53 protein-coding genes, 1 tRNA gene and 2 pseudogenes (2 of these 56 running past the window's edge) are annotated in these 55,583 nt (G+C 69.7%); 29 read left to right on the plus strand and 27 right to left on the minus strand.

Annotation, left to right across the window (positions count from 1 at the left end):
* The 4 genes from efeB to ACWCQS_RS15240 all read left to right on the plus strand — a co-directional run.
* A protein-coding gene (gene efeB / locus ACWCQS_RS15225) for an iron uptake transporter deferrochelatase/peroxidase subunit (protein ID WP_451004857.1) crosses the window boundary here: on the plus strand, positions 1-1,033 show its 3' portion. The gene continues 251 nt to the left of window position 1, outside the view; 1,033 of the gene's 1,284 nt are visible here — the last part of the coding sequence; the start codon falls outside the window, past its left edge; its stop codon occupies positions 1,031-1,033.
* Between the two features lie 108 nt (positions 1,034-1,141).
* Positions 1,142-2,077, plus strand: coding sequence for a prephenate dehydratase (gene pheA / locus ACWCQS_RS15230; RefSeq protein ID WP_388622624.1), 936 nt, complete (start codon positions 1,142-1,144; stop codon positions 2,075-2,077).
* Positions 2,078-2,672: 595 nt separating this feature from the next.
* Positions 2,673-3,950 carry a serine--tRNA ligase gene (gene serS, locus ACWCQS_RS15235; RefSeq protein ID WP_451004858.1) on the plus strand — a complete coding sequence of 426 codons (1,278 nt, stop codon included), beginning with the start codon at positions 2,673-2,675 and terminating at the stop codon, positions 3,948-3,950.
* Positions 3,947-4,747 (plus strand): HAD family hydrolase, encoded by an 801-nt coding sequence (locus tag ACWCQS_RS15240; RefSeq protein ID WP_451004859.1) that lies wholly within the window; start codon positions 3,947-3,949, stop codon positions 4,745-4,747. The genes serS and ACWCQS_RS15240 overlap by 4 nt, the downstream gene beginning before the upstream one ends.
* A gap of 19 nt (positions 4,748-4,766) precedes the next feature.
* Here ACWCQS_RS15240 and ACWCQS_RS15245 read toward each other — a convergent pair.
* From ACWCQS_RS15245 to ACWCQS_RS15270, 6 genes are all read right to left on the minus strand, one after another.
* Positions 4,767-4,871: transfer RNA gene (locus ACWCQS_RS15245), tRNA-OTHER, on the minus strand.
* 238 nt (positions 4,872-5,109) lie between these two features.
* Entirely contained in the window at positions 5,110-5,361 is a 252-nt protein-coding gene (locus tag ACWCQS_RS15250) for an SGM_3592 family protein (protein WP_388622633.1), read from the minus strand.
* 78 nt (positions 5,362-5,439) lie between these two features.
* A complete protein-coding gene (locus ACWCQS_RS15255; protein WP_451004860.1) occupies positions 5,440-6,159 on the minus strand; it encodes an ABC transporter permease subunit in 720 nt (239 codons plus the stop codon).
* Between the two features lie 10 nt (positions 6,160-6,169).
* Entirely contained in the window at positions 6,170-7,081 is a 912-nt protein-coding gene (locus ACWCQS_RS15260; protein ID WP_450986005.1) for an ABC transporter ATP-binding protein, read from the minus strand.
* Positions 7,078-7,995, minus strand: a complete 918-nt coding sequence (locus tag ACWCQS_RS15265) for an ABC transporter permease subunit (RefSeq protein ID WP_451004861.1) — start codon at positions 7,993-7,995, stop codon at positions 7,078-7,080. The genes ACWCQS_RS15260 and ACWCQS_RS15265 overlap by 4 nt, the downstream gene beginning before the upstream one ends.
* Positions 7,985-8,965, minus strand: coding sequence for an ABC transporter ATP-binding protein (locus tag ACWCQS_RS15270; RefSeq protein ID WP_451005078.1), 981 nt, complete (start codon positions 8,963-8,965; stop codon positions 7,985-7,987). Before ACWCQS_RS15270 ends, ACWCQS_RS15265 begins: the two co-directional genes overlap by 11 nt.
* A gap of 267 nt (positions 8,966-9,232) precedes the next feature.
* On the opposite strand from ACWCQS_RS15270, the gene ACWCQS_RS15275 reads away from it, so the two are divergent.
* From ACWCQS_RS15275 to ACWCQS_RS15305, 7 genes and pseudogenes are all read left to right on the plus strand, one after another.
* Positions 9,233-10,075 (plus strand): M24 family metallopeptidase, encoded by an 843-nt coding sequence (locus ACWCQS_RS15275; protein WP_451004862.1) that lies wholly within the window; start codon positions 9,233-9,235, stop codon positions 10,073-10,075.
* Positions 10,076-10,083: 8 nt separating this feature from the next.
* Entirely contained in the window at positions 10,084-11,838 is a 1,755-nt protein-coding gene (locus ACWCQS_RS15280; protein ID WP_451005079.1) for an SDR family oxidoreductase, read from the plus strand.
* Between the two features lie 121 nt (positions 11,839-11,959).
* A pseudogene (locus ACWCQS_RS15285) lies at positions 11,960-12,906 on the plus strand (MerR family transcriptional regulator).
* 121 nt (positions 12,907-13,027) lie between these two features.
* Positions 13,028-13,576 (plus strand): RNA 2'-phosphotransferase, encoded by a 549-nt coding sequence (locus tag ACWCQS_RS15290; RefSeq protein WP_451004863.1) that lies wholly within the window; start codon positions 13,028-13,030, stop codon positions 13,574-13,576.
* Between the two features lie 55 nt (positions 13,577-13,631).
* A pseudogene (locus ACWCQS_RS15295) lies at positions 13,632-14,011 on the plus strand (hypothetical protein).
* A gap of 42 nt (positions 14,012-14,053) precedes the next feature.
* Positions 14,054-14,956 (plus strand): LLM class flavin-dependent oxidoreductase, encoded by a 903-nt coding sequence (locus ACWCQS_RS15300; RefSeq protein ID WP_451004864.1) that lies wholly within the window; start codon positions 14,054-14,056, stop codon positions 14,954-14,956.
* 72 nt (positions 14,957-15,028) lie between these two features.
* Positions 15,029-15,919 (plus strand): HAD-IIB family hydrolase, encoded by an 891-nt coding sequence (locus ACWCQS_RS15305; RefSeq protein WP_451004865.1) that lies wholly within the window; start codon positions 15,029-15,031, stop codon positions 15,917-15,919.
* 44 nt (positions 15,920-15,963) lie between these two features.
* On the opposite strand, the gene cydD is transcribed toward ACWCQS_RS15305, so the two are convergent.
* The 3 genes from cydD to ACWCQS_RS15320 are packed head-to-tail and all read right to left on the minus strand — an operon-like array spanning position 15,964 to position 22,169.
* The gene (gene cydD, locus ACWCQS_RS15310; RefSeq protein ID WP_451004866.1) at positions 15,964-19,566 is read right to left on the minus strand and encodes a thiol reductant ABC exporter subunit CydD; all 3,603 of its coding nucleotides are present in this window, start codon (positions 19,564-19,566) and stop codon (positions 15,964-15,966) included.
* A gap of 59 nt (positions 19,567-19,625) precedes the next feature.
* A complete protein-coding gene (cydB, locus tag ACWCQS_RS15315) occupies positions 19,626-20,645 on the minus strand; it encodes a cytochrome d ubiquinol oxidase subunit II (RefSeq protein WP_451004867.1) in 1,020 nt (339 codons plus the stop codon).
* 15 nt (positions 20,646-20,660) lie between these two features.
* A complete protein-coding gene (locus ACWCQS_RS15320) occupies positions 20,661-22,169 on the minus strand; it encodes a cytochrome ubiquinol oxidase subunit I (RefSeq protein WP_451004868.1) in 1,509 nt (502 codons plus the stop codon).
* 206 nt (positions 22,170-22,375) lie between these two features.
* On the opposite strand from ACWCQS_RS15320, the gene ACWCQS_RS15325 reads away from it, so the two are divergent.
* Positions 22,376-22,753 carry a cyclophilin-like fold protein gene (locus tag ACWCQS_RS15325; protein ID WP_451004869.1) on the plus strand — a complete coding sequence of 126 codons (378 nt, stop codon included), beginning with the start codon at positions 22,376-22,378 and terminating at the stop codon, positions 22,751-22,753.
* Between the two features lie 13 nt (positions 22,754-22,766).
* On the opposite strand, the gene hisC is transcribed toward ACWCQS_RS15325, so the two are convergent.
* Positions 22,767-23,846, minus strand: a complete 1,080-nt coding sequence (gene hisC, locus ACWCQS_RS15330; RefSeq protein ID WP_451004870.1) for a histidinol-phosphate transaminase — start codon at positions 23,844-23,846, stop codon at positions 22,767-22,769.
* Between the two features lie 431 nt (positions 23,847-24,277).
* Here hisC and ACWCQS_RS15335 point away from each other — a divergent pair, with 431 nt between their 5' ends.
* The 3 genes from ACWCQS_RS15335 (at position 24,278) to ACWCQS_RS15345 (ending at position 27,796) form a co-directional block, all read left to right on the plus strand.
* Positions 24,278-25,390 carry a LacI family DNA-binding transcriptional regulator gene (locus ACWCQS_RS15335; RefSeq protein ID WP_451004871.1) on the plus strand — a complete coding sequence of 371 codons (1,113 nt, stop codon included), beginning with the start codon at positions 24,278-24,280 and terminating at the stop codon, positions 25,388-25,390.
* 282 nt (positions 25,391-25,672) lie between these two features.
* Positions 25,673-26,752 (plus strand): metallophosphoesterase, encoded by a 1,080-nt coding sequence (locus ACWCQS_RS15340; RefSeq protein ID WP_451004872.1) that lies wholly within the window; start codon positions 25,673-25,675, stop codon positions 26,750-26,752.
* Positions 26,753-26,932: 180 nt separating this feature from the next.
* A complete protein-coding gene (locus ACWCQS_RS15345; RefSeq protein ID WP_451004873.1) occupies positions 26,933-27,796 on the plus strand; it encodes a hypothetical protein in 864 nt (287 codons plus the stop codon).
* 163 nt (positions 27,797-27,959) lie between these two features.
* Here ACWCQS_RS15345 and thiC read toward each other — a convergent pair whose 3' ends face one another.
* The gene (gene thiC / locus ACWCQS_RS15350; RefSeq protein ID WP_451004874.1) at positions 27,960-29,744 is read right to left on the minus strand and encodes a phosphomethylpyrimidine synthase ThiC; all 1,785 of its coding nucleotides are present in this window, start codon (positions 29,742-29,744) and stop codon (positions 27,960-27,962) included.
* A 241-nt stretch (positions 29,745-29,985) separates the two neighbouring features.
* Here thiC and ACWCQS_RS15355 point away from each other — a divergent pair, with 241 nt between their 5' ends.
* Positions 29,986-31,491 carry a YibE/F family protein gene (locus ACWCQS_RS15355; RefSeq protein WP_451004875.1) on the plus strand — a complete coding sequence of 502 codons (1,506 nt, stop codon included), beginning with the start codon at positions 29,986-29,988 and terminating at the stop codon, positions 31,489-31,491.
* A 220-nt stretch (positions 31,492-31,711) separates the two neighbouring features.
* On the opposite strand, the gene ACWCQS_RS15360 is transcribed toward ACWCQS_RS15355, so the two are convergent.
* From ACWCQS_RS15360 to ACWCQS_RS15375, 4 genes are all read right to left on the minus strand, one after another.
* Complete coding sequence (locus ACWCQS_RS15360; RefSeq protein ID WP_451004876.1) at positions 31,712-32,149, minus strand: SsgA family sporulation/cell division regulator; 438 nt, start codon at positions 32,147-32,149, stop codon at positions 31,712-31,714.
* Between the two features lie 100 nt (positions 32,150-32,249).
* On the minus strand, positions 32,250-33,191 hold the full coding sequence (locus tag ACWCQS_RS15365) for a helix-turn-helix domain-containing protein (RefSeq protein WP_451004877.1): 942 nt from the start codon (positions 33,189-33,191) through the stop codon (positions 32,250-32,252).
* Positions 33,192-33,409: 218 nt separating this feature from the next.
* Entirely contained in the window at positions 33,410-33,622 is a 213-nt protein-coding gene (locus tag ACWCQS_RS15370) for a DUF5326 family protein (protein WP_451004878.1), read from the minus strand.
* 165 nt (positions 33,623-33,787) lie between these two features.
* Positions 33,788-34,105 carry a cupin domain-containing protein gene (locus ACWCQS_RS15375; protein ID WP_451004879.1) on the minus strand — a complete coding sequence of 106 codons (318 nt, stop codon included), beginning with the start codon at positions 34,103-34,105 and terminating at the stop codon, positions 33,788-33,790.
* Between the two features lie 57 nt (positions 34,106-34,162).
* On the opposite strand from ACWCQS_RS15375, the gene ACWCQS_RS15380 reads away from it, so the two are divergent.
* The 5 genes from ACWCQS_RS15380 to ACWCQS_RS15400 all read left to right on the plus strand — a co-directional run bounded on the left by ACWCQS_RS15380 (position 34,163) and on the right by ACWCQS_RS15400 (position 37,875).
* A complete protein-coding gene (locus ACWCQS_RS15380; RefSeq protein ID WP_388622688.1) occupies positions 34,163-34,540 on the plus strand; it encodes a phage holin family protein in 378 nt (125 codons plus the stop codon).
* Positions 34,541-34,547: 7 nt separating this feature from the next.
* Complete coding sequence (locus ACWCQS_RS15385; protein WP_451004880.1) at positions 34,548-35,039, plus strand: low molecular weight protein-tyrosine-phosphatase; 492 nt, start codon at positions 34,548-34,550, stop codon at positions 35,037-35,039.
* Complete coding sequence (locus tag ACWCQS_RS15390) at positions 35,036-36,184, plus strand: cystathionine gamma-lyase (RefSeq protein ID WP_451004881.1); 1,149 nt, start codon at positions 35,036-35,038, stop codon at positions 36,182-36,184. The genes ACWCQS_RS15385 and ACWCQS_RS15390 overlap by 4 nt, the downstream gene beginning before the upstream one ends.
* A gap of 214 nt (positions 36,185-36,398) precedes the next feature.
* On the plus strand, positions 36,399-37,304 hold the full coding sequence (locus tag ACWCQS_RS15395; protein WP_450985987.1) for a LysR family transcriptional regulator: 906 nt from the start codon (positions 36,399-36,401) through the stop codon (positions 37,302-37,304).
* An 88-nt stretch (positions 37,305-37,392) separates the two neighbouring features.
* Entirely contained in the window at positions 37,393-37,875 is a 483-nt protein-coding gene (locus tag ACWCQS_RS15400; protein WP_076089889.1) for an NUDIX domain-containing protein, read from the plus strand.
* A gap of 5 nt (positions 37,876-37,880) precedes the next feature.
* Here the strand turns inward: ACWCQS_RS15400 and ACWCQS_RS15405 are convergent, their stop codons facing one another.
* Positions 37,881-39,140 (minus strand): globin domain-containing protein, encoded by a 1,260-nt coding sequence (locus ACWCQS_RS15405; protein WP_451004882.1) that lies wholly within the window; start codon positions 39,138-39,140, stop codon positions 37,881-37,883.
* A gap of 332 nt (positions 39,141-39,472) precedes the next feature.
* A complete protein-coding gene (locus ACWCQS_RS15410) occupies positions 39,473-40,105 on the minus strand; it encodes an HAD family hydrolase (protein WP_451004883.1) in 633 nt (210 codons plus the stop codon).
* Between the two features lie 151 nt (positions 40,106-40,256).
* On the opposite strand from ACWCQS_RS15410, the gene ACWCQS_RS15415 reads away from it, so the two are divergent.
* Entirely contained in the window at positions 40,257-41,123 is an 867-nt protein-coding gene (locus tag ACWCQS_RS15415) for a GNAT family N-acetyltransferase (RefSeq protein WP_451004884.1), read from the plus strand.
* Between the two features lie 73 nt (positions 41,124-41,196).
* Here the strand turns inward: ACWCQS_RS15415 and ACWCQS_RS15420 are convergent, their stop codons facing one another.
* Positions 41,197-41,616 carry a GlcG/HbpS family heme-binding protein gene (locus tag ACWCQS_RS15420; RefSeq protein WP_451004885.1) on the minus strand — a complete coding sequence of 140 codons (420 nt, stop codon included), beginning with the start codon at positions 41,614-41,616 and terminating at the stop codon, positions 41,197-41,199.
* Between the two features lie 112 nt (positions 41,617-41,728).
* Positions 41,729-42,937, minus strand: a complete 1,209-nt coding sequence (locus ACWCQS_RS15425) for an MFS transporter (RefSeq protein ID WP_451004886.1) — start codon at positions 42,935-42,937, stop codon at positions 41,729-41,731.
* A 142-nt stretch (positions 42,938-43,079) separates the two neighbouring features.
* On the opposite strand from ACWCQS_RS15425, the gene ACWCQS_RS15430 reads away from it, so the two are divergent.
* Positions 43,080-43,538 carry a MarR family winged helix-turn-helix transcriptional regulator gene (locus ACWCQS_RS15430; RefSeq protein ID WP_451004887.1) on the plus strand — a complete coding sequence of 153 codons (459 nt, stop codon included), beginning with the start codon at positions 43,080-43,082 and terminating at the stop codon, positions 43,536-43,538.
* A gap of 9 nt (positions 43,539-43,547) precedes the next feature.
* Positions 43,548-44,000: an N-acetyltransferase family protein gene (locus ACWCQS_RS15435; protein ID WP_451004888.1), complete on the plus strand. Its 453-nt coding sequence runs from the start codon at positions 43,548-43,550 to the stop codon at positions 43,998-44,000.
* A 71-nt stretch (positions 44,001-44,071) separates the two neighbouring features.
* On the opposite strand, the gene ACWCQS_RS15440 is transcribed toward ACWCQS_RS15435, so the two are convergent.
* The 3 genes from ACWCQS_RS15440 to ACWCQS_RS15450 all read right to left on the minus strand — a co-directional run bounded on the left by ACWCQS_RS15440 (position 44,072) and on the right by ACWCQS_RS15450 (position 47,397).
* Positions 44,072-45,457 (minus strand): serine hydrolase domain-containing protein, encoded by a 1,386-nt coding sequence (locus ACWCQS_RS15440; RefSeq protein WP_451004889.1) that lies wholly within the window; start codon positions 45,455-45,457, stop codon positions 44,072-44,074.
* Positions 45,458-45,835: 378 nt separating this feature from the next.
* Entirely contained in the window at positions 45,836-46,981 is a 1,146-nt protein-coding gene (locus ACWCQS_RS15445) for an RNA polymerase sigma factor (RefSeq protein WP_451004890.1), read from the minus strand.
* A gap of 8 nt (positions 46,982-46,989) precedes the next feature.
* Positions 46,990-47,397, minus strand: coding sequence for a YciI family protein (locus ACWCQS_RS15450; RefSeq protein ID WP_451004891.1), 408 nt, complete (start codon positions 47,395-47,397; stop codon positions 46,990-46,992).
* A gap of 116 nt (positions 47,398-47,513) precedes the next feature.
* Here ACWCQS_RS15450 and ACWCQS_RS15455 point away from each other — a divergent pair, with 116 nt between their 5' ends.
* A complete protein-coding gene (locus ACWCQS_RS15455; protein WP_451004892.1) occupies positions 47,514-47,768 on the plus strand; it encodes a hypothetical protein in 255 nt (84 codons plus the stop codon).
* A 17-nt stretch (positions 47,769-47,785) separates the two neighbouring features.
* Here the strand turns inward: ACWCQS_RS15455 and dnaB are convergent, their stop codons facing one another.
* Positions 47,786-49,264 (minus strand): replicative DNA helicase, encoded by a 1,479-nt coding sequence (dnaB, locus tag ACWCQS_RS15460; protein WP_365582234.1) that lies wholly within the window; start codon positions 49,262-49,264, stop codon positions 47,786-47,788.
* Positions 49,265-49,745: 481 nt separating this feature from the next.
* Between dnaB and ACWCQS_RS15465 the strand changes: the two genes are divergently transcribed.
* Positions 49,746-51,083 (plus strand): MATE family efflux transporter, encoded by a 1,338-nt coding sequence (locus ACWCQS_RS15465; protein WP_451004893.1) that lies wholly within the window; start codon positions 49,746-49,748, stop codon positions 51,081-51,083.
* Positions 51,084-51,220: 137 nt separating this feature from the next.
* Here ACWCQS_RS15465 and rplI read toward each other — a convergent pair whose 3' ends face one another.
* The 4 genes from rplI to rpsF all read right to left on the minus strand — a co-directional run bounded on the left by rplI (position 51,221) and on the right by rpsF (position 52,947).
* Positions 51,221-51,667 carry a 50S ribosomal protein L9 gene (gene rplI, locus ACWCQS_RS15470; protein ID WP_189984877.1) on the minus strand — a complete coding sequence of 149 codons (447 nt, stop codon included), beginning with the start codon at positions 51,665-51,667 and terminating at the stop codon, positions 51,221-51,223.
* Between the two features lie 18 nt (positions 51,668-51,685).
* Positions 51,686-51,922 carry a 30S ribosomal protein S18 gene (gene rpsR, locus ACWCQS_RS15475; RefSeq protein ID WP_003949403.1) on the minus strand — a complete coding sequence of 79 codons (237 nt, stop codon included), beginning with the start codon at positions 51,920-51,922 and terminating at the stop codon, positions 51,686-51,688.
* Between the two features lie 77 nt (positions 51,923-51,999).
* Entirely contained in the window at positions 52,000-52,578 is a 579-nt protein-coding gene (locus tag ACWCQS_RS15480) for a single-stranded DNA-binding protein (protein WP_451004894.1), read from the minus strand.
* A 78-nt stretch (positions 52,579-52,656) separates the two neighbouring features.
* A complete protein-coding gene (rpsF, locus tag ACWCQS_RS15485) occupies positions 52,657-52,947 on the minus strand; it encodes a 30S ribosomal protein S6 (RefSeq protein WP_351601015.1) in 291 nt (96 codons plus the stop codon).
* Positions 52,948-53,219: 272 nt separating this feature from the next.
* On the opposite strand from rpsF, the gene ACWCQS_RS15490 reads away from it, so the two are divergent.
* The 3 genes from ACWCQS_RS15490 to ACWCQS_RS15500 all read left to right on the plus strand — a co-directional run.
* On the plus strand, positions 53,220-53,531 hold the full coding sequence (locus tag ACWCQS_RS15490) for a hypothetical protein (protein ID WP_388622743.1): 312 nt from the start codon (positions 53,220-53,222) through the stop codon (positions 53,529-53,531).
* Between the two features lie 103 nt (positions 53,532-53,634).
* Positions 53,635-54,756, plus strand: coding sequence for a peptidoglycan bridge formation glycyltransferase FemX (gene femX, locus ACWCQS_RS15495; protein WP_351601021.1), 1,122 nt, complete (start codon positions 53,635-53,637; stop codon positions 54,754-54,756).
* A gap of 83 nt (positions 54,757-54,839) precedes the next feature.
* Positions 54,840-55,583, plus strand: partial view of an alanine racemase gene (locus ACWCQS_RS15500; RefSeq protein ID WP_451004895.1) — the 5' portion only. It continues 288 nt past the right edge of the window; the window shows 744 of its 1,032 coding nt (coding positions 1-744); it begins with the start codon at positions 54,840-54,842; its stop codon lies off the right edge, out of view.

Consider the following 55,583-nt stretch of genomic DNA (forward strand, 5'->3'; position numbering starts at 1 on the left):
TCAGGCGCGCGGTCATCTCGTCGCCTTCGATCTGGCGGCGGGCGCCGGGCGCAAGGAGGCCGCGGCCCTGCTGCGCCGCTGGTCGACGACGGCCGAGCGGCTGATGGCGGGCGAGGCCGCGCCGCACGACGACACCGATGTGGCCCGCGACGCCGGGCCCTGCTCGCTGACGCTCACCTTCGGCTTCGGGCGCTCCTTCTTCGGCAGGACCGGACTGGACAAGGAGCGGCCGAGCGCACTGGACCCGCTGCCGGACTTCTCCTCCGACCACCTCGACAAGGCGCGCAGCGACGGCGACCTGTGGGTGCAGATCGGCGCGAACGACGCCCTGGTCGCCTTCCACGCCCTGCGCGCGATCCAGAAGGACGCGGGCGGCGCGGCCCGCCTGCGCTGGCAGATGAACGGCTTCAACCGCACCCCGGGCGCCACCGCTCACCCCATGACCGCCCGCAACCTCATGGGTCAGCTGGACGGCACCCGCAATCCGAAGCCGGCCGACGCCGACTTCGACCGGCGGATCTTCGTGCCCGCCTCGGGCGAGCCGGCCTGGATGGCCAACGGTTCCTACGCCGTCGTACGCCGCATCCGCATGCTCCTCGACGACTGGGAGAAGCTGTCGGTGCCGGCCCAGGAGGCGGTCATCGGCCGCCGGAAGTCCAACGGGGCGCCGCTGTCCGGGGGCGACGAGACGACCCCTATGGACCTGGAGAAGACCGACGCCAAGGGCGAGTACGTCGTCCCCCTCAACGCCCACGCCCGGATCACCCGGCCCGACAAGAACGGCGGCGCGGCCATGCTGCGGCGCCCCTTCTCCTACCACGACGGCTTCGACGCGGACGGCACGCCCGACGCCGGTCTGCTCTTCGTCTGCTGGCAGGCCGACCCGCTGCGTGGCTTCGTCCCGGTGCAGCGCAAGCTCGACCGCGGTGACGCGTTGTCGCAGTTCATCCGGCACGAGGCGAGCGGACTGTTCGCGGTGCCGGGTGGGGCGGCGGAGGGGGAGTACGTGGGGCAGCGACTGCTGGAGGCGTGATCAGCAGGAACCAGCCCCTTTGTGCATTTTCCAGTTTCAAACCACTCGGTCGAGTGGCATTCGTGAGACGCATACGACGGGCTCCCGAACGGCCATTAGGGTGAGGACATGCCAGCGAGCTATGCGTATCTCGGCCCCGAGGGCACCTTCACCGAAGTCGCCCTCCGGACGCTCCCGGAGTCGGCCACCCGAGAGCTCGTCCCGTATGTGTCGGTGCAGTCCGCGCTGGACGCTGTGCGGGCCGGCGAGGCCGAGGCCGCGTTCGTGCCCATCGAGAACTCCGTCGAGGGCGGCATCACCACCACCCTGGACGAGCTGGTCGCGGGCGAACCGCTGACGATCTACCGCGAGGTGCTGCTGTCGATCACCTTCGCGCTGCTGGTCCGGCCCGGCACCGCGCTCACGGACATCAAGACGGTCTCCGCCCACCCGGCGGCCCAGCCGCAGGTGCGCAACTGGATGCGCAAGCACCTCCCGGACGCGCACTGGGAGTCGGCCGCCTCCAACGCGGACGCCGCCCGCCTGGTCCAGGAGGGCCGCTACGACGCCGCCTTCGCGGGCGAGTTCGCCGCCTCGCGGTACGGCCTCGAGGCCCTGGAGACCGGGATCCACGACTTCCCGGAGACCGCGCAGACCCGGTTCGTGCTGGTCGGCCGGCCGGCCCGGCCCGCCGCGCCGACCGGTGCCGACAAGACCTCGGTGGTGCTGTGGCAGCGCGACGACCACCCCGGTGCGCTGCGCGACCTGCTCGGCGAGTTCGCCTCGCGCGGCATCAACCTCATGCTGCTGCAGTCCCGGCCGACCGGCGCCGGCATCGGCAACTACTGCTTCTGCATCGACGCCGAGGGCCATATCTCCGACCGGCGGATGGCGGAGGCGCTGATGGGCCTGAAGCGGATCTGCCTGCAAGTGCGTTTCCTCGGCTCCTATCCGCGTGCGGACATCGGGCCGGCCGAGGCTCCGGCGACGCGGCAGGGGACCTCGGACGAGGAGTTCATGGCGGCGGCGGACTGGGTGGCGCGCTGCCAGGACGGCCGGTTCTGAGGCGGCCGTAGACTGCTTCCGGCCAGTACTACCTGCGTATCTTCGTTATCCACAGAAGTTATCCACAGGTCCGCTTCTCGACCTGGGGACAAGTCGACAAGGGTGTGTGAGTCGGTCGACAAATCGTCCCTCGCGCCCCCGATGCGGCCACTATCCCGCACCTCACCCTTCGTCCACTCGTTTCCGTTGATTCATCTTTTGGAGCGACCCCTTTCCACTCAAAAGTGGGTGTGAACCGGGTTTGCCCTGGGAATTCTCCCGTCCACCACGATGTTCCGGAGTGATCAATTCCGAAATCCACAGACCTTCCACACAGCCTGTGGATAACTCTGCGGAGGGGTGTGGATCGCTGTGGACAGCGGGCTCACGAAGTGCCGTTCCCCACAAGGAAATCCGGTCAACCCGGCGCCGGGACGCTGCCCCGTCCCAGGGAGTGAGACACTTTTCCTTGACGGGTTCCGACCGCTGTTTCGATACGTTCCGACACGTTCCGCAATTTGCACATAGCGGAACGTAAGCGACAAACAGGGACGAATCGGAGCACCAGGGAATAGGGATTCGTGAGCGGCAAGCCCGCACCGGTAGCCTTGGCCTCGTGATTGACCTTCGCCTGCTCCGTGAGGACCCCGACCGTGTGCGCGCGTCCCAGCGCGCCCGTGGAGAGGACGTCGCGCTCGTCGACTCCCTCCTGTCTGCCGACGAGCGGCGCAGGTCCTCCGGCGTCCGCTTCGACGAGCTGCGTGCCGAGCAGAAGCAGCTCGGCAAGCTCATCCCCAAGGCCACCGGCGACGACAAGGCCGAGCTGCTGAAGCGGGCGAGCCAGCTCGCCGCCGACGTCAAGGCCGCCGACGCCGAGCGCGACGCGGCCGACGCCGAGACCCAGGAACTGCTGCTCCAGCTCGGCAACCTCGTCCACCCCGACGTCCCCGTCGGCGGCGAGGAGGACTTCGCCACGCTGGAGACGCACGGCACGATCCGTGACTTCGGCGCCGAGGGCTTCGAGCCCAAGGACCACCTGGAGCTGGGCCAGCTGCTCGGCGCCATCGACGTCGAGCGCGGCGCCAAGGTCTCCGGCTCCCGCTTCTACTTCCTCACCGGCGTCGGCGCCCTGCTGGAGCTGGCCCTGGTGAACGCGGCGATGGCCCAGGCCACCGCGGCCGGCTTCACCCCGATGCTGACCCCGGCGCTGGTCCGCCCGCAGTCCATGGCGGGCACCGGCTTCCTCGGCCAGGCGGCCCAGGACGTCTACCACCTCGACAAGGACGACCTGTACCTGGTCGGCACCTCCGAGGTGCCGCTGGCGGCCTACCACATGGACGAGATCCTCGACGCCGACAAGCTGCCGCTGCGGTACGCGGGCTTCTCGCCCTGCTTCCGCCGCGAGGCCGGCTCGCACGGCAAGGACACGCGGGGCATCTTCCGTGTGCACCAGTTCGACAAGGTCGAGATGTTCTCCTACGTCGCGCCCGAGGACTCCCAGGCCGAGCACCAGCGGCTGCTGGAGTGGGAGAAGCAGTGGCTGACCTCGCTGGAGCTGCCGTTCCGCGTCATCGACGTCGCCTCCGGTGACCTCGGCGCCTCGGCCGCCCGCAAGTTCGACTGCGAGGCGTGGATCCCGACCCAGGGCAAGTACCGCGAGCTGACCTCGACCTCGGACTGCACCGAGTTCCAGTCCCGCCGCCTGTCGATCCGCGTCCGCGACGGCAAGCAGGTCAAGCCGCTCGCCACCCTGAACGGCACGCTGTGCGCCGTACCGCGCACGATCGTGGCGATCCTGGAGAACCATCAGCAGGCCGACGGCTCCGTCCGCGTCCCCGAGGTGCTGCGCCCGTACCTGGGCGGCCGGGAGGTCCTGGAGCCGGTCGCCAAGTGACCGGATTCCCCTACCGGCTGATCGCGACCGACCTCGACGGAACGCTCCTGCGCTCCGACGAGTCGGTCTCGCAGCGCACCCGAGACGCGCTCGCCGCGGCCACCGCGGCGGGCGCGGCCCATATCGTCGTCACCGGCCGCGCCGTCCCGTGGACCCGCCACATCCTGGACGACCTCGGCTACGAGGGCCTCGCCGTGTGCGGCCAGGGCGCGCAGGTCTACGACGCCGGGGCGCACCGCCTGCTGACGTCGGTGACCCTGGACCGGCAGCTGGCGGGCGTGGCCCTGGCGAAGATCGAGTCCGAGGTGGGCCCGCTGTACCTGGCGGCCAGCCGCGACGGCCTCGACGGCGAGGTACTGGTCGGCCCGGGCTACGCGGTCACGGGCACACTCCCCGCCACCCCCTTCACGGACGCGTCCGACCTCTGGACGGCTCCGCTGACCAAGATCTACATCCAGCATCCGACGATGGGCGACGACGAGCTGGCGGAGGCCGCCCGACAGGCCGCCGGCGGTTTCGTCACCGTCGCCATGGCGGGCGAGGGCATCGTGGAACTCCTCCCGCTGGGCCTGTCCAAGGCCACGGGGCTGTCTCTCGCCGCCCGCCGTCTCGGCCTGAAGGCCGCGGACACCATCGCCTTCGGCGACATGCCCAACGACATCCCGATGTTCGCCTGGGCCTCCCGGGGCGTGGCCATGGCCAACGCCCATGAGGAGCTGCGCACGGTGGCCGACGAGGTGACCTCCTCCAACGAGGAGGACGGGATCGCGGTGGTGCTGGAGCGGTTGCTGAGCTGAGCCTTCTCAGCTTCTTCTGCGGAGGATGCACGGATCGAACGTGCGCGGGCTTTCCAGGCCCGACCACGGCTGCTTTTGATCAAACACAGTGCAAACCGGTGCCTTACCACTCGGCCAATCCTCCGGGTGGGCGGCCCACGCGAGAGCGACATCGCGTGCTCGAAGCGGCCGCCCCGGGCTGTCCCTCGGGCTTCACGGTGGGGTAACTACACCGGAGCCGGCCTCGGGCTGCCCTGTCGGGAGCGGGGCGTACTGCCGTGCATGGACATCGCCCTGCTCCTCTCCCAGATCGTGGAGCCGGGACGATCCCGGCGGATGGGGCACAACCACTGTGCCCCGCCGCCGGGTTGAACGCCACTGAATTACCGGCGCCGCCACCTGCGCCTGCGCGCCTTGCTGAAGAACCAGCCCGCCGGCGGCTCGTCCGAGCGCCACGGCTGCGGCTGCGGCCCCTCGGCCCGCCAGCGGGCGGCGAGCATCCGGGCCCGCGCGGACGGCTCGGAGGTCTCGGCGCTGCGTATGAAGGCCTCGTCCAGGACCAGTTCGTCCAGGCCGTCCCAGACGTCGCCCTCGGAGCGCGCGTGCCCGTCGTTTCCCGGTATCTCCTCTGTCATCGACGGCCTCCTAGTCATACATGCGCTTTGTCCAGTGTGCCCGGACCGGTGTGAAGGCCCCGTCAATCCGCCGGAGGCCTACTCCTCGCCCGCCAGCTTCAGCGTCCGCAGCTTCTGCCCGGCGTACCAGGTGGCCAGCACGGTCACCGCCACCAGCAGCACCGTGGCCGTCGGCAGGCCCACCTCCGAGGTCACCAGGTCACCGCCGGCGACCTTGTGGGCGACGGCCAGCGACCACTGCTGGACGCTGAGCGTGCGCGCGCCGGGCACCAGGGAGCCGAACAGCGCCTCCCAGACCAGCGCGTAGACGAGCCCGAAGACCACCGCGTGCCGGGAGACCGTGCCGAGCAGCAGGAACAGCGCCGAGTAGGCAATGGAGGAGACCAGCGCGGCGACCGTGTAGGCGACGGCGACCTGCTGGCCGTTGCCGTTGAGGATCAGGCCCGCGATCAGGGTCGGTACCGCCGAGAAGACCATGGTCACGGCGATGGCGACGATCAGCTTGGTGAAGATGATCGCGGGCCGTTTCAGCGGCTTGGACAGCAGATAGACGACGGAGCCGTCGTCGATCTCCGGTCCGATCGCGCCGGTGCCCGCGATGACGCCGATGATCGGCACCATGGTGGCGATCGCGAAACCGCCGAGCACGTCGGAGGCGGTCTGGTCGTCGGCTCCGGTCAGGCCGCGTACGGCCACGGAGATGACGATCAGCAGCAGCGGCAGCGCGCCGAGGATGAGGGCCCGGCGGCGGCCGAGCAGGGCCCGGTAGGTGAGCCGGGCGACGGTGGGGTCGTACATCTTCGGCCTCCTACGCCGCGACCAGATACGAGAAGACGGACTCCAGGGACTCGTCGGACGGCGAGACCGTGAGCAGCCGGATGCCGTGGTCCCGGGCGACGCGCGGCAGCAGAGCGGTGAAGCGGCCGAAGTCGACGGCCTGGACGCGCAGCGCGCCCTCGGTCAGGTCGACCTCGATGCCGGCCGTCGAGGGGTCGGCGATCAGCGCGGCCGCGAGGGCGCGGTCGTCGCTGGAACGGACCAGGTAGCGGTGCGGGCGGTCGGTCATCAGCCGGCGGATCTTGCGGAAGTCGCCGCTGGCCGCGTGCCTGCCGGCGACGACGACCTCGATGTGCCGGGCGAGCTGTTCGACCTCTTCGAGGATGTGCGAGGAGAACAGCACCGTGCGGCCCTCGTCGCCCATCTTCCGCAGCAGGTTCATCAGTTGCATGCGCTGGCGCGGGTCCATGCCGTTGAACGGCTCGTCCAGCAGGAGCAGCGACGGCTCGTGGACCAGGGCGCTCGCCATCTTCACGCGCTGCCGCATGCCCTTGGAGTACGTGGAGATCCGCCGGTCCTGCGCGTACTCCATCTCGACCGTCGCGAGGGCGCGTTGGGCCGCCTTGGCGCCGAGACCGTGCAACTCGGCGTTGGCGACCACGAATTCGCGGCCGGTGAGGAAGTCGTACATCGCCTCGCGCTCGGGGACGATGCCGATGTGCCGGTAGATCTGCTCGTTGCGCCACACCGGCTGTCCGTCGAGGGTGACCGTGCCGGTGGAGGGGGCGAGGAAGCCGCCCATCATGTTGATCAGGGTGGACTTTCCGGCGCCGTTGGGTCCGAGCAGGCCGGTGACGCCGGGGCCGATGGTCATGGTGATGTCGTTGACGGCGACCACGTTGCCGAACCAACGGGAGACGTGGTCGATGCTGAGCGTGGTCACAGTCCCACCTTCTTGTAGCGGCGCATCAGCAGGCCGTAGCTGCCGGCGATCAGGGCGAGCACGACCAGGACATAGACCACGCCCTGTCCGGTCGAGGGGCTGACCGCTCCGGGGTTGCGGGCGGTCGCGCCCAGGAAGGCCGACTGGACGCCGTCGATGAGGGTGATGGGCGAGAACAGGCCGATCCAGGGGATGGCGGAGGTGTGGTTCTGCACATCGGCGATGGCCTGGAGCGTGGAGACCGCGCCGTAGGAGATGATCAGTACGGCGATCACGGCGGCGATGCCGAAGCCGCGGCGCGGGGTGACGGCGGCGATGACCAGGCCGATGCCGGCGAAGAGCAGGGAGAGCAGGGCCACGGAGACCAGTCCCTCGGCGAATAGCTTCGTCTGGTGGGCGAAGCCCAGTTTGGCCAGCAGCGCGCCCACGTACATCACGAGCAGGGGAGCGGCGGTCAGGATGAAGACCGCCGAGGCGAGCGCGGCGAACTTGGCGCGTACGTAGTCGGCGGTCTCGATGGGCCGCGAGAAGTACAGCGGTACGGTCTTGAAGCGCAGGTCCCGGGAGACGGCCTGGGGTGCCTGCGCGGCGACGTACAGGCTGATCACGGCCTGCAGCATGATCGCGTAGCGGGTGTAGGCCACCGGCAGTTCGTGCGCCTTGGTGAAGACCGCGACGGCCACCATGATGGCCGCGGGCACGCACATCACGGCGAACAGCAGCATGGGCAGCACCTTGGTCTTGGCCGAGCGGCCGAGGCCGTAGGCGCCGCGCAGGGACTGTGCGTACAGGGAGCGGCGGGCGTAGGCACGGCCGAGCCGGGGGCCGTCGTAGCCGCGGTAGCCGATGTCGTGGATGCGGGTCTGGTCACCCGCGGCTGAGGTCAGGGGCTGCACGGGGTGCTCAACCGCCATGGCCGACGGCCTCCTTCCGCTGGTCCTCGCCGCTGTGTTCGGCGCTGCTGGTGAACACCTCGGAGATGTGGTGCCGGCGCTGCTCCATGCGGACCAGGCCGAGGCCGAGGTCGGCGACGACGTCGCGGACCAGGTCGTACGTCTCCTCGCCCTGGGCGGTCAGCAGCAGGATGTGTCCGGCGCCGGGCAGTCCGGCGCCCTCGTTCTCGGTCTCCACCCCGCGCGCGTGGAGCGCGTCGCGGACCGCGCGGGTGCCGTCGGGATGGGTGTCGCTGTCGGTGACCTCGATCGCGAGCGTGGTCGTGGTCTGGGTGAAGTCGGTGGTGGAGCTGGAGCGCAGGAGCTTGCCGCCGTCGATGACGACGACGTGGTCGCAGGTGCGCTCCAACTCGCCGAGGAGGTGGGAGGTGACCAGGACCGAGATGCCGAACTCGGTGTGGATGCGCCGGATCAGGCCGAGCATCTCGTCCCGGCCGACGGGGTCGAGGCCGTTGGTCGGTTCGTCCAGGAACACCAGCTTCGGGTCGTGCACCAGCGCCTGGGCGAGCTTGACCCGCTGCTTCATGCCGGTCGAGTAACCGCCGATGGGGCGGTAGCGCTCCTCGTACAGCCCCACATGGCGCAGGGTGTCCGCGGTGCGCTCGCGGGCGGCGGTGGGTGGCAGGCCGGACATGCGCGCCATGTGGACGACGAACTCGGTGGCCGAGACGTCGGGCGGCAGGCAGTCGTGCTCCGGCATGTAGCCGACGCGCTCGCGGATGGCGCCGCCCTTGGAGGCGACGTCGAGGCCGAGCACCTCGGCGCGGCCCTCCGTGGCGGGGGACAGACCCAGCAGGATCTTGATCAGGGTGGACTTGCCGGCGCCGTTGGCTCCGACGAGTCCGGTCACACCGGGCCCGATGTCCACGGACAGCCGGTCGAGCGCGGTCACCCGGGGGAACCGCTTGCTCAGGCTTTCGGTCGCGATCACAGTCACGGCTACGACGGTAGTGACTCAGGCCACGCCAGTCGTCAGACCTCAGAGCCGTCTTCGCGTCAGACCCAAGTATTACGGGGCCCTAGGGGATGCCACGCCTAAGGGTTACCCCGGGTTCTCCACAGCCTGTCACCCCTCCTATTGACGCCGCCTCTAACAACTGTCACATTCACCAGTGTCAAGTTACGGACGAGTACGGCAGTCCACAGACGAGTCGGCGCATCGACGGGACGAGTCGACGACGCGACGGGACGGGGCGGCATGACGACGGCAGTGAGCAGCGAACTCCCGGTGGACTTGCGGGGGTTCAGGCGGGTGCAGCGCCTCGCCTACGAGTGCGCGGAGGCGGTGGCGGCGCGGCTGGAGCCGGGCGTGACCGAGCGCGAGGCGGCGCGGATGCAGCGGGAGTGGCTGCGCGAGCGCGGGGTGCGGGACTGGTTCCACCTGCCCTTCGCCTGGTTCGGTGACCGCACGGCCTTCGTGAACTTCCGCATACCCCTGCAGTTCTTCCCCACCGACCGCGTCCTGGCGCCCGGGATGCCGTTCATCCTGGACATGGCTCCGGTGTACGAGGGATACACGGCGGACATCGGCTACTCGGGCTCGCTCGGCGTCAATCCGGTGCAGGACCGGCTGATGGCCGACCTGGAGGCGCACCGTGAGCTGATCCTGCGCGAGGTGCGCGAGCGGCGGCCGCTGCGCGAGATCTACGAGGACGTGGACCGGCTCATGGTCCGCCAGGGTTACGCCAACCGGCATCGCGCGTACCCGTTCGGTGTGATCGCCCACAAGGTGGACCGCGTGAAACAGCGCCGTTTCTCCCCCCACTTGTTCGGGTTCGGCACGCAGTCCCTGAAGGGTCTGGCCGCCGACGCGCTGCACGGCCACCGCGAGGGCTGGTCACCGCTGTGGTCGCCGTACCGCTTCTCCGACCATCCGCCGCAGCCGGGCCTGTGGGCGGTCGAACCGCACCTCGGCTTCCGCGGCACGGGCGCGAAGTTCGAGGAGATCCTCGTGGTCACCGACTCGAAGGACCCCGAGCAGAGCGCGTTCTGGCTGGACGACGATCTGCCGCACGTGCGGCGCTGGGCGGAGGCGAAGTGACGGCCGAGGTGACGCTGAAGGGTGCGCGGGAGCGCCGGGTGGCCACCGGCGGGGTCGAGCTGTGCGTGGCCGAGCTGGGCGATCCGAAGCAGCCCACGGTGGTGCTGGTGCACGGCTACCCGGACAGCAAGGAGGTCTGGTCCGAGGTCGCCGTCCGCCTTGCCGACCGCTTCCATTTGGTCCTGTACGACGTCCGGGGCCACGGCCGTTCGACGGCGCCCAAGCCGCTGCGCGGCGGCTTCACACTGGCCAAGCTCACCGACGACTTCCTGGCCGTCGTGGACGCGGTGAGCCCGGACCGCCCGGTGCACCTGGTCGGGCACGACTGGGGTTCGGTGCAGTCCTGGGAGTTCGTCACGGTCGGCCGCACCGAGGGCCGTATCGCCTCCTTCACCTCGATCTCCGGCCCGTCCCTGGACCACTTCGGGCACTGGATCAACGCGCGCGTGCAGCGTCCGACGCCCCGCCGGGTGGGCCAGCTCCTCGGCCAGGGCGCCAAGTCCTGGTACGTGTATCTGCTGCACACACCGGCCCTGCCGGAACTGGCCTGGCGCGGCCCGCTCGGCAAGCGCTGGCCGGAGATCCTCCAGCGGGTGGAGAAGGTCCCCTCCGGCGACTATCCGACCTCCTCGCTGCCCTCCGACGCGGCACACGGCGCCTGGCTGTACCGGGACAACGTCCGCGCCCGACTGCTCAGGCCGCGCCCGGACGCGTACGCGCACGCGCCCGTGCAGCTCATCACACCCCAGCAGGACGCGTTCCTCTCGGAGCGCCTGTACGACGACCTGGAGCGGTGGGTGCCCCAACTGACCCGCCGTACGCTCCCGGCCAAGCACTGGGTCCCGCGCAGCCGCCCCGATCAGCTCGCCTCCTGGATCGAGGAGTTCATCGTGTCCGTGGACGGCGGCCGCCCCGAACCGAAGGCCACCGGCCGCCATGCCGACCGGTTCGGCGGCCAGTTGGTCCTGATCACCGGGGCCGGCAGCGGCATCGGCCGGGCCACGGCGTTCGCCTTCGCGGAGGCCGGAGCGCGCGTGGTGGCCGTCGACCGCGACGCCGAGTCCGCCGCCCGCACCGCCGAGCTGTCCCGGCTGATCGGCGCGCCCGAGGCCTGGGCGGAGACGGCCGACGTCTCCGACGAGCAGGCGATGGAGAAGCTCGCGGAGAAGGTGCACCGCGAGTACGGCGTGCTGGACGTGCTCGTCAACAACGCGGGCATCGGACTGTCGGGCTCGTTCTTCGCCACCACCTCCGAGGACTGGCGCAAGGTCCTGGACGTCAATCTCTGGGGCGTGATCCACGGCTGCCGGCTCTTCGGCGCGCGGATGGCCGAGCGTGGCCAGGGCGGCCACATCGTCAACATCGCCTCGGCGGCCGCGTTCCAGCCCTCGCGAGCGCTGCCCGCGTACAGCACCTCCAAGGCGGCGGTGCTGATGCTCTCCGAGTGCCTGCGCGCCGAACTCGCCGGGCAGGGCATCGGGGTGAGCGCGATCTGCCCCGGCATCGTCAACACGAACATCACCGCGACGGCCCGCTTCGCCGGAGTGGACGAGGCGGAGGAGCGCCGCCGCCAGAAGAACTCCGCCCGCCTGTACGGCCTGCGCAACTACCCGCCGGAGAAGGTCGCCGAGTCGATCCTGGACGCCGTTGCCCGCAACAGGGCGGTCGTGCCGGTGACCCCGGAGGCACGGGGCGCGCATCTGTTGTCGCGCGTCATGCCGGGGGCGCTGCGGCGACTCGCGCGTGTGGAACCGAAGTTGTAAGAGCCGCCGAGGGATGCGGGACCGTCGCCGGGGCGGGTCCGGGTCCGGCCGGTCGCGCTCCCCGCGCCCTTCGGGAGCGTTTCCGCGGCCCCACCCCGGTCACCTGCCGAGGAACCCGAACATGTCCGACGTACCGCTCCAGAAGACCTATCGCATAGAGGACTTGGCCCACCAGACCCGCACCACCGTGGAACCATCCGGGCCTACCAGGACCGTGGCCTCCTCCCCCGCCCCGAGCGCCGGGGCCGCGCGAACCTCTACTCCGAGGCGCACATCACCCGGCTCGACCAGATCGCCCACCTCCTCGACCGGGGCTACACCCTGGCCTCGATCAAGGAGCTGCTGGACGCCTGGGACACCGGCCGTGGCCTGGGCGGGGTCCTCGGCCTGGTCACCGAGGTGGAGGGGTCGTGGACGGACGAGCGCCCCGATCGCATCACCCGCGCGGAACTGGACGCCCGCTTCGGCGGCGCACCCGACGACGACGCCGTGGCCGAGGCGGTCGAACTCGGCGTGCTGGAGCGGATCGACGGCGACCCGGATACGTTCCTCGTGCCGAGCCCCCAAGAGCTCTCTGTAGCGGTCGAGTTGCACACGGCCGGCGTCCCGCTCTCCGCCATCGTCGACCACCTAAGGGAGTTGAGGGGGCGGGTCGAGCACATCGCCGCCCGTTTCCTTGAGTTCACGACCGAGCACGTCTTCGCCCGCTACCTGGAAGACCCCAGCCACCGTACGGACGCGCACGCGGCGGAAGCCGCCGCGCTGGTGCGCCGTCTGCGCCCGCTGGCGCAGCGGACGGTGGACGCCGAACTGGCCCGCGCCATGCGTGCCTTGGCGACTCGGCAGCTGCGCACACATCTGGTTGCGGAGACACCCGCGCGAGAACCCTCCGGGAACCGTCCCGTCGCGCTGCCTGCCGAGACGATTAGCGCTGTGGAAGGGCTTGTTGGACGTGAAGGTGTTTCCGAGTTCATCGCGCTGGTGGCCGAACGGGAGGCGCGAGCCCAGGCCTTGGACCATCTCACCTCAAGCTCGCTACGAGGGACGGAACTTCGCAAACCTCCCTAATATGTCTGCTTCTTGTCCACAGACTCGGCAATTCCCCTGTGGATAACGCTACTTGGTTGTGGACCAAACCTACGAAGAAAAACAACCTGCGTGATCCGTGTCTCTCCCGCACTCTGGACACATGGACGAAAGACGCACCGTGAAGGTGTCGAAGTACCTCTCCAAACACCTGCGCCACCAACCGGAGCGCATCGGGCTCACCCTGGATCCGGGCGGCTGGGTGGAGATCGACACGCTGATCGCCGTGGCCGCCGCCCACGGCTTCCGGTTCACGCGCGAGGAACTGGACCACGTGGTGGCCGCCAACGACAAACAGCGCTTCGCGATCGAGGGCAGCCGGATCCGCGCCAGCCAGGGCCACAGCATCGAGGTCGACCTCGGCCTGCCCCCGTCGACCCCGCCGCCGTATCTCTACCACGGGACCGTCGCCGGCAACCTGGACGCGATCCGGGCGGACGGGCTCAGGCCCATGAGCCGGCACGACGTCCACCTCTCCGCCGACCGCGAGACCGCCACCCGGGTCGGCGCCCGGCGCGGCCGCCCCGTCGTGCTCACCGTCGACGCCGGAGCCATGCACCGCGACGGCCACATCTTCCATGTCAGCGCCAACGGCGTCTGGCTGACGAAGGTCGTACCCCCGCGCTACCTGCGCTTTCCGGGACCGCGCTGACCGTGCGCCCCGCGGTCGACGGCCCCCGGGCCGACACGGGCACCGGCCCGTCGTCATGATCCGTGGTATGGACCACTTGCCCGAGCATCCCGGACATCTGCCGACCACCGAGGCCGCCCTCACCGCGCAGAGCACCCTCGCCGCCCACTACACGCGCCAGATCCACGTGACCCACGACATCGGCGCCGACCAGACCTCCCGCAGCACCCCGAGGACGACGCGCTGATCACCGTCGAGGGCATCGAGTGCCCCGACATCCCGCGCGACGACGTGCCGGCCTTCCTCCGGTCCGTCTTCGAGGGCCTCGCCCACGTCGAGGCGCGCCGCTTCCCGAACGGCTACCGCCTGGTCGTCCCGCTGCCCGGCGACCGCAGGCACAAGGAGTACGTCCCCATGGTCCTGCCCAGTGCGTGGCCGAGGAGCCGCGTACGGTGACCGTTTGGTCCGTTGTCGGCGGGTCCCCTTACTCTCGGACGCATGAGTCTGCGTCTGAGCACCGTGATCCTGCCGTACCGCCGCTGGAGCGAGGACGGCCGTTCGGCCTGGATGCGGGCCGAGCAGCTCGGCTTCCACACGGCGTACACCTACGACCATCTGTCCTGGCGCAGCTTCCGTGACGGCCCGTGGTTCGGCGCGGTCCCGACGCTGACCGCCGCCGCTGCCGCCACCGAGCGGCTGCGCCTCGGCACGCTGGTGACCTCGCCGAACTTCCGGCACCCGGTGACCCTCGCGAAGGAGCTGATCTCCCTCGACGACATCTCCGGCGGCCGGATCACGCTCGGCATCGGCGCCGGCGGCACCGGCTTCGACGCGACGGCGCTGGGCCAGGAGCCGTGGAGCCCGCGCGAGCGCGCTGACCGGTTCGCCGAGTTCGTGCCGCTGCTGGACCGGCTCCTCACCGAGGGCTCGGTGTCGCACGAGGGCCGCTTCTACTCGGCGCACGAGGCCCGGAACATCCCGGGCTGTGTGCAGCGGCCCCGGCTGCCGTTCGCGGTGGCGGCCACCGGCCCGCGCGGCCTCAAGCTCGCCGCGCGGCACGGCCAGGCGTGGGTGACCACCGGCGACCCGAAGCTGTACGAGAACGGCACCCCGGAGCAGTCCGTCGAGGCCCTGCGCGGCCAGCTCACCAAGCTGTCCGAGGCCTGCGCGGACGCCGGGCGGGACGTGACCGGCCTGGACAAGATCCTGCTCACGGGCTTCACCCCGGACCGCGCCCGGCCGCTTCAGTCCCTGGACGCCTTCGTGGACTTCGCCGGCAGGCACCGGGAACTCGGCTTCACCGAGATCGTGATCCACTGGCCCATCCCGGACTCCGACTTCGCCGCGGACCAGAAGGTCTTCGAGCAGATCGCCATGGAGGCCACCGCCCAGCTGGACTGACGCGTACGGCAGAGAGGGCCGGGCGTCATCTGTGTCTCATCTGTGCGCAGTTCCGCACGGCCGTGCTGGCATATGCGCGAGAATGACCGGGTGACCTCAGCGACGACCAGACAGCCCGGGACCCCGTCCGCCGCCGTACGGCCGCGGCTGATCGCCACCGACCTCGACGGCACCCTGCTGCGCGACGACAAGTCGGTCTCCCCGCGGACCGTGGCCGCGCTGGCCGCCGCCGAGGACGCGGGCGTCGAGGTCTTCTTCGTCACCGGCCGCCCGGCCCGCTGGATGGACGTCGTCAGCGACCACGTCCACGGTCACGGCCTGGCGATCTGCGGCAACGGCGCCGCCGTGGTCGACCTGCACGGCGGCCCGGGAGCCCATCGCTTTGTGAAGGTGCGCGAACTGGCGCGCCACAACGCCCTGGACGCCGTACGGCTGCTGCGCGAGGCGGCGCCCGGCACGGTGTTCGCGGTGGAGCAGACGTACGGCTTCCACCAGGAGCCGGACTACCCCAAGCTGCACATGGAGATACCGGACAACCTCCTGCCCGCCGAGCGCCTCCTCGCCCCCGACGGCCCGGACGCCGACCAGCCCGTGCTCAAGATCCTGGCCTACCACCCGGATCTCGACCCGGACGCCTTCCTCACCCTCGCCCGGCTCGCGATCGGCGGCCGCGCCAACGTCACCCGCTCCAGCCCCAGCGCCCTGCTGGAACTGAGTGGCCCCGACGTCTCCAAGGCCAGCACGCTCGCCCTGTGCTGCGCCGAGCGCGGTATCTCGCACGAGGAGGTCGTCGCCTTCGGCGACATGCCCAACGACGTCGAGATGCTGACCTGGGCCGGCCAGTCGTACGCGATGGGCAACGCCCACCCGGACGTCATCGCCGCCGCGTCGGGCCGAACGGTCGCCAACAACGAGGACGGCGTCGCAGTGGTGATCGAGCAACTGCTCGCCGACCGCTTCTGAATCGCCCCCTTCTAGGGCCACTAGGGCGGCTACGGCCACACGGGTCACCGCGCCCCAACCAGCGACTCCGTGTCCGCCTCGCGCCGCGCGAGCGCCCGTAGCGGCCCCTCCACCGCGAGAAGCTCCGCGTAGGTTCCCCGCTGCACCACTCGGCCCGCGTCTAGCACGATCACCTCGTCCACCGCCTCCAGCCCCGCCAGCCGGTGCGTGATCAACAGCGTCGTGCGGCCCTCGGTGGCGGCCAGCAGATCCGCGGTCAGCGCGTCGGCCGTCGGCAGGTCCAGATGCTCGGCGGGCTCGTCGAGGACCAGGACGGGGAAGTCGGCCAGCAGGGCGCGCGCCAGCGCCAGCCGCTGCCGCTGACCGCCGGACAGCCGGGCCCCGTGCTCGCCGACCAGCGTGTCCAGGCCGTCGGGCAGCCCGTCCACCCAGTCCAGCAGCCGGGCCCGGTCCAGCGCCCGGCGCAGATCGGCCTCGGCGGCGTCCTTCCTGGCCAGCAGCAGGTTCTCGCGCACAGAGCTGTCGAAGAGATGCGCGTCCTGCGCACACAGCCCGACGAGCCGCCGTACGTCGTCACCGGCCAACGCGTACGCGTCCACACCGGCGAGCGTGTACGAGCCGTCCAGCGGGTCGAGGAAGCGCAGCAGCACCTGGGCGAGGGTCGTCTTCCCGGCACCGGACGCCCCGACCACCGCGATCCGCCGCCCCTGCTCCAGGGTGAGGCCGAAGCCGGCCAGTGCCTCCCGCCGCTGCCCCTCGTACCGGGCGGACAGCCCCTTGACCACCACCGGGAACGGCGAGGCGGGCGCCTGCCGGGGCCGCTCGGGTTCGCGCACGGGCTCGGGAGTGTCCAGCACCTCGTGGACACGCTCCGCGCTCTGCCGCACCCGCTGCCGGTGGCGCACGGCGAGCGGCAGCCCCAGTACGGCCTCGAAGGCGGCCAGGGGAGTGAGGACGACCACGGCCATCGCCACGCCGCCGAGCCGGCCCGCGGCCACCGCCTGGGCGCCGAGCAGGGCGGCTGCCGTGACGGTCAGACCGGAGATCAGCGCGGTGAGCCCATCGCCGAGGGCCGTCGCGGCGGCGGTACGAGAGGCGATCCGGGTGAGGGTGCCGTCGGCGCGCCGGGCCGCGTCCGTACGGGCGGGCAGCGCGCCGGCGACGGTCAGTTCGGCGGTGCCGGTGAGCAGGTCGGTGACGCGGGTGGCGAGGGCGCCCCGGGCCGGGGCCAGCCGGCGCTCGGTCCGCCGGGCCACGGTCGCGGTGACGAGCGGGACACCGGCGCCGGCCGCCACGAGACCCGCCGCGAGGGCGGCGCCGGCCTCGGGGAGCAGCCAGACCGTGAAGCCCACGGAGGCGGCGGAGACGACGACGGCGACGGATGCGGGCAGCAGCCAGCGCAGCCAGTAGTCCTGCAGCTCGTCGACGTCCGCGACCAGCCGGGTGAGCAGATCGCCGCGCCGGGCGGACCGCAGCCCCGCAGGCGCGAGCCGCTCCAGGCGCCGGTACACGGCGACCCGGGTGTCGGCCAGCATCCGCAGCACGGCGTCGTGCGACACCAGCCGCTCGGCGTACCGGAACACGGCCCGTCCGATCCCGAAGGCCCGCGTGGCCGTCACCGCCACCATCAGATACAGCACCGGAGGCTGCTGCGACGCTCGCGAGATGAGCCATCCCGAGGTCGCCATCAGCCCAACGGCACTACCGAGCGCGAGGCTGCCGAGCACCGCCGCCCACACCAGCCGCCCCCGCCGCGGCCCGGCAAGCGCCCGAACCCGCGCCAGCACACGCCGGGACCGCGCCGAGGCCACCTGCCCGCGCAGAGCCGCCGTCGGCCCAATTCCCACCTGCCCCGGCCGAGCCCGCTCCGGCTCACCGACCCCCAAGGCCTGCGAGCCACCATCCAGCCGGCCGACCCCGGGGCCTTGCGGGCCCTCTTCCAGCCCACCGAGGCCGCCGAGTCGGGTGGCGGGTGGTCGAGGACGGGGGTCCAGGGGGCGGAGCCCCCTGGCAGGCCGGCCGCTCTCCAGCCGCACCACCCGATCCGCGACCTCCAGCAAGGCCGGCCGGTGCACCACCACCAGCACCGTTCGGCCCACCGAAAGCTTCCGTACCGCCGCCACGACCTCCGCCTCCGTCCCCCCGTCCAGTGAGGCCGTCGGCTCGTCCAACAACAGCATGGGCCGGTCGGCGAGAAAGGCGCGTGCAAGAGCCAGCCGCTGCCGCTGCCCCGCCGACAGCCCGGCCCCGTCCTCCCCGAGCACGGTCTCTGCCCCCTCAGGCAACGCATCCACGAACTCCAGCGCACCGGCATCCCGCAGCGCCTGCCGTACGGCTCGGTCGTCCGCCTCGGGCCGCGCCAGCCGTACGTTCTCCGCGATGGTCCCGGCATACAGATGCGGCCGCTGCGGCACCCACGCGATCCGCGACCGCCACTCCTCCAGATCGAGTTCCGCGAGATCGGCTCCCCCCACCCGCACTCGACCCTCGCTGGGCGAGACGAACCCGAGCAGCACGTTGAGCAGCGTCGACTTGCCCACTCCGCTCGGCCCCACCAAAGCGACCGTCTCACCGGGCTCGACGCTGAACGACACCTCGGTCACGGCGTCCGCCGAACGACCGGGGTAGCGAACAGTGACCCCCTCGAAGGCCACGGCGCCAGACGCAACCGCACCCGTGCCGGACGCCGGAACCGGCGTCTGCAGCACGCTGAAGATCTCCTCCGCGGCAGCCAGCCCCTCCGCCGCCGCGTGGTACTGCGCGCCGACCTGCCGCAAGGGAAGGTACGCCTCGGGCGCCAGCACGAGGATCACCAGGCCGATGTACAGATCCATGTCACCGTGCACGAGCCGCATGCCGATCGTCACCGCGACCAGGGCGACCGACAGCGTGGAGAGCAACTCCAGCGCGAAGGAGGAGAGGAAGGCGATTCGCAGGGTCCGCATGGTGGCCTGCCGGTACTCGCCAGTGATCCGGCGGATGGACTCGGCCTGCGCCTTGGCCCGGCCGAACACCTTCAGTGTGGGCAGTCCGGCGACCACGTCCAGGAAGTGCCCCGACAACCGAGACAGCAGCCGCCACTGACGGTCCATCCGGGACTGTGTGGCCCAGCCGATCAACATCATGAACAGCGGAATGAGCGGCAGGGTGCCGATGATGATCGCCGCCGACACCCAATCCTCGGTGACGATCCGCGCCAGCACCGCCACCGGTACGACCACCGCGAGACCCAACTGCGGCAGATAGCGCGAGAAATAGTCATCGAGGGCGTCGACCCCGCGTGTGGCCAGCGTGACCAGCGAACCGGTGCGTTGCCCCGCCAGCCACCCGGGACCGAGCGCCGCCGCCCGGTCGAGGAGCCGCCCCCGCAGTTCGGACTTCACCGCCGCGCTCGCCCGATGGGCGGCGAGTTCGGTGAGCCACGCGACAACCGACCGGCCCACGGCCACGACGGCCAACAGCAGCAGGGGAGTGCGCAGCTCAGCGACTGACTGCCCGTGCTGGAACGCACCGACGACGACCTCGGCGATGAGCATCGCCTGGCCGATGACCAGCCCCGCACCGACGGCTCCCAGACCGATGACCGCCACGAGGAAGAAGCGCGTGGCGCGGGCGTACCGCAGCAGACGTGGATCGATTGGTTTCACGTGAAACGTGCCCTTCGGCCCAGATGGTGTGTTTCACGTGAAACACACCATCGACGGACTCAGTGCGCGGCGTCGGCCACAGCATCGACAGCGATGTGCTGCGTGCCGATCCGCTTGCGGAAGACCCAGTAGGTCCAGCCCTGATAGAGCACCACCAGAGGCGTGGCGATGGCCGCCAGCCACGTCATGATCTTCAGGGTGTAAGGGCTCGACGAGGCGTTGGCGACCGTGAGGCTCCAGTCCCCGTTGAGCGTGGACGGCATGACGTTCGGGAAGAGCGAAAGGAAGAGCATGGCCACGGCGGCCACGATGGTGACGCCGGACAGCGCGAACGCCCATCCCTCACGCCCGCACTGGTTGGCCACCAGTGCGGACACCAGGGCGGCGACCGCCACGACAAGCGCCACCAGGCTCTTGCTGTCACCGCTGTGGGCCTGCGTCCACAGCAGGAAGGCGAGCGCCACGACGGCCGTGACGAGACCGACCCACAGAGCCAGCTTCCGTGCCCGCACCCGGATGTCTCCCACGGTCTTGAGCGCGGTGAAGACCGCCCCGTGGAAGGTGAACAGCGTGAGCGTGACCAGTCCGCCGAGCAAGGCGTAGGGGTTGAGCAGGTCCCCGACGCTGCCGACGTACTCGAAGTGCTGGTCGATCTTCACTCCCCGCACGATGTTCCCGAAGGCCACGCCCCACAGGAACGCCGGGATCAGCGAGGTCCAGAAGATCGCCGTCTCCCAGTTGCGCTGCCAGTTCTCCTCGGGCCGCTTGGCCCGGTACTCGAAGGCGACACCCCGGACGATCAGGCAGACCAGGATGACCAGCAGCGGCAGATAGAAGCCGGAGAAGAGGGTGGCGTACCACTCCGGGAACGCGGCGAAGGTCGCGCCGCCGGCCGTGAGCAGCCACACCTCGTTGCCGTCCCAGACGGGCCCGATGGTGTTGATCAGCACCCGCCGCTCCGGCCGGTTGCGGGCCAGCAGCTTGGTGAGGATGCCGACCCCGAAGTCGAAGCCCTCCAGGAAGAAGTAGCCGGTCCACAGGACGGCGATCAGGACGAACCAGACATCGTGAAGTTCCATGACTGTTCCCTCGGCCTAGTACGAGAAGGCCATCGGCTTGTCGGCGTCACGGGTGTCGCCGCCGATCTTCGTGGGCGGGTTGAGGTCGGCCTCGGTCAGCTCGGGCGGGCCGGCCTTGACGTACTTCGCGAGCAGCTTGACCTCGACCACCGCGAGGATCGCGTACAGCGAGGTGAAGACGATCATCGAGGTGAGGACCTCGGCCTGGGAGACACCGGGGGAGACCGCGTGCCGGGTCTGCAGGACGCCGTAGACGACCCACGGCTGGCGGCCCATCTCGGTGAAGATCCAGCCCCAGGAGTTGGCGATCAGCGGGAAGGCCAGGGTCCAGGTCGCGATGCGCCAGTACCAGGGCGTGAGCTTGGGGCTGAGCGCCTTGTTCTTGAAGAGCACCAGATGCGGCACCTCGTCCTCGCCGACCCGCAGATGCTGCGGCAGCATGAACTTCTTGCGGGTCAGCCACAGTCCGGCCAGGCCGATGGCGAAGGAGGCCATGCCGAAGCCGATCATCCAGCGGAAGCCCCAGAAGGCGACCGGGATGTTGGGACGGTAGTCGCCCGGGCCGAACTTCTGCTGCTCAGCCTTGTTGATGTCATTGATGCCGGGGACGTACGAGGTGAAGGAGTCGTCGGCGAGGAAGGACAGCAGCCCCGGGATCTCGATGGCCACCGTGTTGTGGCTCTTCTCCACATCGCCGTAGGCGAAGATCGAGAAGGGTGCCGGCTTCTGGCCGTCCCAGAGGGCCTCGGCCGCCGCCATCTTCATCGGCTGCTGCTTGAACATGACCTTGCCGAGGGTGTCACCGCTGACCGCGGTGAGCAGACCGGCGATCACCACGGTGACCAGGCCGAGCCGGAGCGAGGTCCTCATCTCGCGGATGTGCTTCTTGCGTGCCAGGTGGTAGGCGGCTATGCCCACCATGAAGGCGCCGCCGGTCAGGAAGGCCGCGGACAGGGTGTGGAAGGCCTGGCTGAGGGCGGTGTTCTGGGTGAGCACGGCCCAGAAGTCGGTCAGCTCGGCCCGGCCCTTCGCCTTGTCGATCTTGTAGCCGACCGGGTGCTGCATCCAGGAGTTGGCCGCGAGAATGAAGTACGCCGACAGGATCGTGCCGATCGAGACCATCCAGATGCAGGCCAGATGGATCTTCTTGGGCAGCTTGTCCCAGCCAAAGATCCACAGGCCGATGAAGGTGGACTCGAAGAAGAACGCGATCAGCGCCTCGAAGGCGAGCGGCGCACCGAAGATGTCACCGACGAAGCGCGAGTAGTCGGACCAGTTCATGCCGAACTGGAACTCCTGCACGATGCCCGTGACGACGCCCATGGCGATGTTGATCAGGAAGAGCTTGCCCCAGAACTTCGTCGCCCTGAGGTACTTCTCCTTCTCCGTGCGCACCCAGGCCGTCTGCAGCCCGGCCGTGAGGGCGGCCAGGGAGATGGTCAGCGGGACGAACAGGAAGTGGTAGACGGTGGTGATGCCGAACTGCCAGCGCGCCAGAGTCTCCGGCGCCAAAGCCAGGTCCACGTCGTCACTCTCCTTACCGGCGTGGTACAGCCGCGGTTTGCCCTGTTTATCGCCCACATACAGGACAATCGGGACGCGCTTGTGAACGCGTTCACATTCACAAGCTATTATGACTCACTGATTTTCGGCAACCAACGGGGGGTCCCCCCTTCGCCTCCGCGTCAAGACCTTGGCAGCGACTTCAACATCTTGTTGAATTGCGCGCCATGCGGATACGTATCTCCTGGCCCACGGGCAACATCACCGCGACCCTCGACGCAGACACCCCGACCGCACAGGCCCTCGCCAAGGCGCTGCCACTCACCTCCAGCGCCTGCACATGGGGCGATGAGGTCTATTTCGACACAGGTATCTCTGTTTCACGTGAAACGGACGCACGGCAGGTCGTGGAGCCGGGCACGGTGGCCTTCTGGACGGACGGCGACGCGCTCGCCCTCCCCTACGGCCCGACACCGATCTCGCGAGGCGGCGAGTGCCGCCTCGCGAGCCCGTGCAACGTCCTGGGAAGTCTGGACGGGGACGCCCGCGTTCTGGCGACCGTACGAGCCGGCGACCCCATCCGTGTGGAACTGATCGACAAGTAGAGCCCGCGCCGGGCTACAGCTCCTTGCGGAACGCCTCCGCCACCTTCAGGAAGATGTCGTTCGCCTCGGTCTCGCCGACCGTCACCCGCACACCCTCGCCCGGGAACGGCCGGACCACCACACCGTGCTGCTCACAGGCCTGAGCGAACGCGACCGTACGCTCCCCCAGCCGCAGCCAGACGAAGTTCGCCTGCGTCTCCGGCACCGTCCAGCCCTGGGCGTGCAGCGCGTCGACCACGCGCGTGCGCTCGCACACCAGCGAGCCGACCCGGCCGAGCAACTCGTCCTCGGCCCGCAGCGAGGCGATCGCCGCCTCCTGTGCGAGCTGGCTGACGCCGAAGGGCACCGCCGTCTTGCGCAGCGCCGCCGCGACCGGCTCATGGGCGATCGCGAAACCGACGCGCAGCCCGGCGAGCCCGTACGCCTTGGAGAACGTGCGCAGGACGCAGACGTTGGGCCGGTTCCGGTACAGCTCGACGCCGTCGGGCACCTCGGGGTCGCGGATGAACTCGCGGTAGGCCTCGTCCAGCACCACCAGGACATCGCCGGGCACCCGGTCGAGGAACCGCTCCAGCTCGGCCCGCCGCACCACCGTGCCGGTCGGGTTGTTGGGATTGCAGACGAAGATCAGACGCGTCCGGTCGGTGATCGCGTCCGCCATCGCGTCCAGGTCGTGCACATCGCCGGGCGTGAGCGGCACCTGCACCGACCGGGCGCCGCTGATCTGCGTGATGATCGGGTACGCCTCGAAGGACCGCCAGGCGTAGATCACCTCGTCGCCGGGACCGCTGGTGGCCTGGATGAGCTGCTGGGCGACACCCACCGAGCCGGTGCCGGTGGCCAGGTGGGAGAGCGGGACACCGAAGCGCTCCGACAGCTCGGCCATCAGCCCGGTGCACGCCATGTCCGGGTAGCGGTTGAAGTCGCAGGCGGCCGCCGTCACGCTCTCCATCACGCCGGGCAGCGGCGGGTACGGGTTCTCGTTGGAGGACAGCTTGTAGGCGACCGGCCCGCCGGCCGCGGCAGGCTTGCCCGGCTTGTAGGTGGGGATACCCTCCAGCTCGGCGCGCAGCTTGGGGCTCGTCTCGCTCACCGCAGTCCTCCTCGCGACCACCGGCGGACCGTCGACGCCGCCGGCTTCCAATACTCCTCACCTTATGAGGATTCGGCCTCGGTGCGTACAGCTTGCGGCCCTGCAAAACATGAACCGCATCCGTCCCGGCGCCATCCCGGGTCATCACCGTACGAAGGCGTACGTTTCAGGGGGCGCGCCGTACATATATCTATGCGCCGGTGGCTCGCGCCGTGGCGCGCATCACCCGTGCAGGTGAGTTGAGACCTCTTCGAGACATCGGGCACTTGGCAGGTCCATACGCGTCGCCACGTCACGTCCTGCTGCAGGATCGTTCAACTGACTTTGTTTCTAAGGGTGTTGACCCAGGACGACCATGCAGAAACGTGCCTGTCAACTCGTGCATATGCGTCCGCACTACCCCACCGCATGAGCCCTACTATCGGCTCGCCATGACAGCAGCAGGGAAGCACCAGGTGAGCCGCGCGGAAACCTCACGTCGAGGCAGCCGGCCGGGCCGGGCGGGCATCAGAGACGTGGCCGCCGCCGCCGGAGTCTCCATCACGACCGTCTCCGACGCCCTCAACGGCAAGGGCCGGCTCCCGGATGCCACCCGGCGCCATGTCCGCGAGGTCGCCGACCGGCTGGGATACCGTCCCTCCGCCGCCGCCCGCACCCTTCGTACCGGCAAGTCGGGCCTGATCGGCCTGACCGTGACGACGTACGGGGATGAACCTTTCACCTTCACGGAGTTCGCGTACTTCGCCGAGATGGCACGGGCCGCCACCTCGGCCGCGCTCGCCCGCGGCTACGCCCTCGTGATCCTGCCCGCGACGTCCCGCCACGACGTGTGGTCCAACGTCGCGCTCGATGGCACCGTTGTCATCGACCCCTCCGACCAGGACCCGGTGGTGACCGAACTCGTCCGGCAGGGCCTGCCCGTCGTCTCCGACGGCCGTCCGGCCGGCTCGCTGCCGGTCACCGCCTGGGTCGACAACGACCACGAGGCCGCCGTACTCGGCATCCTCGACCACCTCGCCGCTGCCGGCGCCCGCCGCATCGGCCTGCTCACGGGCACGACGACCGACACGTACACCCACCTGTCCACCACCGCCTACCTGCGTTGGTGCGAGCGGGTCGGCCAGGACCCGGTCTACGAGGCCTACCCGGCGCACGACCCGTGCGCGGGCGCCGTCGCCGCCGACCGGCTGCTCGCCCGCCCCGACCGGCCCGACGCGGTCTACGGCCTGTTCGACCCCAACGGCACCGACCTGCTGGCCGCCGCCCGGCGCTACGGGCTGCGTGTCCCCGAGGACCTGCTGCTCGTGTGCTGCAGCGAGTCCATGGTGTACGCCAGCACCGAGCCGCCCATCACCACGCTCTCCCTGAAGCCCCGCCGCATCGGCACGGCGGTGGTCCAGCTCCTCATCGACGCCATCGAGGGCGTGCAGTCGGACCAGCCGGTCGAGCAGGTGATACCGACCGAGCTGATCGTGCGCACCTCCTCGCAGCGGCGCCCGCCGCGCACGACGGTCAGCCCGCCGCGGACGCCGGACGAGAAATAGCGCCGGAAAGCGGGGCGCTCACCCCGTACGCGCGCCCGCCGAGCGAGGGGGCTCGGCGGGCCCGGCGACCGGCGGGCCGGGGGTTCGGCCGGTGCGGAGCCGGCCGAACACCTGCCCAAACGGGGCGAAAGCCGCGGTGAACTGGAGTCTTGTTCCGATTCACCACCCCTGGGTCATCACACGGCGCGACGCGCATTCCTATGATGGGCCCACGACACCGCGGACCGCTGCGACCAGGCAGTCCGAAGGGGTGCAGATGCGGCGCGATGGTGGAGGGGTCTGATGACTCAGGGGGCCGGTCAGGGACCCGAAGTGGAGCGGACGGCAACGCTGCGCGACTTCCGGGTGCCTGCGTACGTCCACGAGACCGGACCGTACGTCAACACCGCCCACCCGGGCGACACCGCGTCGGCCGCCGACCAGGCGTACCCCGACGACTACACACCCACCCAGCGCGACCTCCCGGTCATCGACCGCACGAAGACGGTCCAGGTCTCCGTCGAGACGGCACCCGCGGCCCCGGCCCCGCAGCCCGCGACCGGGCCCGGACCGCTGTTCGTCGTCGGGGACGTCCACGGGTACCTCGACGAACTGATGGCCGCACTGCAGGAGCAGGGGCTGATCGACGCCTCCGGCCAGTGGTGCGCCGGCACCACCCGGCTGTGGTTCCTCGGTGACTTCACCGACCGCGGACCCGACGGCATCGGCGTCATCGACCTCGTGATGCGGCTGTCCGCCGAGGCCGCGGCGGCCGGCGGCTACTGCAAGGCCCTCATGGGCAACCACGAGCTGCTGCTGCTCGGCGCCAAGCGGTTCGGCGACACCCCCGTCAACTCCGGCGCGGGCACCGCCACCTTCCAGGCGGCCTGGCTGCTCAACGGCGGCCAGAAGACGGACATGGACCGCCTACAGGACCACCATCTGCAGTGGATGGCCCGCCTGGACGCCGTCGAGGAGGTCGACGGCTATCTGCTCGTGCACTCGGACACCACCGCCTACCTCGACTACGGCGACTCCATCGAGGCGGTCAATGACACCGTCCGCGAGACCCTCACCCGCAACGACGCGGACGAGTGCTGGGATCTGTTCCGCAAGTTCACCAAGCGCTTCTCCTTCCGCGACGAGGGCGGCGCCGACGCCGTGCGCTCCCTGCTCGATACGTACGGCGGCGCCCGCATCGTTCACGGGCACAGCCCGATTCCCTACCTCCTCGGCGAGGTCGGCTCCGAGGACGGCGAGGACGGCACCGGCCCGGTCGTGGAGGGCCCGCACGTCTACGCCGACGGGCTCGCCATCGCGATGGACGGCGGGGTGACCATGGCCGGAAAGCTACTGGTCCGGCAACTCCCCCTGACCACCTGACCGTTCGGCGGGCCGACTGCCCCGGCGGAGTACTCACAGGCCGGAGGGCAATTTCCGGCAACCCCCTGTCACCGTGTGCCGTCACGGCTCTACCATCGGCTTATCCGTAGCAGGCTCCCCTCCGTTTCTGCCCGACGGCTCGCCGGCGTGCGAGCCCCAAGCCCTACGGAGCATCGGGGGATGCACATGAACAGCGTTCCGCAGCACCTGCAGAGCGAGGACCGCCAGGAATTCGAGCGGCTCCTCGATGAGGCGCTGCGCTCCGCACCACAGCGACCGGAACTGGCCGCTGTCGGACAGCGGCTCAATCCCGAACAACTGCGCACCATGGCGCTCGACGCCACCGCACTGATAACGGCCGCCGCCGCGGCCGAATACCAGCACTATGTGAAGATCCGCCAGGAACTGCGTCAGCCGGCGATGACCCCCTCGACCACCGGTGACTCCGCTCCCGCGGACCGGAGTTCGGCCACCACCGAGCTCGTCACCACCTTGGGCGAGGCGGCAGAGAGCACCGGCGCGGGCGCCGTCGCAGTCATCGCCGTACTGGCTCCCGTCCTCTCCGGAACCGCCGCGGTGATCTTCCTGCTCGTCGGCTACATCCTGAAGACACTGAGCCCCGGACAGGCCTTCGCCCAGACCATGCTCACCGCCGGCTGGGTGTTCGGCGCGGTCACCGCGGCCACGGTCCTCGTCGCCGCCGTCGGCCTGCTCCTCACCGCCCTGCGCAATGGCAACTCGCCACAGGCCCAGGCACTGGACGCGGCGCACCGGGAACTGGACAGCGCCAGAGAGGCCTGGCGGGACGCCCTGCTGCAGCGCGGCATCCTGCCGTTCCTCACGGAGGCGCTCGCCGAGCCCCGACCGGCCGCCCCCGTGCACCGCACGACCCCGCCCGCCCCGCGCGGCCGTATGCCCCGTCTGGGGTACGACCGCCCCGGTTTCAGCAGCCCCGACGACGGCACCCAGTCGGGCCGGCCGAGCTTCACCAGCCCGGACTACACGAGCCCCGACTTCGGCGGCCCGGAGCACCAGCCCGAGTAACCCCACCGGCAGCCCGGACACGGCTCGCGCCCCGACCGACGTGGGCCCGACCGGGCGGCCCACCGGTGTGCCTCCGTGGTGCCCTTGACCGACGCCGGCAGGGTCCGCGCCTCACGTGACGCCTGGCGGCGGCTCGGAAACGCGGACCGTCTGCGCCTGGCCCTCAGTCCGCGATCGGCAGGTACACCCGGTTACCCGCCGCCGCGAACTCCCTCGACTTCTGGGCCATGCCCTCCTCGATCTCGTCCTGGCTGCCGCCGTGTTGACGGCGGATGTCCTGGGAGATCTTCATGGAGCAGAACTTCGGCCCGCACATCGAGCAGAAGTGGGCCGTCTTGGCCGGCTCGGCCGGCAGGGTCTCGTCGTGGAACTCCCGTGCCGTGTCCGGGTCCAGCGCGAGGTTGAACTGGTCCTCCCACCGGAACTCGAAGCGGGCGTCGGACAGTGCGTCGTCCCACTCCTGGGCGCCCGGGTGCCCCTTGGCCAGGTCGGCCGCATGCGCGGCGATCTTGTAGGTGATGACGCCGGTCTTGACGTCGTCACGGTTGGGCAGGCCCAGGTGCTCCTTGGGCGTGACGTAGCAGAGCATCGCGGTGCCCCACCAGGCGATCATCGCGGCGCCGATGCCGGAGGTGATGTGGTCGTACGCCGGCGCGATGTCCGTGGTCAGCGGGCCGAGCGTATAGAACGGAGCTTCATCGCAGATCTCCTGCTGAAGGTCGATGTTCTCCTTGATCTTGTGCATCGGGACGTGTCCCGGGCCCTCGATCATCGTCTGTACGTTGAAACGCCTGGCGATCCGGTTGAGTTCCCCGAGCGTCTTCAGCTCCGCGAACTGCGCCTCGTCGTTGGCGTCCGCGATCGACCCCGGCCGGAGGCCGTCGCCCAGCGAGTACGTGACGTCGTAGGCGGCGAGGATCTCGCAGAGCTCCTCGAAGTTCTCGTACAGGAACGACTCCTTGTGGTGCGCCAGGCACCACGCGGCCATGATCGAGCCGCCGCGCGAGACGATTCCCGTCTTGCGGTTGGCGGTGAGCGGCACGTACGGCAGACGGACGCCCGCGTGGACGGTCATGTAGTCCACGCCCTGCTCGGCCTGCTCGATGACCGTGTCCTTGTAGATCTCCCAGGTCAGTTCCTCGGCCTTGCCGTCGACCTTCTCCAGGGCCTGGTAGAGCGGCACCGTGCCGATGGGGACGGGGGAGTTGCGCAGCACCCACTCGCGGGTGGTGTGGATGTTGCGGCCGGTGGACAGGTCCATGACCGTGTCGGCGCCCCAGCGGGTCGCCCAGGTCATCTTCTCCACCTCCTCCTCGATGGAGGAGGTCACCGCCGAGTTGCCGATGTTGGCGTTGACCTTCACCAGAAACCGCTTGCCGATGATCATCGGCTCGATCTCCGGGTGGTTGACGTTGGCCGGCAGCACCGCCCGACCCGCCGCGATCTCCTCGCGGACCACCTCCGGGGAAACGTTCTCCCGGATTGCCACGTACTCCATCTCCGGAGTGATCTCACCGCGGCGGGCGTACGCGAGCTGCGTCACCGCCTCGCCGCCGCGGCCCCGGCGCGGCTGGCGCGGCCGTCCGGGGAAGACCGCGTCCAGGTTGCGCAGCCCGCCGCGCGGCGAGGTGTGCTTGATCCCGTCGTCCTCGGGACGGACGGGACGGCCCGCGTACTCCTCGGTGTCACCGCGGGCGATGATCCAGTTCTCCCGCAACGGCGGCAGGCCCCTGCGGACATCGGTGTCGACGAGCGGATCGGTGTACGGGCCCGACGTGTCGTACAGCGTGACCGACTGCCCGTTGGTGAGGTGCACCTGACGGACCGGCACGCGCAGGTCGGGGCGCGAACCCTCGACGTACGCCTTGTGCCATCCGATGGACTTCCCGGCCTCCTGGGACTTCTCGTCCTGGACGGAGGCAGGCGTGCGTGCGTCCTTGTTGGTCATGAGACCTACTCCCTACGCCGGCATTACCCGGTAACAGGTTCGGCGGTCGACGCAGCGGTTTCCGTCTGGCGGCATTCCGCGCGGAACATCGCTTGTTCCACGTGAAACATCGCGCGTACGGAGGTCAGCGCCCTCTCAGCCCGGTGCTCCGAGCTCCCGCGTGTGCAAAGGTGCCTCCACGCTAGCGTCATATGTGGCGCGGTGAACAGTGGGCCCCTGCCGGTGTTGCGATGATCGGGCGGTGACCAGGATGCAGCAGTACCCATATCGGCCGCCCGAGCCGCACCGCTCACCGGGCTCAGGGCAGGGTGACGACCGCGCCTCCGAGCGGGAGGGCAGCCGCGACGACGGTCGTGGTCATGGCCACCGGCAGGCACACGGTCACGGCCACAGGCAGGACCATGGGCACGGTCGTGAGCACGACCACGAGCAGGACCATGGCCATGGACACGGTCACAGCCACAGCCATGGGCCCGCCGCCCCCGTCTCCAAGCACCTGCGCAAGGTCATCGCCGCGATCCTGGTCCCCTTCACCGTGGCGGTCGTCGTCGGACTGGTGGTGCTCTGGCCCGGGGGAGCCCCACCCCACAAACGCAGCGGCGTCGGCTTCGACCGGGAGACCCAACAGGCCACGGTCACCAGGGTCGTCGAGGTGAGCTGCAAGTCGGTGAACGCCGCCGGTGGCGCCCTTACCGCTGACACCTCCACCGCCTCGGGCACCTCGGCGGATCAGGGGGCGAAGGGAAGCTGCAAGAAGGCGACCGTCCGGGTCGACACCGGTAAGGACCGGGGCCGTACGTTCATCGAGATCGTGCAGCCGGACCAGAGCCGGCAACTGCACCAGGGCGAGCAGGTGGTGGCTGCGTACGAGCCCTCGGCACCGAAGGACCTGCAGTACTCGGTGACCGATGTGAACCGGAAGTTCCCGATGACCCTGCTCGCGGGGATCTTCGCGCTCGCCGTCGTGGTGGTCGGCAGGCTGCGTGGCGTGATGGCACTCGTCGCACTGGCCGTCAGCTTCCTGGTGCTGACCCAGTTCATCCTGCCCGCGATCCTCCAGGGTTCGAACCCGCTGCTCGTGGCGGTCGTCGGGGCGAGCACCATCATGCTGCTCGCCCTGTACATGTGCCACGGCCTGTCGGCCCGCACTTCGGTGGCGGTGCTCGGCACCCTTGCCTCGCTGCTGCTGATCGGCTTCCTCGGATCGCAGTTCATCGGCTGGGCCGCCCTCACCGGCAACACGGACGACAGCACCGGCCTGATCCACGGTCTGTATCCGTCGATCGACATGAGCGGTCTGCTGCTGGCCGGTGTCATCATCGGCTCGCTCGGCGTCCTCGACGACGTGACCGTGACGCAGACGTCGGCCGTCTGGGAGCTGCATGAGGCCAACCCGACGATGGGCTGGCGCGGGCTGTACCGGGCGGGCATCCGGATCGGCCGCGACCACATCGCCTCCGTGGTCAACACCCTCGTCCTCGCCTACGCCGGTGCCGCGCTGCCGTTGCTGCTGCTGTTCTCGATCGCGCAGAGCAGCGTCGGGACCGTGGCCAACAGCGAGTTGGTGGCCGAGGAGATCGTGCGCACGCTGGTGGGCTCGATCGGTCTGGTCGCCTCGGTCCCGGTCACCACCGCGCTCGCCGCCCTCGTGGTCTCGGCCGACCGCCCCGGCCCGGGCATCCCGGCACAGTCAGGGGCACAGCCCCTCCCGGCACGCGGCGGCAGGGGGCGCCGCCGGAAGCGGTAGGTCCGCCGGGCCGTCTCGCGGGACCGGCGCGTAAGGCGCGCCGGAGGCATGCGGGAGGCTGGGGCGGACCCGTCCTACTGCGGCCGACCCAAGGAGCAGTGGCCCCCTCTGCGGCCGGTGCGAGACACGGTGAGCTGCCGAGTCTCGCACCCACGCAGAAGCGTTCCTGCATGCCTCCACGCGGCCCGGCGCAGCATCCGGCGCCCCGTGCCGTAACGCTTCAGCCGGCGCTCTGTTCCTCGGCCAGGATGCGGTCCAAGGCCTCTTCCAGATGGGCGTCGAAGTCGGCCAGCGCGCCCTCCTGGCCGAGCGGCACGAGCTTGTCCGTGCGGTCCAGGAAGGCCACGAGTGGCGGCGCGGAGGAGCGGAACAGAGCCTGGTCGCCGCCGACCTGAAGCCTGATCAGTACCTCGCCCAGCACCTCGGTGTCGACGGGAGCGATGTGCACATCCCCTTCCCCGCATGGCCGACCGACGCCGTCGATCAGCAGCTCGCGTCCGAACGCCCAGGTCACCGGGGCGTCACCGGGCAGATGGAAGGTGAGCCGCACGGCATAGGGATCACCGGTCTCGTAGCGCAACTCCACGGGGATGCGGAAGGAGAGCTCCTCCGACACGAGAAAGCTCATCATGACTTCTGCCTGTACGGACTCGCGCATCGTCTACCCCGTCATATGGACGTCGACTGGCCGGGATTGATCCCTCTAACCGTGGTCAAATCTTGCTGAACGTACACAGCAGATCACAAGGAGTAAGTTTTCAGATACTGATAGAGAGGGTGAGCGTCCCGAGATGCCGCCCGATCTCCGTCTGCAGCCGGCGCGCCGCGGGCAGCAGCCGGTCGGCCTGGTGGACGGGCAGCGACATGGCCATCGTGGCCACGGTGGTGCCGACCGTGATCGGGACCGCCGCGCACACCGTCCCGAGCGCGTACTCCTGACGCTCCACGACCGGCTCCATGCGCGGCATCCGGGCCAGCCGCCGCAACAGGGCGTCGTTGTCGCGCACCGTGTACGGCGTGATGGACTGCACGGGGTAGCGCGCGAGATGGTCGCGGCGGGCGTCCTCGTCCAGCTGGGAGAGCAGGCACTGCCCGATGGCGTGCGCGTGGCCGGTCTCGCGGAAGTCGGCCCATTCCTCGACCGCCGGCGCCTCGGGGGAGTCGGAGACGCACATGACGTCGATATCGCCGTCCTGGTACATCGCGTAGTACACCGGCACACCGATGGAATCGCGCCAGTGCGCGAGCGTGTCCGCCACCGCGCTGCGACGTTTCTGCTGGGCTCCGCTGCTGCCCAGCCGTTCGGCCGCCTCGCCGAGGAAGAACAGCCCCTTCTCACGCCGGAGATAGCCCTCGTGTACCAGGGTGCGCAGCAGGTGGTACGTCGTCGGGAGGGCGAGGCCGGTCTCGCGGGCGAGTTGTTTGGCGGGGGCGCCGTACATATGTGCGGCTACGGACTCCAGCAGGCGCATGGCGCGCTGGACGGATCCGATGAGCGTCGCGGCGGCCGGGGACCCGTGGGCGACCGTGGGGTGCGGTGGGCCAGGAGCGTCGGCGGGGCGCGGTGGCCCGGAGACGTCGGTGGGGTGCGGTTGTTCGGGGACCGCGATGGAAGGCGGCCGCTGGGTGGGCGGGGCGCAGGAACGCGGTGGGTCGTGGGGTGCGTACGGTCCTGCCGGGGCGGTGTCAACCGTGGCCAAGGGTCACTCCGGGAGCGGGAGGGGCAGCCCGTGCCGGGAAGAGCACGGAGGGGTCTGCGCCGTCCGCGGGGCTGGACCCCGCGGGATTTCCGGACTCTAATCGTGCGCCGCCGCATGCTGACGGCCGCACGGGGAAACTTCCCTCGCCCGAGGGAAGCCACGGGTTCACCTTGCCGGGAGCCGATGATCCCGTTGCCGCAGACCAGACCCCGGATCGGTCACCAGTCGCCGCGCGACGAGGAGTTCGACATGAACTTGCGCACGACGTAGATGAGTCCGCCGACCAGGGCGACGAAGACCAGCGCCTTGAACAGCAGGCCGATCACGATCCCGACCACGGTCGCTATCAGGCTGCCGAAGACGACCAGGGCGATGACCGGCACCGCGACCCACTTCACCCACCACGGCAGTCCCGCGAAAATCTCTCGCATCGCCCTCGTCCTTTGCCTTCTCGTACGTCTGAGTGCTCGTACGCGCTTGTCACGCACGGCCTTGATGTTCTGCACTCGATGCTAGGGCCGACAAGGGGGTCCGCGGGGGCCTCGCGCCCCTTGTCCTCCCCTGACCCGTCCCCTAGGGAACCCCGGGGTCCGGTCTCACGCCTCGGGCGGAGAGAAGACGACGAGAACCCTCAGGTCCTCGCTGATGTGATGGAACTTGTGCGCGACCCCGGCCGGCACGTACACCACGCTGCCCCGCGCCACCTCGGTTGTCTCCAGTCCCACCGTGACGGACGCCCGGCCGCTGACGACGAAGTACACCTCGTCCTGCTTGTGCGGCGTCTGCGGGTCGTGCTCGCCCGCATTGAGGGCGTACAGGCCGACGGACATGTTCCGCTCCCGCAGGAACTGAAGGTAGGCCCCCTCGTTGGCGGCGCGCTCCGCCTCCAGTTCGTCCAGCCGGAATGCCTTCATCGCCGCTGTCGCCCTCGCCTCTGCTCAGTTCCGATCCGGTCTGCCACGATCAGACACATGAAGAATTTCGTAGTCAAGACGATCGCCAACGCGGGCGCCCTGGCGGTCGCCGTGTGGCTGTTGGACAAGATCACTCTGACGGGTGACAGCACGGCCAAGAAGGCCGGCACGCTGATCGTCGTCGCCCTGATCTTCGGCCTGGTGAACTGGCTGGTCAAGCCCATCGTGAAGGTGCTCACCTTCCCGCTGTTCATCCTGACCCTGGGCCTGATCACCCTGGTCGTGAACGCGCTGATGCTGCTGCTGACCTCCTGGGTCTGCGGCAAGCTCGACCTGAGTTTCCACGTACAGGGCTTCTGGACGGCCGTCATCGGCGGCCTGATCGTCTCCGTCGTCTCCTGGGCGCTGCACGTCGTCCTGCCCGACGAGGACTGAGCGCACCATGACCTACCGCGTCTGCTTCGTGTGCACCGGCAACATCTGCCGCTCCCCGATGGCCGAGTCCGTCTTCCGCGCGCGCGTGGCTCAGGCCGGCCTCGAGGACCGGGTGGCGGTCGACAGCGCCGGCACCGGCGGCTGGCACGAGGGCGAGCCCGCCGACCCGCGGACCGTGTCGGTCCTCGAGGAGCACGCCTACGACAGCGATCACGTCGCGCGCCAGTTCCAGCCGTCGTGGTTCTCCCGCCTCGACCTGGTGATCGCCCTCGACGCCGGTCATCTCAAGGCCCTGCGTCGCCTCGCGCCGACGGAGGAGGACGCGCGCAAGGTCCGCCTGCTGCGTTCGTACGATCCCGCCGCCGGTGACGACCTGGACGTGCCGGATCCGTACTACGGACACCGGGACGGCTTCGAGGAGTGCCTCGAGATGGTGGAGGCGGCGAGCGCCGGTCTGCTCGCCGCCGTACGCGAGCAGCTGGAAGGACGGGCCGCATGAGCGACACCCCCGAGGACCAGGGCCGTACCGGCGACGGCACGCGCGCGGTACGCGCCGGACTGCCCGAACCGGTCAAGCACGAGCCGACCCTGCCCGGACCGGTGTTCGCGGCGCATTTCCATCTGCCCGGCGAGGCGACGGGCACGTATCTCTACGGCCGTGACGAGAACCCGACCTGGACGCTGCTGGAGCGGGCCATCGGCGAGCTGGAGGCGCCCGGGCGGGACGACGTCGAGACGCTGGTCTTCGCCTCCGGTATGGCGGCGATCTCCTCCGTGCTGTTCTCCCAGCTGCGCGCCGGGGACGCGGTCGTACTGCCCTCCGACGGCTATCAGGTGCTGCCGCTGGTCCGCGCCCAGCTGGAGGCGTACGGCGTCGAGGTACGCACCGCCCCCACCGGTGGCGATGCCCAGCTGGAGGTGCTCGAGGGCGCCCGACTGCTGTGGATCGAGTCCCCGTCGAACCCGGGGCTCGACGTGTGCGACATCCGGCGGCTGGCGGCGGCGGCCCATGCGCAGGGCACGCTGGTGGCCGTCGACAACACCCTCGCCACCCCGCTCGGGCAGCGCCCGCTGGAGCTGGGCGCCGACTTCTCCGTGGCCAGCGGCACCAAGCAGCTCACCGGCCACGGTGACGTGCTGCTGGGCTATGTCGCCGGCCGCGACGCGGAGGCCATGGCCGCCGTACGGCGCTGGCGCAAGATCGTCGGCGCGATCTCCGGCCCCATGGAGGCCTGGCTCGCGCACCGGTCCATCGCCACGCTCCAGCTGCGCGTCGACCGGCAGAACGCCACCGCCCTCGCGGTCGCCGAGGCGCTGAAGCAGCGGCCCGAGGTGTCCGGCCTGCGCTATCCCGGACTGCCCGACGACCCCTCGCACAAGACCGCCGCGCAGCAGATGCGCCGCTACGGCTGCGTGGTCTCCTTCACGCTGCCCACGCGCGCGCGTGCAGAGCGTTTCCTCGACGCCCTGCGCCTGGTGGAGGACGCCACGAGCTTCGGCGGTGTGCGTTCCACGGCCGAGCGCCGTCGCCGCTGGGGCGGGGACGCGGTACCGGAAGGCTTCATCCGTATGTCCGTCGGCGCCGAGGACCCCGAGGACCTGATCGCCGACCTGCTGCGGGCCCTGGACGAGTCCGCCGAGTGAGCTGGTGGCCGTCCGGCCGACGGTGCGCGACGGTCCGAGCCTCCCCCCTCGTGGCTCGGACCGTCTTCGGTTCCTGCGCGCGAAGAACCGCGCGAACAAGGCTAGTTGACTCTCCGTCAGTGTCCAATCACGCTAGCGACAGAGACCTATCGACTTATTTATAGTTGGGGCCTGCCCGGGGGCCGGAGGAGGCAGGGATAGGGGAGTGCACGCCATGGACCTGGCCTTGCTGCGCACCTTCGTCACTGTGCACCGGGCTGGCTCCTTCACTCGCGCCGCCGCTCTGCTCGGCCTCTCCCAGCCTGCCGTCACCTCGCAGATCCGCACGCTGGAACGGCAGCTCGGCAAGCCTCTCTTCCTCCGCCAGGCACGCGGGGTGACCCCGACGACCATCGGCGACGAACTCGCCCACAAGGCCGCTCCCCATCTCGATGCCCTGGTGGAGATAGCCGAGAGCGGCCTGGACGACGAGTCCTCGCTCAGAACCCTGCACCTCGCCGGCCCGCCCGAGTTCACCGCCGAACGCGCCCTGCCGGCCCTGACGGAGCTGACCGGCGACGACGGCCAGGGATTCGCGCTCCGCGCCTCCTTCGGCACGGCGGAGGAAACACTGGAGGGACTGGCCTCCGGACACCATGATCTGGCCATCAGTACAGCCCGTCCGCGCGGCGCCCTGCTGACCGCGACTCCGCTCTGCGACGAGGAACACGTACTGGTCGCCGCGCCTCGCTGGGTCGAGCGGATCGGTGCGGAGGCGCTGCGGCTGAAGGGGGCACCCGCGCTGGAGGATCTCCCCGTCGTGGAGGTCCACGAGTCGCTGCCCTTCGTCTCGCGCTACTGGGCCTCCGTCTTCGATTCCCGTCCGGCCGCCTCGGGCACGGTCATCGTCCCGGATCTACGCGCGGTGCTCGCATGCACCATCGCCGGTGCGGGGCTCGCCGTGCTGCCCCGCTATCTGTGTGCCGCGGCCCTCGACGACGGCACGATCGCGACGCTGCACGATCCGGCGGTGCCGCCGCTGCGCACGTATTTCCTGGTGGTGCGCACCGGCACCCTCGCCATGCCCCATATCGCGCGGGCCCACGAGTGGCTTCAGCGGGCGGCCACGACCTGGTGCTGAGGTCCTCCGGCACAACATCAACGCAGAGTGATGGCAAGGTGACTCTTTGCGATGTTTCACGTGGAACCAGCCGGGCCACATTTCTCCCATGACCGTCCGACCCGTGGTCAAGCGCACCGCCCGTGCCGTTCTTCTCGACGGTGACGACCTGATCCTGATCAAGCGCACCAAGCCTGGTGTCGATCCCTACTGGGTCACTCCCGGTGGCGGGGTCGAGCCCGGGGACCCGACCGTCGTGGATGCCCTGCACCGGGAGGTGTCAGAGGAACTCGGCGCCAAGATCACCGATGTGGTGCCGTGCTTCGTGGACACCGTCGAGCACATCGGTGAGGACGGCGGCGCGACCGGTGTGAAGGTGCAGCACTTCTTCGTCTGCCGGCTGGAGTCCATGGACCCGGCCCTGCGGCACGGGCCCGAAGTGGACGAGCCGGCCGGCGAGTACGAGATCGTCCGCGTCCCGTTCACCCGCGTCGGCATCGCCTCCGTCCACCTGGTCCCGCTGTCACTGCGCCACTATCTCGACGGCAACATCGAGGGGGTGCGCGCCATGCACGCTCCCGACCTCGGTTAGAGCGCTCAGTTCCCGACGACGAGCAGCTCCTCCACCGAGTCATGCCGTATGCGGCTCGATGGAACACCGATGTCGCGGAGTGCGTCGATGCTGCTGCGGATCATTCCGGGCGGGCCCGAGAGATAGGCGTCGTACTCGTTCCAGGGGCCATAGTCGCGCACGGCATCGGGGAGCTGGATGTGGGCCCGCTGATCGATGACCGCCCGGACCGACAGCCAGGGATGGCTCTGTTGGAGCCGCAGCATGGTGTCGATGTCGTAGAGGTCGTGGTCGGTGCGGGCGCCGTAGAACACCTCGACGGGCCGACGCTCTCCACGCTCGGCGACGTCCTCGACCAGAGCCTTGATGGGCGCTATGCCGGTGCCGCCGCCCAGACAGAGCAGTCCGCTGTTGGTCGTATGGTCGACGGTCATGGAGCCGGTCGGCGGCCCGAGGCGTATGACGTCTCCGGGCCGGGCGCGGTGCACCAGCGCATTGGAGACCCAGCCGGCCGGTACGGCCTTCACGTGGAACGTCAGCAGACCGTCCGAGCGCGGCGCGGACGCGAACGAGTAGTGCCGCCACACCCGTGGCCACCAGGGCGTCTCCACGCTCGTGTACTGGCCTGCGAGGAAAGGATAGGGCTGGTCGGGGCGGACGGTGAGGACCGCGACGTCGGGGGTTCTGAGGTCGTGGGAGACGATCTGGGCGTACCACCAGGCCGGAGAACGCAGTTCGTCCGCCGCCGCGGCGTCGATCATGATCTGGGAGATCGTCGTGTACGCCCGCACCCAGGCCGCCTCGGCCTCCGGGCTCCAGACGGTGGCGGCGTACCTGCTCAACGCGCCGATCAGGCATTCCCCAACGGCCGGATAGTGCTCGGCGCGCGTCCCGTACTTGCGGTGTCCACGGCCCAGGCTCTGCAGGTAGTCGACGAGGACCGATGTGTTGTCCAGATGCTCGGCCGCAGTGAGCAACGCCTTCAGCAGACGCTCCCGCTGGAGGTCCATCGCGGCCGGGAACAGCGCCCGCAGCTCGGGGTGGCGGACGAACAGCAACGCATAGAAGTAAGAGGTGACCTTGTCGGCGATCGGTGCTATCTCAGCCATCGTGCGGCGTATGAGGATGGCGTCCGGGGATCCCTCCTGGACGGCCGGCGCCGGCCGCTGAGCCGGAATGGGCTCGGGGCTGTCCGGCGGGGGTGCCGACGATGCCGTGAGCGGAGTGAACCAGCCGCCTCCGCCCGGCGTGCCGTTCTCCCCCGACGTGGTGGTCGGAGCGTCCATGGTGTGCCTCGCCTCGAACGTCTTGCGGTCGGTCTGCGCACCTCCTCCTCTTGGAGAAGGAGAAGGTGCATGCTTTCCCCCGGCGGGCGGCCAGCCGTAGCACCCCGCAGCGTTGCATCCCGATCGGCTGCCGCGGTCACATACCCGGAAACGTGGATCTCGCGCCCTTTGTCCCGTTAAGCTGCTTGCCCTTTGCTCTCGGCCCGCACGGGACCTGTGGACTCCATCCCGGACGTGAACCGGAGTCGACCCTACCGGCCGTCGCCGCACACACAAGTCCCCCCCTGCTTCCTCACGAATCGGGCAAGAGTACGAACCACGAAGTCCGACAACTACCGGGCAGGTCGAACCAATTCATAGGCATCCCACAGATCCTGCCCCGTGTAGGAGTGCGTTGCGAGCCCTGCCAGATGGGCGTCCGCATTGACCGCCACGGAAACCGGTACGACAGCAAACAGGTCCTTGTCCGACATCGAGTCGCCGTACGCCACACAGCCCGCCCGGGCCACGCCGAACTCCTCGCAGAGCCGGTCTGCGATGGCCACCTTGGCCGCGGCACTGAGCACCCCGGACGGATCCACGGGCTCGGTGAACGGAACGGCCGGGAAGCGGGATCCATGCGCCGCGTGAGCACCCCAGTCAAGAAGGCGTTCCACGAAGAAGGACGGCGAGAGCGACACCACCGCGCAGTATTCGCCCGCGTCTCTGATCTCTGCCCAGACCTCACGGATGCGGTCCAGCCAGGGAGCCGCCTCGAATGCGGCGCTCACATGCGCCTCGGTCAGACCGGACCACAGATCGTATATCTGTGCCGCATACTCCGGCGGACCGATCCGGCCCGCCGCGATCGCCTGGTCCAGCGCCACGGCCTCCGCTTCCAGCCCCAACTGGCGGGAAATCTCCACGGGAGCCGTACTGCCGTGCAGCAATGTGCCGTCAAGATCGAAGAGATGAAGTCTCGTCATGGCCTCCGAAGCTAACCGGCTGCCGATGTTTCACGTGAAACGCTTGCCGCTGTCCACAGGCTGTGCATTGGGCCACGACATGACCAAAAGCACGTGTGCCCGTGTGGAAACGGGTGGACGTCGGGGGTGCCGGTCGGACAGCCTGACCTGCGTGTCGACTCCTTCCCTCGCCGCTCTGCCCATCCGCCGTCTGACGCTTCGTGATCTCACCGCCTGCGCCGACTTGTCCGAGGACCGGGGGTGGCCACGCGAGGAACACAAGTGGGGATTCCTGCTCACCGCCGGAAAGGGCTTCGGCATCGACGACCCAGAGGGAGGTCTCGTCGCCGCATGCGTCGTCACGGAGTACGGCCCGTGGGGGCGCCCGGATCTCGGGGCCGTCGGCATGGTCCTGGTGGCCGGACGCCATGCCCGTCAGGGAGTCGGGCGCCGCCTGATGCGCCATGTCGTGTCGACCATGGGGACCACTCCCCTCACCCTGCACGCCACACCCAACGGCCGCCCCCTGTACGAGGAACTGGGCTTCAAGGTGACGGGACGGGCGGAGATGCTGAGGGGCCGCTTCATTCCCGGCGAGCCGGAATCGGGCGTGTTCACCCGTGCCGCCGCCGCTGAGGATCTGCCCGCGATCCTGCGTCTCGACGAGGAGGTGTTCGGCGCCGACCGCACTCCCCTGATCACCCGGCTGCCGGCCTTCGCCGACCAGTTGCGGGTGGCCGAGGAGGACGGCCGGATCATCGGCTACGCGGCCGCTTGGCCCAACATGGACACCCATGTCGTCGGTCCCCTGGTGGCCCAGGACGCGGAGACGGCCAAGGCTCTGATCAGTTCGCTGGCGGCCCATACGGACCGTCCCCTGCGCACCGACATCGATGTGCGCCATGAGGGTCTGCTGACCTGGGTGAAGGCGCGGGGGCTCGCCTCCGTGGCCTTCAACGCCGTAATGACGTACGGCATCACGGATCTTCCGGGGGACTGGACCCGCCGGTTCGCACCGCTGACGGTGGCCGCGGGCTGAGCAGTCGTACGACGAACGCCGGTCCCACCGCGTCGTGCGGCGGGACCGGCGTTGTCCCTGTGGGGGGCCTGGCTCAGGCGAGCGCCCGCACGGCCGCGGTGGCGAAGCCGTGGTCCTGCTCCGGCGCACCCCCGCCGACGCCGATCGCGCCGATCAGACGGCCGTCCCGGTGGACGGGCACTCCGCCCGCGATGAACAGCAGGGGTCGGTCCAGGGCCGTGGGCAGCGTGTGGAAGAGGCCGCCCGGCTGCACGGCGTCGACCAGGTCGGCGGTGGGGGTGTTCAGCTGGAGTGCCGTGTAGGCCTTGCGGGTGCTGGTCTCGCCGGAGATCAGCACGGCCCGGTCGTCCCGGCGGAAGGCGAGCAGATGGCCGCCCGCGTCCAGGACGGTGACGCTGACGGTGGCCCCGGCCTCCTCGGCCGCGCGTCGGGCCGTGGCGACGAGCAGTTCGGCGTCCTCGATGGACAGCGGGGCGACGGCGGTGGTGCTCATGGAAACTTTCTCCTCGGGTGTAGCACGGCGGGGGTGTTTGCCGTACCGGGGCTGAGAGCCCCGGCACGGAGGTCTTGGGGATTCGGGTGCGGTGCCCAGTGGTGCATGGGACTCAGCGGTGCACCGGCGTCTGCCGGCCGGCGGACGTCCCGGCGGCGACCAGGGTGCTGCGGGCGCCGTCGCGGCGCTCCAGCGCCGCCGACAGGACGGCGAGGACCAGGGCCGCCGCGGCGAGGGCGGCGCCGACCCAGTTCGGAGCCGTGTAGCCGAAGCCGGCGGCGATCACGATGCCGCCGAGCCAGGCGGACAGCGCGTTGCCCAGGTTGAAGGCGCCGATGTTCACGGCCGACGCCAGGGTCGGCGCACCGTGCGCCTGGTCGAGCACGCGCTTCTGCAGCGGCGGTACGGTCGCGAAGCCCAGGGCGCCGATCAGGGCGATGGTCACGGCTGCCGCGATCTTGTTGTGCGCGGTGAGCGTGAAGAGCGCCAGGACGAGGGCCAGGGCGCCCAGCGAGACGTACAGCATCGGCATCAGGGCACGGTCGGCGAACTTGCCGCCGATGAGGTTGCCGCCGACCATGCCGAGGCCGAACAGGACCAGCAGCCAGGTCACCGAGCCGTCGGCGAAGCCCGCGATGTGGGTCATCATCGGGGCGATGTAGGTGATGGCCGCGAAGACGCCGCCGAAGCCGAGGACAGTCATCGCCATGGCGAGCAGGACCTGGGCGTTCTTGAAGGCGGCCAGCTCGTGGCGCAGGTGCACACCCTCGGGCCGCGGCATCTCGGGCACCAGCCTGGCGATGCCGGCGAGGCCGACGACCCCCAGGGCGGCGACGATGCCGAACGTGACGCGCCAGCCGACGTGCTGGCCGATGAGCGTGCCCAGCGGGACGCCAATGACATTGGCGACGGTCAGACCGGTGAACATCATGGCGATGGCGCCGGCCTTCTTGTGGGGCGCCACCAGCTCGGCCGCCACGACGGAGCCGATACCGAAGAAGGCGCCGTGCGCGAGCGAGGCCACCACGCGTCCGATCAGCATGATCGCAAAGGTGGGCGCAACCGCCGAGAGCAGGTTTCCGGCGATGAAGAGGCCCATCAGCAGCATCAGCATGCGTTTGCGCGAGACCTTGGTGCCGAGCACGGTCATCAGCGGGGCACCGATGACCACGCCGAGCGCGTAGCCCGTCACGAGCAGGCCCGCCGTGGGGATGGAGACCCCGAAGTCGCTCGCGACCTCGGGCAGCAAGCCCATGATCACGAATTCGGTCGTTCCGATTCCGAAGGCCCCGATCGCGAGGGCCAGGAGCGCGAGAGGCATGGAGGGGTACACCTTCCAGACGATTGCATGTGCGCTTTGCGTGCGTTCACAATAGTTGCAGACGCGGGCTAAATGCAACCGCGCACTATTGCGGACTTGCTCTACCCTTGACGCAGCCGCTCCGGGACGGAGGAGAACACCAATGACAGCGACGGACCCCGCGCTCACTGCTCTCGCACAGGGCTGGTGCGCCCTCTCTGCCCTGCACGGAAGAATCGAGGGGCACATCGAGCGCGCCCTACAGGCGAAGCACGACCTGAGCGTGCGCGAGTACTCGCTGCTCGATGTACTGAGCCGCCAGCACGACGGCGAAGGGGGCCATCTGCAGATGAAGCAGGTCGCCGACGCGGTCGTCCTCAGCCAGAGCGCCACCACACGCCTGGTGACCCGGCTTGAGGACCGCGGCCTGCTGGAGCGCTACCTGTGCCCCACCGACCGGCGCGGCATCTACACCAACGTCACCGAGGCGGGCCTGCGACTGCTGGAAGAGGCCCGCCCCACCAATGACGCCGCCCTGCGCGAGGCTCTGGACGAGGCCGCCAGGAACCCCGAACTGGCCCCGCTGGTACGGGTCGTGGAGTCGCTGAACGTACCGGCATAGGGTGCACGCATGGGAGATCTTGAAATACGGCATGCGACCGCAGCCGACCTTCCCGCGATCGTCGCGATGCTCGCCGACGATCCGCTCGGTGCCCAGCGCGAGTCCCCCGACGACATGACCCCGTACCGGGCCGCTCTGGGACGCCTGGAGACCGACCCGAACCAGCATCTCGTCGTCGCCGTTCGCGACGGCCGGGTGATCGGGACGCTCCAGCTCACGATCATTCCGGGGCTCTCCCACAAGGGAGCCACCCGCGCGCTCATCGAGGCCGTCCGCATCCACGCGGATGAACGGGGCAGTGGGCTGGGCAGCCTATTGATCGAGTGGGCCATCGACACCGCCCGTCGACTGGAGTGCCGGATGGTGCAACTGACGTCCGACAAGACACGCACCGACGCCCATCGCTTCTACGAACGGCTCGGTTTCAGCGCCACGCACGAGGGCTTCAAACTGCCGCTCTGACAGTGCCGCCGAGCCAGGAGCACCACAGGGGGTGTGTTTCACGTGAAACACACCCCCTGTGCCGTGGAGGTCTAACCGATCCCCCTCCACCCCTCGGGGTCCACACCGCCGGGGACCGACGCCTCCGGGTCGTACGGCTGCCGTGTGAACACGAACGAGCCGAGATCGAGATGACTCAGGGGTCCGTCCGTGCGTCGTACCGGCCGCAGAAGCTCTCCGGCGAAGTAGCCCTCCAGTCCCGTCCAGGTGCCGTCACCGTTGGAGCGGAAGCGGGAACGCCGGCCGCTTCCGGTGAGCGGACCGAGCGTGAGAAGGCCGTCGGCATTCACCCGAAGACCGTATCCATTGGTCCCCCAGTACCACTGTCCCGCCAGCTCCAGGACCGATGGGTCGACCTCGCGCAGCGGGCGCCAGGGCTCCGGGATCCGCGGCTCCGCCTCGGCCACGATCCGCACCAGATCGGCGCCCACCGCTCCCAGCAGCGGTCCACTGGTGCAGTTGGCAAGCAGCACGGCGGCCACGTCGTCCTCGACGCTGAGGGTGAGGTTCGCCAGGAAGCCCGGCAGCGAACCGGAGTGGCCGACCAGGAGCCGGCCGTCACGGAGCTGAATCTGCAGACCGAGCCCGTACGCGGCCCCGTCCAGCACGTCCGCCGCCTCGGCCGGCGCCGCAGGTGTGCGCATCTCCCGCACCGACTCCGCGCTCAGCACCCGGTCGTCACCCGCGGCCAGAAATGCGGCGAACCGCGCCAGGTCCCCCGTGGTAGACCACAGCTGACCGGCCGGTGCCATCCTGCCCAGGTCCTCCAGTGGCTCCGGCAGCATCGCGTCCGCCCATGGATGCACGGCCCATCCCCCGGCATGCGGAGCCTGCGGCTGCGTGCTCGTACGGTGCAGCCCGAGCGGCTCGAGGATCTCGCCGCGCAGCACCTCCTCCCAGGGAGCGCCTCGCAGCTCCTCCACCAGTGCGCCGAGCACCGTATAGCCGGGGTTGGAGTAGTGGTGCCGTCGGCCGACGGGGTGCAGCAGGGGCTGCTCGCCAAGTACATCGCTGAGCTCCGGGCGCAGGGTGCCCGGGGTCCGCTCCCACCAGGGCGCGGGCGACTCGGCCGCCAAGCCAGCGGTATGCGCGAGCAGTTGGGCGATCGTCGCCTCGCCCGCGCCGGTGCCGGGCAGATGCTTCTCCAGCGGGTCACCGAGGTCGAGCAGGCCCTCGTCGCGCAGCCGCATCACCAAGACGGCGGTGAAGGTCTTGGTGATGGACCCGATCCTGTACTGCACGGTCTCGTCCGGCCCGTGCCCGTCCACCGAGGTCCGCGCCCCGTGCCACACGGCCTGTCCGCCCCGCACCACGGCCGCGACCAGCGAGGGCGCCCGCCCTTCGGCCTGGGCCACGGCGATCCGGCGCAGCAGGGCGCGGCGCGTTCCGGGGAGCAGCTCTTCCTGAGATGACGTCATGCGCCCAGTCCATCTGCTGTGACGGCGGACGTCGAGTTCATTTGTGCGGGCGGAAGCCGTCCGATGTCGTGGGGCGGGATGGTCCATTGCATCACCGTCTCGTCCACCTCGTCGGCTTCGAGCGGGACCGGACACACCCGGCCGCCATCGCGTTCACCGCGGTGCTTGATCGACTGATCACCCAGGCCGCCTCGCCAGGCAGTCAGCCCAGTGACAGGAGCGGCCGCCTCGGCCACCGGGAGGTCGAGCCATCCGTGCGGTCCAGCGCAGCCGTGCTGCGCGATCCGCTCGCCGCCGAACTGCGCGTCCGCGTATCGGCCCCAGTAGGTGACGTCAGCGGGCCCGTCGGCCGACAGCGACCGATTCGAGCGCGACCCGTCAGCGACATCGGCGGGCGTTGAGCCGGGCGGCCTGGCGCGTCAGGTGGTCGCGCTCGGCGAGGTTGGGGGCCTTGTGGGCCGCCTCGGCGTACAGCCGTGCCGCCGTGGCCAGGTCACCGTCGCGCTCATGGAGATACGCCGCCACCGCGGTGTGGCGAGGCAGTGAGGCGTCCAGCGCCGCGAGCGCCGCCAGGCCGGCGCGTGGTCCGTCGGCCTCCCCGACGGCGACCGCGCGGTTGAGCCGGACGACCGGGCTGTCGGTCAGGCGCGTGAGCTCGTCGTACCACTCGACGATCTGCACCCAGTCGGTCTCCTGGGCGGTGGGCGCGTCAGCGTGGAGTGCCGCGATGGCGGCCTGGGCCTGGAACTCGCCCAGCCGGTCACGGGCGAGGGCCGCCTGGAGGATCCCGATGCCCTCGGCGATCAACGCGGTGTCCCACCGGCCGCGGTCCTGCTCGGCGAGCGGCACCAGGCTGCCGTCGGACGCGGTCCGGGCGGCACGCCGAGCGTGGTGGAGCAGCATCAGGGCGAGCAGCCCCGCCGCCTCGGGGTGGTCGACGGCGGCCGCGAGCTGCCGGGTGAGCCGGATGGCCTCGGCGGCGAGGTCGACATCGCCGGAGTAGCCCTCGTTGAAGACCAGGTAGAGGACGCGCAGCACGGTGGCGACATCGCCGGGCTGATCGAATCGCACGTCGGAGACGGTGCGCTTGGCCCGGCTGATGCGTTGCGCCATGGTCGCCTCGGGCACCAGGTAGGCCTGGGCGATCTGGCGGGTGGTCAGCCCGCCGACAGCGCGCAGCGTGAGCGCGACGGCGGACGACGGCGTCAGCGACGGGTGGGCGCACAGAAAGTAGAGCTGGAGCGTGTCGTCCACCGCGGACGCGGGCCCGGCCGCCGGCTCCTCCTCGACGCGGTCCTCACGCCGGCGGCGGGCGGCGTCGGCTCGCATCGCGTCGAGGTACCGGCGCCAGGCCACGGTGACCAGCCAGCCCTTCGCATCCCGCGGAGGGTCGGCCGGCCAGACGCGGAGTGCCTCGACGAGCGCGTCCTGCACGGCGTCCTCGGCCGCCGCGAAGTCGGCTCCGCGGCGGACGAGGATGGCGAGCACGCTCGGCGTGAGGCTCCGGAGCAGGACCTCGTCCATCGATCAGGTCACTCCATGACGGTGCAGTGCCCGGCCAGGAACGGGCGCACCTCGAGCCACTCGTGGATCGGCTTCCCGCCCGCGCCAGGGGCGGCCGACAGTTCCCCGGCCAGCTCGATGGCGCGCTCGTAGCTGTCGGCGTCGATCACCATCCAGCCGGCGATGAGGTCCTTGGTCTCGGCGAACGGGCCGTCGGTGACCGGCGGGCGCCCCTCACCGTCGTACCGGACGAAGGTCCCCTCGGGGGCGAGCGCCTGGCTGTCGACGAACTCACCGGTCTGCTCGAGGCGGGCCGCGAAGTCGCGCATGTACTGCACGTGGGCCGAGATCTCCTCCGGCGTCCACTGTTCCATCGGCACGTCGTTGACCGAAGCCGGGGCGCCGCGGTAATGCTTCAGCAGCAGGTACTTGGCCATCGTGGTTCTCCTCGGTACTCGTGCGACCCATTGTGGTCGCGTTCACCCCGGGGACGGAGCCGGACGCGGGTTCTCGACATCGCCGTCCGATTTCCTTGGATCGCACGGGCCGGGCGGTGGCGGAGCTGCCAACGTGCCTGATGCCGCCGGTAGGGGAGAGTGCCAACACGGCGCTGCTCGAAGGCGCCCTGCTCGGCCTCGAGCTGGCCACGCATCCGGACGACTTTCCCGCCGCCGTCAATGAATACGAACGCGAGATGTTCGAACACACCAGCGCTGCCGTCCGGACGCCCGCGGACATGCAGGAACTGCCGACGTCGTCGGACGCCGCCCAGAAAATGCTCGCATTCTTCCAACCTGACGGAATCTGAGCCCTACAAGCTTCGGATCAGGTCTGGGCCATGTCCACGAAGCGGGAGTAGTGGCCCTGGAAGGCCACCGTGATGGTGGCCGTGGGGCCGTTACGGTGCTTGGCCACGATCAGGTCGGCCTCGCCCGCGCGCGGGGACTCCTTCTCGTACGCGTCCTCGCGGTGCAGCAGGATGACCATGTCGGCGTCCTGCTCGATGGAGCCGGACTCACGCAGGTCGGAGACCATCGGCTTCTTGTCCGTGCGCTGCTCGGGACCACGGTTGAGCTGCGAGAGCGCGATGACGGGGATCTCCAGCTCCTTGGCGAGCAGCTTGAGGTTACGGGACATGTCCGAGACCTCCTGCTGGCGGCTCTCGGCGCGCTTGGAGCCGCCGGACTGCATCAGCTGGAGGTAGTCGATGACGACCAGCTTCAGGTCGTTGCGCTGCTTCAGGCGCCGGCACTTGGCGCGGATCTCCATCATCGACAGGTTGGGGGAGTCGTCGATGTAGAGCGGTGCGGCCGAGACGTCCGGCATACGGCGGGCGAGCCGGGTCCAGTCCTCGTCGGTCATCGTGCCGGACCGCATGTGGTGCAGGGCGACCCGGGCCTCGGCGGACAGCAGACGCATCGCGATCTCGTTGCGGCCCATCTCGAGGGAGAAGATGACGCTCGGCAGGTTGTGCTTGATCGAGGCGGCTCGCGCGAAGTCCAGGGCGAGCGTCGACTTACCCATGGCGGGCCGGGCGGCGATGACGATCATCTGGCCCGGGTGCAGACCGTTCGTCAGCGAGTCGAAGTCGGTGAAGCCGGTCGGCACGCCGGTCATCTCGCCGCTGCGTGAGCCGATCGCCTCGATCTCGTCGAGGGCGCCCTCCATGATGTCGCCGAGCGGGAGATAGTCCTCACTGGTGCGCTGCTCGGTGACGGCGTAGATCTCGGCCTGGGCGCGGTTGACGATCTCGTCCACATCGCCGTCGGCCGCGTATCCCATCTGTGTGATGCGCGTGCCCGCTTCGACCAGGCGGCGCAGCACCGCCCGCTCATGGACGATCTCCGCGTAGTACTCGGCGTTGGCCGCCGTCGGCACCGTCTGGACGAGGCTGTGCAGATACGCGGCCCCGCCGACCTTGTTGATCTCGCCGCGCTTGGTGAGTTCGGCGGCGATGGTGATCGGGTCGGCCGGCTCGCCCTTGGCGTAGACGTCCAGGATCGCCTGGTAGATCGTCTCGTGCGCGGGCTTGTAGAAGTCGTGGCCCTTGAGGATCTCGACGACGTCGGCGATGGCGTCCTTGGACAGCAGCATGCCGCCAAGCACCGACTGCTCGGCGTCCAGGTCCTGCGGCGGCACCCGCTCGAAGGAAGAACCTCCGCCGTCCCAGGAGGCGTTCTCCCGGCCCCGGTCGTGCTGTTCGTCACGACCCCGGCCGCCGTCACCGCGTCGACGGGAGGCCGGCAGACGATCACTGGGTCCGGCGTCGGCCCACGGATCGTCCAAGGGCTCGGAAATGCTCACCGAGCCACCTCCTCCCGTCCGCGCGGCGGACCTCGCCGTGTCCTCTTTTGTACGGCACGACACTGACAATTGAGAGGCCCGGCTCCGGTTCCCACGCGTCGGATTTATGACGGTTCCCGGACCAGGGAAAGGGAGCTTTCCGGGCCGGAGGAAGGAGCGGGCGCCGGACCACGGTAGGCCCGTCGGCACCGTCAGCCAATCTGGTTATCCACAGGCCATGTGGACGACGGCCCGGATGCTGTGGAGAACTCACCGAAACCTGTGCACGACCCGGTGGACAGCCCTGTGAACAAGCCCTCCCTCCCACGCACAAGATCGCCTTGACCTGCGCCTTTACCGTCCACCGGCTGTGCAGAAGAAAAACTTCCCCAGTCGGGCCAAGTTCTCTTCGAACGGTGCGCGAAAGGACACACCCGGAGAGGAGAGGTAAGGGGCAAGCACGCATTGCATCACTTACCTGTGGACGATTAGATTAGTGCTCATGACACAGGCTCCCGCGATGCCCCAGGCCACCCGACCGCGGCACGACAGAGAGATCGTCGCGCTGGCCGTCCCGGCCTTCGGTGCACTCGTCGCCGAGCCTCTCTTCGTCATGGCGGACAGTGCCATCATCGGCCATCTCGGGACCGCACAGCTCGCCGGTCTCGGTGTCGCCTCGGCCCTGCTCACCACCGCGGTGAGCGTCTTCGTCTTTCTCGCCTACGCCACCACGGCCGCCGTGGCCCGGCGCGTCGGCGCCGGCGATCCACAGGCCGCGATCCGCCAGGGCATGGACGGCATCTGGCTGGCGCTGCTGCTCGGCATCGCCGTCATCGCCGCCGTTCTTCCCCTGGCTCCCGGCATCGTGGACCTGTTCGGCACCTCCTCGACCGCGGCCCCTTATGCCACCACGTATCTGCGTATCTCCTCGCTGGGCATCCCGGCGATGCTGATCGTCCTCGCCGCGACGGGAGTGCTCCGCGGGCTGCAGAACACCAGGACGTCGCTCTACGTCGCCGTCGCGGGCTTTGTCGCCAACGGCGCACTCAATGCGGGACTCGTCTACGGCGCAGGGCTCGGCATCGCCGGTTCGGCGTGGGGCACGGTCATCGCCCAGTGCGGCATGGCGGCCGTCTATCTGACCGTGGTCGTCCACGGGGCCCGTCGGCACGGTGCTTCCCTGCGTCCGGACGCCGCCGGAATCCGGGCTTCGGCTCAGGCAGGCGTTCCGCTCCTGGTCCGCACCCTGTCGCTGCGGGCGATCCTGATGATCGCGACGGCGGTCGCGGCGCATCTGGGTGACGCCGACATCGCCGCCCACCAGATCATCCTGTCCCTGTGGAGTCTGCTTGCCTTCGCCCTCGACGCGATAGCGATCGCGGGACAGGCCATCATTGGCCGCTATCTCGGTGCCAACGACGCGCAAGGAGCGCATGAGGCCTGCCGTCGCATGGTCCAGTGGGGCATCGCGACCGGAGTGGTCCTCGGTCTGCTCGTGGTGGCCACCCGCCCGCTGTTCCTGCCGCTGTTCACCAGTGACTCCGTGGTCAAGGACGCGGCGCTGCCCGCGCTGCTGATGGTGGCGCTCTCGCAACCCATCTGCGGGATCGTCTTCGTGCTGGACGGAGTCCTGATGGGAGCCGGCGACGGGCCCTACCTGGCCGGGGCCATGGTCGTCACCCTCGCGGTGTTCGCGCCGGTCGCCCTGCTCGTGCCCACCCTCGGCGGCGGTCTCACCGCGCTCTGGGCCGCGATGACCCTGATGATGACCGTCCGAATGCTGACCCTGTGGCTGCGCACACGCTCGGGTCGCTGGATCGTCACCGGCGCCACCCGCTGAACGGGTCGGCAGGGCCACCTCGTCCCTGTTTCACGTGAAACATGCCGCGCCTGCGCGCAGCGAATCCCGGCACCGACGCGAAGAGAGGCCGCCCCGCAAGGGACGGCCCCTCTCAGCTGCTCAAGCCGAGCGCAGCGTTACGCCGCGACGACCTCGATGTTGACCTTGGCGGCAACCTCGGGGTGCAGACGCACGGACGTCTCGTGGGCGCCCAGGGTCTTGATCGGCGCGGACAGCTCGATGCGGCGCTTGTCGACCTCGGGGCCACCAGAAGCCTTGATCGCGGACGCGATGTCGGCCGGGGTGACGGAGCCGAAGAGACGGCCGGCGTCGCCGGAGCGGACGGCCAGGCGGACCTTGACGCCCTCGAGCTGGGCCTTGACCTGGTTGGCCTGCTCGATGGTCTGGATCTCGTGGATCTTGCGAGCGCGACGGATCTGCTCGACGTCCTTCTCGCCACCCTTGGTCCAGCGGATAGCGAACTTCCGCGGGATCAGGTAGTTGCGAGCGTAACCGTCCTTGACGTCGACGACATCGCCCGCGGCACCGAGGCCGGAGACCTCGTGGGTGAGGATGATCTTCATGAGTCGGTCACCCTTCCCTTAGCGCGCGGTGGACGTGTAGGGCAGCAGCGCCATCTCACGGCTGTTCTTGACGGCCGTGGCGACGTCACGCTGGTGCTGCGTGCAGTTGCCGGTCACGCGGCGGGCACGGATCTTGCCACGGTCGGAAATGAACTTCCGCAGCATGTTCGTGTCCTTGTAGTCCACGTACGTGACCTTGTCCTTGCAGAAAGCGCAGACCTTCTTCTTCGGCTTGCGCACAGGCGGCTTCGCCATGGTGTTTCTCCTGTGTGATCAAGAAGTTTGGGTACGACCCGCCCTCGGCCGGACCGGTCCCTGAGGACCGGAAAGACCTAGAAGGGGGGCTCGTCCGAGTAGCCGCCACCGCCGCCGGAGCCTCCGCCCCAGCCACCGCCACCCTGCTGGCCGCCGGCGGGAGCGCCGGTCGCCCACGGGTCGTCGGCCGGAGCGCCGCCGCCCTGCTGGCCGCCACCGGGGCCTCCGCCCCAGCCGCCGCCACCCTGGCCGCCACCGCCGCCGTAACCACCCTGGCCACCGCGACCGCCACCGGCGGTCTTGGTGACCTTGGCCGTGGCGTTGCGCAGGCTGGGGCCGACTTCCTCGACGTCCAGCTCGTAGACCGTGCGCTTGACGCCCTCACGGTCCTCGTAGGACCGCTGCTTCAGGCGGCCCTGCACGATGACGCGCATGCCTCGCTGGAGCGACTCGGCGACGTTCTCCGCCGCCTGACGCCAGACCGAGCAGGTCAGGAAGAGGCTCTCGCCGTCCTTCCACTCGTTCGTCTGGCGGTCGAAGGTGCGGGGAGTGGACGCGACGCGGAACTTCGCGACCGCCGCACCGGACGGGGTGAAGCGCAGCTCGGGGTCGTCGACAAGATTGCCGATGACCGTGATGACGGTCTCGCCTGCCATGGGGGAACCTCTCGGCGGGTTTGCTGCTGGCTGCTTGGTGCTGCTACTCGAATCCCGGGATCAGCTGAGCGCGAAGGCTCAGTGCATCTCGGGGCGGAGGACCTTGGTCCGGAGGACCGACTCGTTCAGGTTCATCTGGCGGTCGAGCTCCTTGACGACCGCAGGCTCGGCCTGCAGGTCGATGACCGAGTAGATGCCCTCGGGCTTCTTCTTGATCTCGTAGGCGAGACGACGACGGCCCCAGGTGTCGATCTTCTCAACCTTGCCGCCACCGTCACGGACGACGGACAGGAAGTTCTCGATCAGCGGGGAGACAGCACGCTCCTCGAGATCGGGGTCGAGGATGACCATCACCTCGTAGTGACGCATGTGGAACCCACCTCCTTTGGACTCAGCGGCCACGGTCGTTCCGTGGCAGGAGGGTCGTGATGCGTACGCAACGGTATCGGCCGCCACTGACAATCGGGGGCCTCTCGGGGATCCCGCAGTGTTACCTGGGCAGGCGTGGGCAGACACCGGTGCAGACGGTACAGACTACCCGCACACCCGCTTCCGGTTGAAATCCGGCCGTGAGGACCGTCACCCTGTACACGTCGGGTGTGTACGGCGCTACTGTGCGCCGCCTTCCGCAGGAGGTGCCCATGGCACAGGCTTTGCATCCCAACATCGCCGGTTCCCTCTTCGCCACGGACGGCAAGCGCCGTCCGCTCCAGGACGCACTGACGGGGGCCACGCTCGTCCTCGGCGTGCTGGCCTTCATCACGTCCTTCTTTCACGGCCTGCACCTGCTGTCCTCGTGGACGGGCCTGGTGGGGCTGGGCGTCGGTATCTACGGACAGTGGATCTCGGTGACCACGCGAGAGCGCTTCGGGCTGGTGGTCGGCATGGGCGCCGCGGGAGTCGGTTTCCTCATCAGCATGGCCAACGGCGGATTGTTCGGCGGCCTCTTCTAAGCCGTACGCCCAGTCGGGGCGCTCGGACGGCGCAGTAGGCTTCGGCGCGAGAGCCGGAGCCCCTGTACCCATGGGGACACACCAGCCCGAGGAGCGCCCCGACATGAGCCTGACCCTGAGGACCATCAGCCGCGAGCAACATCTGGCCTACATCCAGAGCCTGCCGGCGGCGAGCCACATGCAGGTCCCGGCCTGGGCCGATGTGAAGGCGGAGTGGCGCTCGGAGAACCTCGGCTGGTTCGACGACCGCACCGGCGAGCTGGTCGGTGTGGGTCTGGTCCTCTACCGCCAGCTGCCCAAGATCAAGCGCTACCTCGCCTATCTCCCCGAGGGCCCGGTCATCAACTGGTTCGCGCCGAATCTGGACGACTGGATCCAGCCGATGCTGGCGCATCTGAAGCAGCAGGGCGCCTTCTCCGTGAAGATGGGCCCGCCGGTGATCATCCGGCGCTGGAACGCCGAGACCATCAAGAAGGGCATCCAGGACCAGGACGTCAAGCGTCTGCGGGACCTGGAGGCCGACTTCATCGAGCCGCGCGCCTTCGAGGTCGCCGACAAGCTGCGCCGTATGGGCTGGCAGCAGGGCGAGGACGGCGGCGCCGGCTTCGGTGACGTACAGCCGCGCTATGTCTTCCAGGTGCCGCTGGCGAACCGTTCCCTGGAAGAGGTCCACAAGAACCTCAACCAGCTGTGGCGGCGCAACATCAAGAAGGCCGAGAAGGCCGGCGTCGAGGTCGTCCAGGGCGGCTACCAGGACCTGGCCGAGTGGCAGCGGCTGTACGAGATCACCGCGGTGCGCGACCACTTCCGCCCGCGCCCGCTGTCGTACTTCCAGCGCATGTGGACGGCCCTCAACACCGAGGACCCGAACCGGATGCGGCTGTACTTCGCGCGGCACAACGGTGTGAACCTGTCCGCGGCGACGATGCTGATCGTCGGCGGACACGTCTGGTACTCCTACGGCGCCTCCGACAACATCGGCCGTGAGGTCCGGCCCTCGAACGCGATGCAGTGGCGGATGCTGCGCGACGCCTACGCGCTCGGCGCCACCGTCTACGACCTGCGCGGCATCTCCGACTCGCTGGACGAGACGGACCACCTCTTCGGTCTGATCCAGTTCAAGGTCGGCACCGGCGGTCAGGCCGCCGAGTACCTCGGCGAGTGGGACTTCCCGCTGAACAAGCTGCTCCACAAGGCGCTCGACATCTACATGTCGCGTCGCTGAGCCACGGGCGTTTGATTCCATAGGGTTCGCAGCTTTCACACCTCAGATACACCGCAGCCACGAGAAAGGTTCCGGGTCCGGCCATGGCGCTCACGCTCTACGTCGACACCGCGCGCTGGCGGGCGCACCACAAGCACGTGCAGGAGCAGTTCCCGGGACTCGTCCCGGTCTGCAAGGGCAACGGCTACGGCTTCGGGCACGAACGGCTGGCGGAGGAGGCCACGCGGCTGGGCGCGGACCTGCTCGCCGTCGGCACGACCTACGAGGCCGCGCGCATCAAGGACTTCTTCGGCGGTGACCTGCTGGTCCTGACGCCGTACCGACGCGGCGAGGAGCCCGTGCCGCTGCCCGACCGGGTGGTGCGCTCGGTGTCGTCCATCGACGGGGTGTACGGCCTCGTCGGCGCGCGCGTCGTCATCGAGGTGATGTCCTCGATGAAGCGGCACGGCATCAGCGAGCAGGATCTGCCGCAGCTGCACCAGGCCATAGAGAACGTCCGGCTGGAGGGCTTCGCCATCCATCTGCCGCTGGACCGCACCGACGGCTCGGACGCCGTCGAGGAGGTCATCGGCTGGATGGACCGGCTGCGCGCGGCCCGGCTGCCGCTGCACACGATGTTCGTCAGCCACGTCAAGGCCGACGAACTCGTCCGGCTCCAGCAGCAGTTCCCGCAGACCCGGTTCCGGGCCCGCATCGGCACGCGGCTGTGGCTGGGGGACCACGAGGCCACCGAGTACCGCGGTGCCGTCCTGGACGTCACGCGCGTGTCCAAGGGCGACCGGTTCGGCTACCGGCAGCAGAAGGCGGCCTCCGACGGCTTCCTGGTG

This window comes from Streptomyces sp. NPDC002076 (genome assembly GCF_053593835.1).

Excerpts from the sequence above, each read along its gene's own strand:
- pheA (WP_388622624.1), top strand. The coding sequence starts at position 1,142 with ATGCCAGCGAGCTATGCGTATCTCGGCCCCGAGGGCACCTTCACCGAA.
- ACWCQS_RS15250 (WP_388622633.1), bottom strand. The coding sequence starts at position 5,361 with ATGACAGAGGAGATACCGGGAAACGACGGGCACGCGCGCTCCGAGGGC.
- ACWCQS_RS15255 (WP_451004860.1), bottom strand. The coding sequence starts at position 6,159 with ATGTACGACCCCACCGTCGCCCGGCTCACCTACCGGGCCCTGCTCGGC.
- ACWCQS_RS15265 (WP_451004861.1), bottom strand. The coding sequence starts at position 7,995 with ATGGCGGTTGAGCACCCCGTGCAGCCCCTGACCTCAGCCGCGGGTGAC.
- ACWCQS_RS15275 (WP_451004862.1), top strand. The coding sequence starts at position 9,233 with ATGACGACGGCAGTGAGCAGCGAACTCCCGGTGGACTTGCGGGGGTTC.
- ACWCQS_RS15290 (WP_451004863.1), top strand. The coding sequence starts at position 13,028 with ATGGACGAAAGACGCACCGTGAAGGTGTCGAAGTACCTCTCCAAACAC.
- ACWCQS_RS15300 (WP_451004864.1), top strand. The coding sequence starts at position 14,054 with ATGAGTCTGCGTCTGAGCACCGTGATCCTGCCGTACCGCCGCTGGAGC.
- ACWCQS_RS15305 (WP_451004865.1), top strand. The coding sequence starts at position 15,029 with ATGCGCGAGAATGACCGGGTGACCTCAGCGACGACCAGACAGCCCGGG.
- cydB (WP_451004867.1), bottom strand. The coding sequence starts at position 20,645 with ATGGAACTTCACGATGTCTGGTTCGTCCTGATCGCCGTCCTGTGGACC.
- ACWCQS_RS15325 (WP_451004869.1), top strand. The coding sequence starts at position 22,376 with ATGCGGATACGTATCTCCTGGCCCACGGGCAACATCACCGCGACCCTC.
- ACWCQS_RS15335 (WP_451004871.1), top strand. The coding sequence starts at position 24,278 with ATGACAGCAGCAGGGAAGCACCAGGTGAGCCGCGCGGAAACCTCACGT.
- ACWCQS_RS15340 (WP_451004872.1), top strand. The coding sequence starts at position 25,673 with ATGACTCAGGGGGCCGGTCAGGGACCCGAAGTGGAGCGGACGGCAACG.
- ACWCQS_RS15345 (WP_451004873.1), top strand. The coding sequence starts at position 26,933 with ATGCACATGAACAGCGTTCCGCAGCACCTGCAGAGCGAGGACCGCCAG.
- thiC (WP_451004874.1), bottom strand. The coding sequence starts at position 29,744 with ATGACCAACAAGGACGCACGCACGCCTGCCTCCGTCCAGGACGAGAAG.
- ACWCQS_RS15360 (WP_451004876.1), bottom strand. The coding sequence starts at position 32,149 with ATGCGCGAGTCCGTACAGGCAGAAGTCATGATGAGCTTTCTCGTGTCG.
- ACWCQS_RS15370 (WP_451004878.1), bottom strand. The coding sequence starts at position 33,622 with ATGCGAGAGATTTTCGCGGGACTGCCGTGGTGGGTGAAGTGGGTCGCG.
- ACWCQS_RS15375 (WP_451004879.1), bottom strand. The coding sequence starts at position 34,105 with ATGAAGGCATTCCGGCTGGACGAACTGGAGGCGGAGCGCGCCGCCAAC.
- ACWCQS_RS15380 (WP_388622688.1), top strand. The coding sequence starts at position 34,163 with ATGAAGAATTTCGTAGTCAAGACGATCGCCAACGCGGGCGCCCTGGCG.
- ACWCQS_RS15385 (WP_451004880.1), top strand. The coding sequence starts at position 34,548 with ATGACCTACCGCGTCTGCTTCGTGTGCACCGGCAACATCTGCCGCTCC.
- ACWCQS_RS15390 (WP_451004881.1), top strand. The coding sequence starts at position 35,036 with ATGAGCGACACCCCCGAGGACCAGGGCCGTACCGGCGACGGCACGCGC.
- ACWCQS_RS15395 (WP_450985987.1), top strand. The coding sequence starts at position 36,399 with ATGGACCTGGCCTTGCTGCGCACCTTCGTCACTGTGCACCGGGCTGGC.
- ACWCQS_RS15400 (WP_076089889.1), top strand. The coding sequence starts at position 37,393 with ATGACCGTCCGACCCGTGGTCAAGCGCACCGCCCGTGCCGTTCTTCTC.
- ACWCQS_RS15405 (WP_451004882.1), bottom strand. The coding sequence starts at position 39,140 with ATGGACGCTCCGACCACCACGTCGGGGGAGAACGGCACGCCGGGCGGA.
- ACWCQS_RS15410 (WP_451004883.1), bottom strand. The coding sequence starts at position 40,105 with ATGACGAGACTTCATCTCTTCGATCTTGACGGCACATTGCTGCACGGC.
- ACWCQS_RS15420 (WP_451004885.1), bottom strand. The coding sequence starts at position 41,616 with ATGAGCACCACCGCCGTCGCCCCGCTGTCCATCGAGGACGCCGAACTG.
- ACWCQS_RS15425 (WP_451004886.1), bottom strand. The coding sequence starts at position 42,937 with ATGCCTCTCGCGCTCCTGGCCCTCGCGATCGGGGCCTTCGGAATCGGA.
- ACWCQS_RS15430 (WP_451004887.1), top strand. The coding sequence starts at position 43,080 with ATGACAGCGACGGACCCCGCGCTCACTGCTCTCGCACAGGGCTGGTGC.
- ACWCQS_RS15435 (WP_451004888.1), top strand. The coding sequence starts at position 43,548 with ATGGGAGATCTTGAAATACGGCATGCGACCGCAGCCGACCTTCCCGCG.
- ACWCQS_RS15440 (WP_451004889.1), bottom strand. The coding sequence starts at position 45,457 with ATGACGTCATCTCAGGAAGAGCTGCTCCCCGGAACGCGCCGCGCCCTG.
- ACWCQS_RS15445 (WP_451004890.1), bottom strand. The coding sequence starts at position 46,981 with ATGGACGAGGTCCTGCTCCGGAGCCTCACGCCGAGCGTGCTCGCCATC.
- ACWCQS_RS15450 (WP_451004891.1), bottom strand. The coding sequence starts at position 47,397 with ATGGCCAAGTACCTGCTGCTGAAGCATTACCGCGGCGCCCCGGCTTCG.
- ACWCQS_RS15465 (WP_451004893.1), top strand. The coding sequence starts at position 49,746 with ATGACACAGGCTCCCGCGATGCCCCAGGCCACCCGACCGCGGCACGAC.
- rplI (WP_189984877.1), bottom strand. The coding sequence starts at position 51,667 with ATGAAGATCATCCTCACCCACGAGGTCTCCGGCCTCGGTGCCGCGGGC.
- rpsR (WP_003949403.1), bottom strand. The coding sequence starts at position 51,922 with ATGGCGAAGCCGCCTGTGCGCAAGCCGAAGAAGAAGGTCTGCGCTTTC.
- ACWCQS_RS15480 (WP_451004894.1), bottom strand. The coding sequence starts at position 52,578 with ATGGCAGGCGAGACCGTCATCACGGTCATCGGCAATCTTGTCGACGAC.
- rpsF (WP_351601015.1), bottom strand. The coding sequence starts at position 52,947 with ATGCGTCACTACGAGGTGATGGTCATCCTCGACCCCGATCTCGAGGAG.
- ACWCQS_RS15490 (WP_388622743.1), top strand. The coding sequence starts at position 53,220 with ATGGCACAGGCTTTGCATCCCAACATCGCCGGTTCCCTCTTCGCCACG.
- femX (WP_351601021.1), top strand. The coding sequence starts at position 53,635 with ATGAGCCTGACCCTGAGGACCATCAGCCGCGAGCAACATCTGGCCTAC.